Source organism: Streptomyces canarius (genome assembly GCF_014650735.1).
GTDB classification, from domain to species: Bacteria; Actinomycetota; Actinomycetes; order Streptomycetales; family Streptomycetaceae; genus Streptomyces; species Streptomyces olivaceoviridis.
Window position 1 is genome coordinate 1 of sequence record NZ_BMVN01000025.1, and the last position, 55,453, is coordinate 55,453.

At 72.5% G+C, this 55,453-nt stretch carries 56 protein-coding genes, 1 tRNA gene and 3 pseudogenes (1 of these 60 cut by a window edge); 33 read left to right on the forward strand and 27 right to left on the reverse strand.

What is annotated here, in order from left to right; all coding sequences use genetic code 11:
• Positions 1–387: cbb3-type cytochrome c oxidase subunit I (locus IE294_RS29120; RefSeq protein WP_189890966.1), on the reverse strand; the 387-nt coding region annotated here is incomplete at its 3' end.
• Positions 388–599: 212 nt separating this feature from the next.
• Between IE294_RS29120 and sigJ the strand changes: the two genes are divergently transcribed.
• Positions 600–1,544 (forward strand): RNA polymerase sigma factor SigJ, encoded by a 945-nt coding sequence (sigJ, locus tag IE294_RS29125; protein ID WP_189890968.1) that lies wholly within the window; start codon positions 600–602, stop codon positions 1,542–1,544.
• Positions 1,545–1,659: 115 nt separating this feature from the next.
• The gene (locus IE294_RS29130) at positions 1,660–2,853 is read left to right on the forward strand and encodes an NAD(P)/FAD-dependent oxidoreductase (protein WP_189890969.1); all 1,194 of its coding nucleotides are present in this window, start codon (positions 1,660–1,662) and stop codon (positions 2,851–2,853) included.
• 249 nt (positions 2,854–3,102) lie between these two features.
• Here IE294_RS29130 and IE294_RS29135 read toward each other — a convergent pair whose 3' ends face one another.
• From IE294_RS29135 to IE294_RS29155, 5 genes and pseudogenes are all read right to left on the reverse strand, one after another.
• Positions 3,103–3,414, reverse strand: coding sequence for an SCO5918 family protein (locus tag IE294_RS29135; RefSeq protein ID WP_189890970.1), 312 nt, complete (start codon positions 3,412–3,414; stop codon positions 3,103–3,105).
• An 88-nt stretch (positions 3,415–3,502) separates the two neighbouring features.
• On the reverse strand, positions 3,503–5,026 hold the full coding sequence (locus IE294_RS29140; RefSeq protein ID WP_189890971.1) for a DEAD/DEAH box helicase: 1,524 nt from the start codon (positions 5,024–5,026) through the stop codon (positions 3,503–3,505).
• Positions 5,027–5,204: 178 nt separating this feature from the next.
• The gene (locus IE294_RS29145) at positions 5,205–5,408 is read right to left on the reverse strand and encodes a cold-shock protein (RefSeq protein ID WP_007383480.1); all 204 of its coding nucleotides are present in this window, start codon (positions 5,406–5,408) and stop codon (positions 5,205–5,207) included.
• Between the two features lie 229 nt (positions 5,409–5,637).
• Complete coding sequence (locus IE294_RS29150; protein WP_189890973.1) at positions 5,638–5,976, reverse strand: helix-turn-helix domain-containing protein; 339 nt, start codon at positions 5,974–5,976, stop codon at positions 5,638–5,640.
• Positions 5,977–6,120: 144 nt separating this feature from the next.
• Positions 6,121–6,647: pseudogene (locus IE294_RS29155) on the reverse strand (LuxR C-terminal-related transcriptional regulator); the annotation flags it as partial.
• Positions 6,648–6,936: 289 nt separating this feature from the next.
• Between IE294_RS29155 and IE294_RS29160 the strand changes: the two are divergent.
• The 6 genes and pseudogenes from IE294_RS29160 to IE294_RS29180 all read left to right on the forward strand — a co-directional run bounded on the left by IE294_RS29160 (position 6,937) and on the right by IE294_RS29180 (position 12,146).
• A complete protein-coding gene (locus IE294_RS29160; protein WP_189890975.1) occupies positions 6,937–7,380 on the forward strand; it encodes a DUF2267 domain-containing protein in 444 nt (147 codons plus the stop codon).
• Positions 7,381–7,526: 146 nt separating this feature from the next.
• Positions 7,527–7,881, forward strand: a pseudogene (locus tag IE294_RS29165) (SDR family NAD(P)-dependent oxidoreductase); the annotation flags it as partial.
• Between the two features lie 148 nt (positions 7,882–8,029).
• The gene (locus IE294_RS29170) at positions 8,030–8,269 is read left to right on the forward strand and encodes a hypothetical protein (protein WP_373315863.1); all 240 of its coding nucleotides are present in this window, start codon (positions 8,030–8,032) and stop codon (positions 8,267–8,269) included.
• Positions 8,266–8,439, forward strand: a complete 174-nt coding sequence (locus IE294_RS49810) for a hypothetical protein (RefSeq protein ID WP_373315864.1) — start codon at positions 8,266–8,268, stop codon at positions 8,437–8,439. Before IE294_RS29170 ends, IE294_RS49810 begins: the two co-directional genes overlap by 4 nt.
• A gap of 543 nt (positions 8,440–8,982) precedes the next feature.
• A complete protein-coding gene (locus IE294_RS29175; RefSeq protein ID WP_189890977.1) occupies positions 8,983–10,143 on the forward strand; it encodes an MFS transporter in 1,161 nt (386 codons plus the stop codon).
• Between the two features lie 245 nt (positions 10,144–10,388).
• Positions 10,389–12,146, forward strand: a complete 1,758-nt coding sequence (locus IE294_RS29180) for a SpoIIE family protein phosphatase (RefSeq protein ID WP_189890979.1) — start codon at positions 10,389–10,391, stop codon at positions 12,144–12,146.
• Between the two features lie 2 nt (positions 12,147–12,148).
• On the opposite strand, the gene IE294_RS29185 is transcribed toward IE294_RS29180, so the two are convergent.
• Complete coding sequence (locus IE294_RS29185; protein WP_189890981.1) at positions 12,149–12,976, reverse strand: FadR/GntR family transcriptional regulator; 828 nt, start codon at positions 12,974–12,976, stop codon at positions 12,149–12,151.
• A gap of 80 nt (positions 12,977–13,056) precedes the next feature.
• Here IE294_RS29185 and IE294_RS29190 point away from each other — a divergent pair, with 80 nt between their 5' ends.
• The 3 genes from IE294_RS29190 to IE294_RS29200 all read left to right on the forward strand — a co-directional run bounded on the left by IE294_RS29190 (position 13,057) and on the right by IE294_RS29200 (position 16,534).
• The gene (locus IE294_RS29190; protein ID WP_189890983.1) at positions 13,057–13,926 is read left to right on the forward strand and encodes a carbon-nitrogen hydrolase family protein; all 870 of its coding nucleotides are present in this window, start codon (positions 13,057–13,059) and stop codon (positions 13,924–13,926) included.
• Positions 13,927–13,999: 73 nt separating this feature from the next.
• A complete protein-coding gene (locus IE294_RS29195; RefSeq protein ID WP_059263587.1) occupies positions 14,000–15,364 on the forward strand; it encodes an APC family permease in 1,365 nt (454 codons plus the stop codon).
• Positions 15,365–15,745: 381 nt separating this feature from the next.
• Complete coding sequence (locus IE294_RS29200) at positions 15,746–16,534, forward strand: Fpg/Nei family DNA glycosylase (protein WP_189890985.1); 789 nt, start codon at positions 15,746–15,748, stop codon at positions 16,532–16,534.
• 200 nt (positions 16,535–16,734) lie between these two features.
• Here IE294_RS29200 and IE294_RS29205 read toward each other — a convergent pair whose 3' ends face one another.
• On the reverse strand, positions 16,735–17,580 hold the full coding sequence (locus IE294_RS29205) for an RNA polymerase sigma factor SigF (RefSeq protein WP_189890987.1): 846 nt from the start codon (positions 17,578–17,580) through the stop codon (positions 16,735–16,737).
• Between the two features lie 229 nt (positions 17,581–17,809).
• Here IE294_RS29205 and IE294_RS29210 point away from each other — a divergent pair, with 229 nt between their 5' ends.
• Positions 17,810–18,232: an ATP-binding protein gene (locus IE294_RS29210; RefSeq protein WP_189890989.1), complete on the forward strand. Its 423-nt coding sequence runs from the start codon at positions 17,810–17,812 to the stop codon at positions 18,230–18,232.
• 72 nt (positions 18,233–18,304) lie between these two features.
• On the opposite strand, the gene IE294_RS29215 is transcribed toward IE294_RS29210, so the two are convergent.
• Positions 18,305–18,475, reverse strand: a complete 171-nt coding sequence (locus IE294_RS29215; RefSeq protein WP_030648148.1) for a hypothetical protein — start codon at positions 18,473–18,475, stop codon at positions 18,305–18,307.
• Positions 18,476–18,645: 170 nt separating this feature from the next.
• Positions 18,646–19,041, reverse strand: a complete 396-nt coding sequence (locus IE294_RS29220; protein WP_189890991.1) for a CBS domain-containing protein — start codon at positions 19,039–19,041, stop codon at positions 18,646–18,648.
• A 163-nt stretch (positions 19,042–19,204) separates the two neighbouring features.
• Between IE294_RS29220 and IE294_RS29225 the strand changes: the two genes are divergently transcribed.
• The 6 genes from IE294_RS29225 to IE294_RS29250 all read left to right on the forward strand — a co-directional run bounded on the left by IE294_RS29225 (position 19,205) and on the right by IE294_RS29250 (position 24,122).
• Complete coding sequence (locus IE294_RS29225) at positions 19,205–19,765, forward strand: HdeD family acid-resistance protein (RefSeq protein WP_189890993.1); 561 nt, start codon at positions 19,205–19,207, stop codon at positions 19,763–19,765.
• A gap of 187 nt (positions 19,766–19,952) precedes the next feature.
• Complete coding sequence (locus IE294_RS29230) at positions 19,953–20,150, forward strand: hypothetical protein (protein ID WP_189890995.1); 198 nt, start codon at positions 19,953–19,955, stop codon at positions 20,148–20,150.
• A 143-nt stretch (positions 20,151–20,293) separates the two neighbouring features.
• Positions 20,294–20,791 carry a SigE family RNA polymerase sigma factor gene (locus IE294_RS29235; protein WP_189890997.1) on the forward strand — a complete coding sequence of 166 codons (498 nt, stop codon included), beginning with the start codon at positions 20,294–20,296 and terminating at the stop codon, positions 20,789–20,791.
• 65 nt (positions 20,792–20,856) lie between these two features.
• Complete coding sequence (locus tag IE294_RS29240) at positions 20,857–22,143, forward strand: hypothetical protein (protein ID WP_189890999.1); 1,287 nt, start codon at positions 20,857–20,859, stop codon at positions 22,141–22,143.
• Between the two features lie 168 nt (positions 22,144–22,311).
• Positions 22,312–23,529, forward strand: coding sequence for an LPXTG cell wall anchor domain-containing protein (locus IE294_RS29245; RefSeq protein ID WP_189891001.1), 1,218 nt, complete (start codon positions 22,312–22,314; stop codon positions 23,527–23,529).
• Between the two features lie 131 nt (positions 23,530–23,660).
• Entirely contained in the window at positions 23,661–24,122 is a 462-nt protein-coding gene (locus IE294_RS29250; protein ID WP_189891140.1) for a hypothetical protein, read from the forward strand.
• A 310-nt stretch (positions 24,123–24,432) separates the two neighbouring features.
• On the opposite strand, the gene IE294_RS29255 is transcribed toward IE294_RS29250, so the two are convergent.
• Positions 24,433–24,585 carry a hypothetical protein gene (locus IE294_RS29255; protein ID WP_189891142.1) on the reverse strand — a complete coding sequence of 51 codons (153 nt, stop codon included), beginning with the start codon at positions 24,583–24,585 and terminating at the stop codon, positions 24,433–24,435.
• 336 nt (positions 24,586–24,921) lie between these two features.
• Here IE294_RS29255 and IE294_RS47915 point away from each other — a divergent pair, with 336 nt between their 5' ends.
• The 3 genes from IE294_RS47915 (at position 24,922) to IE294_RS29265 (ending at position 27,270) form a co-directional block, all read left to right on the forward strand.
• Complete coding sequence (locus tag IE294_RS47915; protein ID WP_229917401.1) at positions 24,922–25,197, forward strand: hypothetical protein; 276 nt, start codon at positions 24,922–24,924, stop codon at positions 25,195–25,197.
• Between the two features lie 110 nt (positions 25,198–25,307).
• The gene (locus IE294_RS49110; protein ID WP_268252820.1) at positions 25,308–25,436 is read left to right on the forward strand and encodes a hypothetical protein; all 129 of its coding nucleotides are present in this window, start codon (positions 25,308–25,310) and stop codon (positions 25,434–25,436) included.
• Between the two features lie 544 nt (positions 25,437–25,980).
• Positions 25,981–27,270 (forward strand): tachylectin-related carbohydrate-binding protein, encoded by a 1,290-nt coding sequence (locus tag IE294_RS29265; RefSeq protein WP_189891003.1) that lies wholly within the window; start codon positions 25,981–25,983, stop codon positions 27,268–27,270.
• 66 nt (positions 27,271–27,336) lie between these two features.
• On the opposite strand, the gene IE294_RS50300 is transcribed toward IE294_RS29265, so the two are convergent.
• The 4 genes and pseudogenes from IE294_RS50300 to IE294_RS29280 all read right to left on the reverse strand — a co-directional run bounded on the left by IE294_RS50300 (position 27,337) and on the right by IE294_RS29280 (position 29,376).
• A complete protein-coding gene (locus IE294_RS50300; protein WP_449340623.1) occupies positions 27,337–27,615 on the reverse strand; it encodes an aggregation-promoting factor C-terminal-like domain-containing protein in 279 nt (92 codons plus the stop codon).
• Positions 27,616–27,786: 171 nt separating this feature from the next.
• Positions 27,787–28,284: pseudogene (locus IE294_RS50305) on the reverse strand (tachylectin-related carbohydrate-binding protein); the annotation flags it as partial.
• Between the two features lie 404 nt (positions 28,285–28,688).
• Positions 28,689–28,886, reverse strand: a complete 198-nt coding sequence (locus IE294_RS29275) for a hypothetical protein (RefSeq protein ID WP_189891006.1) — start codon at positions 28,884–28,886, stop codon at positions 28,689–28,691.
• A 181-nt stretch (positions 28,887–29,067) separates the two neighbouring features.
• Positions 29,068–29,376, reverse strand: a complete 309-nt coding sequence (locus tag IE294_RS29280; RefSeq protein ID WP_189891008.1) for a hypothetical protein — start codon at positions 29,374–29,376, stop codon at positions 29,068–29,070.
• Positions 29,377–29,534: 158 nt separating this feature from the next.
• Between IE294_RS29280 and IE294_RS29285 the strand changes: the two genes are divergently transcribed.
• A complete protein-coding gene (locus tag IE294_RS29285; protein WP_189891124.1) occupies positions 29,535–30,530 on the forward strand; it encodes a helix-turn-helix domain-containing protein in 996 nt (331 codons plus the stop codon).
• 22 nt (positions 30,531–30,552) lie between these two features.
• Here IE294_RS29285 and IE294_RS29290 read toward each other — a convergent pair whose 3' ends face one another.
• The 3 genes from IE294_RS29290 to IE294_RS29300 form a co-directional block, all read right to left on the reverse strand.
• Positions 30,553–31,170, reverse strand: a complete 618-nt coding sequence (locus IE294_RS29290) for an SUKH-4 family immunity protein (protein ID WP_189891010.1) — start codon at positions 31,168–31,170, stop codon at positions 30,553–30,555.
• A 271-nt stretch (positions 31,171–31,441) separates the two neighbouring features.
• Complete coding sequence (locus IE294_RS29295; protein WP_229917402.1) at positions 31,442–33,025, reverse strand: metallophosphoesterase family protein; 1,584 nt, start codon at positions 33,023–33,025, stop codon at positions 31,442–31,444.
• 570 nt (positions 33,026–33,595) lie between these two features.
• Complete coding sequence (locus IE294_RS29300) at positions 33,596–34,453, reverse strand: SCO2400 family protein (RefSeq protein WP_189891012.1); 858 nt, start codon at positions 34,451–34,453, stop codon at positions 33,596–33,598.
• 508 nt (positions 34,454–34,961) lie between these two features.
• Between IE294_RS29300 and IE294_RS29305 the strand changes: the two genes are divergently transcribed.
• Together IE294_RS29305 and IE294_RS29310 are read left to right on the forward strand one after the other, a co-directional pair.
• Entirely contained in the window at positions 34,962–36,245 is a 1,284-nt protein-coding gene (locus IE294_RS29305; RefSeq protein WP_189891014.1) for a serine/threonine-protein kinase, read from the forward strand.
• Between the two features lie 68 nt (positions 36,246–36,313).
• On the forward strand, positions 36,314–36,676 hold the full coding sequence (locus IE294_RS29310; RefSeq protein ID WP_189891016.1) for a DUF1304 domain-containing protein: 363 nt from the start codon (positions 36,314–36,316) through the stop codon (positions 36,674–36,676).
• 96 nt (positions 36,677–36,772) lie between these two features.
• Here IE294_RS29310 and IE294_RS29315 read toward each other — a convergent pair whose 3' ends face one another.
• Positions 36,773–37,639, reverse strand: a complete 867-nt coding sequence (locus IE294_RS29315) for a lamin tail domain-containing protein (RefSeq protein ID WP_189891018.1) — start codon at positions 37,637–37,639, stop codon at positions 36,773–36,775.
• Positions 37,640–37,658: 19 nt separating this feature from the next.
• Positions 37,659–38,270 carry a hypothetical protein gene (locus tag IE294_RS29320; protein WP_189891020.1) on the reverse strand — a complete coding sequence of 204 codons (612 nt, stop codon included), beginning with the start codon at positions 38,268–38,270 and terminating at the stop codon, positions 37,659–37,661.
• Between the two features lie 626 nt (positions 38,271–38,896).
• On the opposite strand from IE294_RS29320, the gene IE294_RS29325 reads away from it, so the two are divergent.
• The 6 genes from IE294_RS29325 to IE294_RS29350 all read left to right on the forward strand — a co-directional run bounded on the left by IE294_RS29325 (position 38,897) and on the right by IE294_RS29350 (position 45,543).
• Complete coding sequence (locus IE294_RS29325; protein WP_229917403.1) at positions 38,897–40,510, forward strand: NHL domain-containing protein; 1,614 nt, start codon at positions 38,897–38,899, stop codon at positions 40,508–40,510.
• Between the two features lie 198 nt (positions 40,511–40,708).
• On the forward strand, positions 40,709–41,794 hold the full coding sequence (locus IE294_RS29330) for a hypothetical protein (protein WP_189891022.1): 1,086 nt from the start codon (positions 40,709–40,711) through the stop codon (positions 41,792–41,794).
• Entirely contained in the window at positions 41,787–43,439 is a 1,653-nt protein-coding gene (locus tag IE294_RS29335; protein WP_229917404.1) for a polyprenyl synthetase family protein, read from the forward strand. Before IE294_RS29330 ends, IE294_RS29335 begins: the two co-directional genes overlap by 8 nt.
• Positions 43,436–44,149, forward strand: a complete 714-nt coding sequence (locus IE294_RS29340; protein WP_189891026.1) for a hypothetical protein — start codon at positions 43,436–43,438, stop codon at positions 44,147–44,149. Before IE294_RS29335 ends, IE294_RS29340 begins: the two co-directional genes overlap by 4 nt.
• A gap of 109 nt (positions 44,150–44,258) precedes the next feature.
• Positions 44,259–44,729, forward strand: a complete 471-nt coding sequence (locus tag IE294_RS29345; protein WP_189891028.1) for a hypothetical protein — start codon at positions 44,259–44,261, stop codon at positions 44,727–44,729.
• Positions 44,730–44,811: 82 nt separating this feature from the next.
• Positions 44,812–45,543, forward strand: a complete 732-nt coding sequence (locus IE294_RS29350) for a hypothetical protein (protein ID WP_229917405.1) — start codon at positions 44,812–44,814, stop codon at positions 45,541–45,543.
• Between the two features lie 140 nt (positions 45,544–45,683).
• Here IE294_RS29350 and IE294_RS29355 read toward each other — a convergent pair whose 3' ends face one another.
• Both IE294_RS29355 and IE294_RS29360 read right to left on the reverse strand, forming a co-directional pair.
• Positions 45,684–46,973, reverse strand: a complete 1,290-nt coding sequence (locus IE294_RS29355; protein ID WP_229917406.1) for a metallopeptidase domain-containing protein — start codon at positions 46,971–46,973, stop codon at positions 45,684–45,686.
• A 182-nt stretch (positions 46,974–47,155) separates the two neighbouring features.
• Positions 47,156–47,229: transfer RNA gene (locus tag IE294_RS29360), tRNA-Gly, on the reverse strand.
• Between the two features lie 529 nt (positions 47,230–47,758).
• On the opposite strand from IE294_RS29360, the gene dcd reads away from it, so the two are divergent.
• Together dcd and IE294_RS29370 are read left to right on the forward strand one after the other, a co-directional pair.
• Positions 47,759–48,334: a dCTP deaminase gene (dcd, locus tag IE294_RS29365; protein WP_014673940.1), complete on the forward strand. Its 576-nt coding sequence runs from the start codon at positions 47,759–47,761 to the stop codon at positions 48,332–48,334.
• 13 nt (positions 48,335–48,347) lie between these two features.
• Positions 48,348–48,851, forward strand: coding sequence for a phosphoribosyltransferase (locus tag IE294_RS29370; RefSeq protein WP_189891030.1), 504 nt, complete (start codon positions 48,348–48,350; stop codon positions 48,849–48,851).
• Positions 48,852–48,918: 67 nt separating this feature from the next.
• On the opposite strand, the gene IE294_RS29375 is transcribed toward IE294_RS29370, so the two are convergent.
• The 4 genes from IE294_RS29375 to IE294_RS29390 form a co-directional block, all read right to left on the reverse strand.
• Positions 48,919–49,974 carry a Yip1 family protein gene (locus IE294_RS29375; protein WP_189891032.1) on the reverse strand — a complete coding sequence of 352 codons (1,056 nt, stop codon included), beginning with the start codon at positions 49,972–49,974 and terminating at the stop codon, positions 48,919–48,921.
• Positions 49,975–50,054: 80 nt separating this feature from the next.
• A complete protein-coding gene (locus tag IE294_RS29380) occupies positions 50,055–51,521 on the reverse strand; it encodes an FG-GAP and VCBS repeat-containing protein (RefSeq protein WP_189891034.1) in 1,467 nt (488 codons plus the stop codon).
• Positions 51,518–52,930 carry an FG-GAP-like repeat-containing protein gene (locus IE294_RS29385; protein ID WP_189891036.1) on the reverse strand — a complete coding sequence of 471 codons (1,413 nt, stop codon included), beginning with the start codon at positions 52,928–52,930 and terminating at the stop codon, positions 51,518–51,520. Before IE294_RS29385 ends, IE294_RS29380 begins: the two co-directional genes overlap by 4 nt.
• Before the next feature lie 75 nt (positions 52,931–53,005).
• Entirely contained in the window at positions 53,006–54,487 is a 1,482-nt protein-coding gene (locus IE294_RS29390; protein ID WP_189891038.1) for an FG-GAP and VCBS repeat-containing protein, read from the reverse strand.
• A gap of 453 nt (positions 54,488–54,940) precedes the next feature.
• On the opposite strand from IE294_RS29390, the gene IE294_RS29395 reads away from it, so the two are divergent.
• The gene (locus IE294_RS29395; protein ID WP_014673947.1) at positions 54,941–55,267 is read left to right on the forward strand and encodes an antibiotic biosynthesis monooxygenase family protein; all 327 of its coding nucleotides are present in this window, start codon (positions 54,941–54,943) and stop codon (positions 55,265–55,267) included.
• Between the two features lie 58 nt (positions 55,268–55,325).
• Here the strand turns inward: IE294_RS29395 and IE294_RS29400 are convergent, their stop codons facing one another.
• Positions 55,326–55,453, reverse strand: partial view of a (Fe-S)-binding protein gene (locus tag IE294_RS29400; RefSeq protein WP_189891040.1) — the 3' end only. 2,155 nt of this gene lie beyond the right edge of the window; the window shows 128 of its 2,283 coding nt (coding positions 2,156–2,283); the start codon falls outside the window, past its right edge; its stop codon occupies positions 55,326–55,328.

The following is a 55,453-nucleotide window of genomic DNA, read 5'->3' on the forward strand; positions in this document are numbered from 1 at the left end:
GAACATGTTCAGCCGCGGGAACGCCACGTCGGGCGCGCCGATCTGCAACGGCATGATCCAGTTGGTGAAGCCGGCGAACAGCGGGGTGGCGAACATCAGCAGCATCACGGTGCCGTGCATCGTGAACAGCTGGTTGTACTGCTCGTTCGAGATCATCTGGAGCCCGGGCCGGGCCAGCTCGGCCCGGATGATCAGCGCCATCAGTCCGCCGGCCAGGAAGAACGCGAACGACGTCGCCAGATACAGCGTGCCGATCGTCTTGTGGTCGGTGGTCGTCAGCCACTTCACCACGACATTGCCGGGCTGCTTGCGCCGCACCGGCAGCTCGTTCTCGTACGAGTCCTCGGCTGGGGCGCCACCGCCCTGGGGTTCGTTGAGGATGCTCACAAGTCGTCCGTCTCCCGATGCTCGCCGTCCGCCCACGACAGGACGCCGGTCACCCGCCATCCTCACCACGCGAGCCCGTCCCCGGGCCCCTGAGCGTGCGACGTGCGGCCATTCGGATGACGGATACACCCGACCGGCCCAACGAGCCGCGGCCTCACCCCGCCCGCCACGGCCCCGGCCCGGCGGGGGCCGGGGCGGCTAGGATCCCGGGCATGGCCCTGACCCTGAGCGACGTGGAGCGGTTCGAGGCGGCCCGGCCCCGGCTGGAGGCCATCGCCTATCGCCTGCTCGGCTCCGCGAGCGAGGCCGAGGACGCCGTGCAGGAGACGTTCCTGCGCTGGCAGGCCGCCGGCGCCGACCACATCCGGGTCCCCGAGGCCTGGCTGACGAAGGTGCTCACCCACCTCTGCCTCAACCAGCTCACCTCGGCCCGCGCGCGGCGCGAGACCTACGTGGGCCAATGGCTGCCCGAGCCGCTGCTCGCCGGGGACCCGATGCTGGGCCCGGCCGACACCGCGGAACAGCGCGAGTCGGTGTCGTACGCCGTTCTCACGCTGCTGGAGCGCCTGTCCCCGGGCGAGCGGGCGGTGTACGTGCTGCGGGAGGCCTTCGACTACCCGCACCGGGAGATCGCCGAGATCCTCGACATCAGCGAGGCCGCGAGCCAGCAGATCTTCCACCGGGCCAAGAAGCACGTCGCGGACGGCAAGGCCCGTACCGAGATCGACGAGGCCGCCGCCCGGCGGATCGTCGAGGAGTTCCTCGCCGCCGCCACCAGCGGCCGGACCGAGCCGCTGGTACGGCTGCTCACCCAGGACGCCGTCTCGGTCGGCGACGGCGGCGGCAAGGTCCCGGCCCGCACGAAGGCGTTCGAGGGCGCGCTCGCGGTCGCGAAGTTCATGCGCGGCCTGTTCAAGCCCGGACCGGCCAAGCGCAACCTGGTCGGCGGCTCGCCCGCGGTCTACGCCACCACCGCCAACGGCGAGCCGGCCGTCGTGGCGGTCCTCGACGGGCGGGTCATCGGCGTCATATGCCTGGAGGTCACCGCCGACGGCATCCGCGCGTTCCGCGGCCAGGCCAACCCCGACAAGCTCGAACGCGCGACCCGGCACTGGGCGGCCACCGACCACGGCGAACCCCTGCTCCACGCCTTCTGACGCCGGGCTCCACGCTCACCCGTCCCGATGTGATGTGCTTCACACCGCGTTCCTGTCAGGAAACGGCGGGCCGCCCGGTTCAAGGGGCGAATCCGCTCAAGACAGGAGTCAGGAAATGCAGCACCGCATCGTCGTCCTCGGAGCCGGATACACCGGAGCCATCACCGCCGGACGCCTCGCCAGGCGGCTGCGCCCCGAAGACGTCGCCATCACCCTCGTCAACGCCGAGCCCGACTTCGTGGAGCGCGTCCGGCTGCACCAGCTCGCCACCGGCCAGGACCTCACGCCCCGTCCGTTCAGCGAGATGTTCGCGGGCACCGGTGTGCGGCTGAGGCTCGCGCGGGTCACCGGCGTCGACGTCGACCGCAGGACCGTCGCCGTCACCGACGCGGACGGCGCCGGGGAACTGGAGTACGACACCCTCGTGTACGCCCTGGGCAGCGGCTGGAACGACCTGGACGTCCCCGGCGCGGCGGAGCACGCCCACGAGATCGCGGGCCGTGCCGGAGCGCTGCGGCTGCGCGAGCGCCTGGCCGGGCTGGCGGCCGGGCAGCCGGTGGTCGTGGTCGGCGGCGGTCTCACCGGTCTGGAGGCGGCGGCCGAGATCGCCGAGGCCCGCCCGGACCTCGATGTCGCCCTCGCCGCCCGCGGCGGCCTCGGCGACTGGCTCTCCGCCAGGGGCCGCGCCCACGTGCGCAAGGTCTTCGCCGGGCTCGGCGTCACCGTGCACGAGCACACCGCCGTCACCGCCGTGGCGGCCGACCACGTCACCACCGCCGACGGCGCCTCGGTCCCGGCCGCGGTCACCGTGTGGACCACCGGCTTCGCCGTCCACCCGATCGCGCGGGCCACCGGCCTGGAGGTCACCGGCACCGGGCAGATCGTGGTCGACCGGTCCATGCGTTCGGTCTCGCACCCGGACGTGTACGCCGTCGGCGACGCGGCCCTGGCGATGGGTCCCGGCGACAAGCCGCTGCGGATGTCCTGCGCCTCGGGCGTCCCCACCGCCTGGCAGGCCGCCGACGCCATCGCGGCGCGCCTGACCGGCGGCAAGCTCCCGAAGGTGCCGCTGCGCTACTTCAACCAGTGCATCTCGCTGGGCCGCAAGGAGGGCCTGATCCAGTACGTCACCGCCGACGACCGCGCGGTGCGGGCGGCCCTGACCGGTCGGATCGCCGCCGTCTACAAGGAACTGGTCTGCAAGGGCGCGGCCTGGGGCGTCGCCAACCCGCTCCTCGTACCGGCCCCGCGGCGCCGCGTGGTGCGGAAGCGTGCGGACGCGGTGGCACCGGCGAGCGCGCCGGCCTGAGCCGTTCGCCCGCCGGAGGCGGAGCCCCGGGCTGTCCGGCGCCCGCCGCGCGGACCACACCGGTTGTCGTCGGCGGTTCGCGGCGACAACCGGGCGGCGCGGGCCGTGGCGCCCTCGCACGGCACGCGGCTCGTGGCCGAACCGTGTGCCGCGCGGGACGCGGTGCGCGGGTCCGGCCCGCTCGGGGTCCGGGTGCCACATCCCACGCCGCTCACACCCGTGAACCGGGATGCCGCGCTCACCAGGGGGTCACCAGCGCCAGGCGTCCCCGTCGGCGCGCGTGGCCGGGGCGGACGTGGCCGGGGCGGGCGTTGCCGGGGCGGGCGGGGGCGCGTCGTGGCAGGTGAAGCCGAGCCGGGTCAGCGCCCGGCGCATCTCGCCCGACGTGAAGTCGCGGCGGTCCTGCTTGGTGATCACTTCCCCGACCTGCATGACGGGGTAGACGCGGCGGCCGATGCTCACCGAGACGCCGGTGACCGGTTCGGGCGAGATCCCGCTCATCGACTGCTCGACCTCGCTCTTGATCAGGTCGAAGGGGAAACGGGCGATGACACAGCGCATGGCGGACTCCACAGGGTCGGGGGAGGGACAGCGGAGGGATCGACCGTAGGCTCGCCCCCGACGAGGGGAGCGAATCCCGGTACCTGGACTACGAGTTGTTCCTGGGGGCGGAGCGACGGGTGCGGGCGGCCGACCCACGGCCGGCGGCGCGACCCCGGCGACCGCGGGAGGCGGATCCGGTGCGCTCGCTCCGTTCGGCGGCCGGCGCGGTGATCGTGACGGGTACGCCGGAGGGGGTGCGGGCGCCGGTGATGCGGTGCAGTTCGGCCTCGCCCGGACGGACCCGGGCGGTACGCGCGGTGATGCCGGCGTCGGCCATCAGACGGTCCATCGCACGCCGCTGGTGCGGCAGGACCAGGGTGACGACCGTGCCGGACTCGCCGGCCCGGGCGGTACGGCCGCCCCGGTGCAGATAGTCCTTGTGGTCCCCGGGCGGGTCGACGTTGACGACGAGGTCGAGGCCGTCGACGTGGATGCCGCGGGCGGCGACGTTGGTCGCCACCAGGACCGTGACGTGGCCGTCCTTGAACTGGGCGAGCGTGCGGTTGCGCTGCGGCTGGGACTTGCCGCCGTGCAGGGCCGAGGCCCGCACCCCGACGGACAGCAGGTGCTTGGCCATCCGGTCGACCGCGTGCTTGGTGTCCAGGAACATGATCACCCGCCCGTCCCGGGCGGCGATCTCGGTCGCGGCGGTGTGCTTGTCGTCGTCGTGCACGTGCAGCAGGTGGTGCTCCATGGTGCTGACGGCTCCCGCGGACGGGTCGACCGAGTGCACGACGGGATCGTGGAGGTAGCGCCGCACCAGCAGGTCGATGTTGCGGTCCAGGGTGGCCGAGAACAGCAGCCGCTGGCCGCCGTCGGCGACCTGGTCGAGCAGGGCGGTCACCTGCGGCATGAAGCCCATGTCGGCCATCTGGTCGGCCTCGTCCAGAACGGTGACGGCGACCTGGTCCAGCCGGCAGTCGCCCCGCTCGATGAGGTCCTTCAGACGGCCGGGCGTGGCGACGACGACCTCGGCGCCGCCGCGCAGCGCGCTCGCCTGACGGCCGATGGACATGCCGCCCACCACCGTGGCGAGCCGCAGCCGCAGGGCGCGGGCGTACGGGGTGAGCGCGTCGGTGACCTGCTGGGCCAGTTCCCGGGTGGGGACGAGGACGAGCGCGAGCGGCTGCCGGGGCTGGGCCCGCTGCCCGTCCAGGCGGGCCAGCAGCGGCAGACCGAAGGCGAGGGTCTTGCCCGAGCCGGTGCGCCCGCGGCCCAGGACGTCCCGGCCGGCCAGCGCGTTCGGCAGCGTGGCGGCCTGGATCGGGAAGGGTGTGGTGACGCCTTCGGCGCCGAGCGCGGCCAGCAGACGCGCGGGCATGTCCAGCTCGGCGAACGTCTCGACCGCCGGCAGCGGTGCGGTGAGGGTGACCGGCAGGGCGAACTCCTGCCGGCGGGTGCCGGAGCGCGCTCCCGCGCCGCTCCTGCGTCCGGTGACCGGACGGGGGCCCTGCCGGCCCTGCTCCTGCGTACGGGAACGGCCGCCGCGCGTGCCGCCGGCCGTCCGGGTGGACGTCCGGTCCGCGCGGAAGCGGCCTGGGTCGCCGCTGGTGCGACGGGTGCGGTTCATGAGGGAACCTTCCTCGATGCGGCGTATCGAGGAATTCCGCCCAGCGGTGAACGAGCCGCGCGTGGATTCACAAGAATGAGCCGACGGAAATGCGAAAATCCGGGCCGGGCCGGGAAAGCAATGGGCTGGGGCCCGCACCTTGAGGGCGCGGGCCCCAGCACCATGCAGCGCGTCAGCGTCAGGCGGGAACGATGTTCTCGGCCTGCGGGCCCTTCTGGCCCTGCGTGACGTCGAAGGTAACCTTCTGGCCTTCCTGAAGCTCGCGGAAGCCAGAGGTGGCGATGTTCGAGTAGTGGGCGAACACGTCGGCGCCGCCGCCGTCCTGCTCGATGAAGCCGAAGCCCTTTTCCGCGTTGAACCACTTCACGGTGCCAGATGCCATATTGAATCTCCCTTGGGGGGCAATACCGGACTCCGCACTTTACGGAGCCGAGTCGCTGCGATGATCACCCCTCCGGAAGAATCCGGAAAGCTCTGCAAAGAAAAAATCTCTGGCAACCAAAACTGCAACTGCTATCACGCTAACACAGGCAGGCCGGAAGTCCCATGTGTTTTCGCACTCGTCCAGGTATTCTCATGTCGTCGCGGTCGGAAATTCTGTAGCGGCGGGGCTAGGTATCCGTACCGCGTTCGTCGAGCCGCCGGCGCATGTCCCGGTTCATGCGCAGCGCGTCGTCGAGCTGGTCCTCCAGGGAGACGATGCGGCACGCGGCCTCGATGGGCGTGCCCTGGTCCACCAGCTCCCGGGCGCGGGCGGCGATGCGCAGCTGGCGGCGCGAGTACCGGCGGTGGCCGCCCTCCGAACGCAGCGGGGTGATCAGCTCGGCCTCGCCGATGGCCCTGAGGAAGGCGGGAGTGGTGCCGAGGACGTCGGCGGCCCGCCCCATCGTGTAGGCGGGGTAGTCGTCGTCGTCCAGGTTGCCGTCGGCGGGGGCGTTCTCAGCGGGCATAGCACCTTCGTCTCGGGGACGCGGCGAGGAACCCCGGGCCTGTGCGGCACCCGTGCTCCGAGGCGTTCGGCACCCTCCGCGTCGTCCGACAACCCTAACTCCGGCGGGCCAGGAGATCTGTCCTCGCCGTGACAGACTTCTTCCCTACGGCTGTCGCAGGAGGCCCCGCTCCAGGGCCACCACCACCGCCCTCGTCCGGTCGTTCACGTCGAGCTTGGCGAACAGGCGCAGCAGATGCGTCTTCACCGTGGCCTCCGCGATCATCAGGCGCCTGCCGATCTCGGCGTTGGTGAGGCCATCCGCGACGGCGTCGAGGACGGCGGTCTCGCGGTCGGTCAGCGGGTCGTGCACGGGCCGCCGCATCCGTGCGACCAGCTTCTCGGCGCCCCGGGGCGCGAGGACGGTCTCGCCGCGTGCCGCCGCGTGGATGGCGTCGACCAACTGCTCCCGGGTGGTGTCCTTGAGCAGGTAGCCGATGGCACCGGCCTCCACCCCGCGCTCGATGTCGGCGTCGGTGTCGTACGTCGTCAGGATCGGCCCCCGGGTCCGCGGGTGGCGGGCGACGATCTCGGTGGTCGTCGCCACCCCGTCGAGCACGGGCATCCGCAGTCGACCAGGGCCACGTCGGGGTCGTACCGCTCCACGAGGGCGAGCGCCGCGCGCCCGTGCCCGGTTGAACTTTCCGTCCACCGATCGGTGGACGGGGTGCGCGCTCATCCCGACCCCGGCCCGGCTGTGTGTGGGGCTCCGCCGCGCTGACCTCGCTCAGCGCGGGGGTCGTCCGGTGCGACCGTGTCAGGTCGGTGCCGCACGCGTGGCCTTCCTCCGTGACCGGGACCGCGCCGATGTGCTCGTCCTTCGACGCGCTATGGGGGGCTGTGTACGCATCTGTCTCCGTGGGCACCCGTCAGCCACTGCCACCCCTCGGGCAACGCCCTGACCGCACCAGCGGGAGGAAGCATGATCAGCCATCAGCATCTGGTGGAAGAGGTGGCCTCACGGGCCCGCCTCGGCGACGAGGAGGCCGCCGACGCCGCCGTGCACCTCGTCCTCGCGGCGCTGAGCAGTCGCCTCGACCCGCCGCACCGGGAGCATCTGCGGCAGGCCGTACCGCCCCATGAACGCGGCGCGCTGGAGATCGGCGCGCTGCGGCACGAGGCCGAGGCGCGGCGAGGTGACGAGGCGCCGCACGGCTCGGCCGACCCGCTCGACGCGTTGCTGGCCGATGTCGCCCGGCCCGTGGACGCCACCCCGGAGCAGGCGCTGTTCCTGGCGCAGACGGTCGTCTCCCGGATCACGGCCGGGGACACCGGCCTGGAGGCCGACCTGCGCGGCGCCCTTCCGGAGGCGTTCGGGCCGCTGTTCACCGAACCCGGTCCACGGCCTGGAGGAGCGGACCGCTGACCCCCGGGGCGGGCGGCCCCCTGATCCGCCCGCCCCGGCCCCGCCGCCGGCCGAGATCGCGTCATGAGCGGACGGCTGCGGGACAAGACGGCGCTGGTCACGGGATCGGCATCCTGGTCGACAACGCGGGCGTCCACACGGACTGCGGCGGCGGGGTGATCGTCAACCTCGGCTCGTGGATGCCGTTCCGCTCGGCGCGCTCCACAGCTCCACCAAGGGGGCCATGGAGACGCTCACACGGGCGTGGGCCGCGGAGTTCGGTCCGCTGGGCGTCCGGGTGAACGCCGTCTCGCCGGGCGTGAACCCGCCCCCGGCGCCTGAGGGCGGTGAGCCCCATCCGGGGCGAGACCGTGAGGAAGGGCACCCCGGCCGGCGGGGCCGGCACGCCGGCGGCCATCGCCCATGCCGCGGTCTGGCCGGCCAGTGGACGAGGCGGCCTTCGTGCACGGAACCGCGGTGGACGTCGACGGGGGCAGGACGGGCGTCGCCGCCATCGCCGCGCAGTGCCGGTCAGCCGCTGATCAAGAAGATCATAAGAACCGTGCGCTCCGCGTCCCTCGGCCACAACCTTCCGTTCCGGCGGGCCGTCCAACGGGCGCCCGGTGCTGGTCAGTGTGCCGGGATCTCTTCTGTCCCATGGGGGGATGTCATGAGTTCTGTCTCCGTCGGGCGCGTGCTGCGCGGCGGGGCATGTGCCGGAGCGGTCGGAGCGCTGTTCGTCGCCGGGTTCGGAAGCGGGGCCGCCTCCGCCGACGAGGCCGCGCAGAGCGACCAGTTGTGGATCCAGGCGCCGTACGAGCAGGCGGTCACCGTCGCACCGGACGGCGGCGAGGCGCAGTACCGGTCGCTGGCGCTCGGCCTGTACCACGACAACGCCGGTTCACCGTGACCGACGGGCGCCTGACCGTCGACGTCTCCGGACTCGCCGGGGTCGCGGACGTGTCCTGGCCCGCCACCTGCACGCCGGACGACGCCGGTACGGTCGTCGTGTCGTCCTTCGCCTTCGGCCCGAACGGCAAGAACAACTCGGCCACGGTGGTGGTCAACCCGTCCGTCTGAGTGCGGTGAGGGGTACGGCGAGAGTGTGAGGCTTGTTACCTTCGCCCTCGTGTCGGACACCGAACCGGAAGACCGCCGGCCCGCCGGGGAACCGCCCCGGCGGACCCGCGCCGGCGACTTCCCCCCGGCCGGCCCGGACCGGCCCCGGCGCCGCCCCGCCGACCCGACCGCACGGCACGCGCCCGGCGCGAAGGCGAACCGACGCGCCCCGACCCGCGAGCAACTCTCGACGACGCGGCACCGGGTTCCGGAGGGCAGCGCCACGCTGCACCGAACCGAGCGAGGCATCGCGGCGCTGCGCCGGGTCCCGGAGGGCTCCAGGCGTCTCCGGACCGCGCCCCACTCGGCCCCGGAGGGTTGCCCCGGGTTCCACCGGGCCCCGGCGGCCGGCGCTGTGCCCCACCCGACCTTGGAGGGCCGCACCGTGCCCCACCCGCCCCCGGCGGCCGGCGCCGCGCCCCACCCCGCCCCGCAGGACCTCCCCCCACCCCACTCCGCCCCGCAGGGGGAGCGGTGACGGGGCGGGTGGCTTGGGGGCGGCGGATGTGGCCGTTGTACGCGGCCGGGTTCACCACCGCCTTCGGCGCGCACGGTGTCGCCGCGAGCCTCGGTGGCGGCGCCGACGACGCGGTCACCTCGCTCCTCGTCCTCGGTGGACTCCTCGCCCTGTACGACGGCGCCGAGGTGCTCCTCAAACCGCTGTTCGGCACCCTCGCCGACCGTGTCGGCGCCCGGCCCGTGCTGCTGGGCGGGCTCGCCGCCTTCGCCGCCGCGTCCGCGCTGTACGCCGGCGCGGACAGTCCCGGCTGGCTCTGGGCCGCCCGGCTCGGACAGGGAGCCGCGGCCTCCGCCTTCTCACCGTCCGCCTCCGCGCTGGTCGCCCGGCTCAACCCGGCGGCGCGGCACGGCCGGGCGTTCGGCGGGTACGGCTTCCACAAGTCCCTCGGCTACACCCTCGGCCCGCTGCTCGGCGGCGTCCTGGTGTGGGCCGGGGGACTGCGGCTGCTGTTCGCGGTGCTGGCGGCGCTCGGCGCGGCGGTCGCCGTCTGGGCCGCGCTCGCCGTCCCCGCCGTACCCCCGTTGCCCAGAACCCGGCAGACGGTCCTCGACCTGGCCCGGAGGCTGGCCGACCCGTCCTTCCTCGCCCCCACCGCCGCACTCGCCGCGGCGACCGCGGCCCTGTCGGCCGGCGTGGGCTTCCTCCCGGTCTCCGGACGCGCCGCCGGGCTGGGCACGGTCGCGACCGGGGCGGCGGTGTCGGTGCTCGCCGGCTGCGCCGCGGTCGTCCAGCCGCGTGCCGGACGCGCGCTGGACGAGGGGCGGCTCACCACGCGGTCCGGTCTGGCCGCGGGACTGCTGGTCACCGCCGCCGGGTTGGCCTGCGCGGTGCTGCCGGGCCTGCCGGGCGTCCTCGGCGGCGCCGCCCTGATCGGTGTCGGCACGGGCCTGGTCACGCCGCTCGGTTTCGCCGCGCTGGCCGCGCGCACGCCCGCCGAGCGCCTCGGCCAGACCATGGGCACCGCCGAGCTCGGCCGCGAACTCGGCGACGCGGGCGGGCCCCTCCTCGTCGCCGCCGTCGCCTCGTCCGCCACGCTCACCTATGGCTTCGGCGCCCTCGCGGCGCTGGTCGGGGCGGGTGCGGTGGTGGCGTCGGCGCGCTGTCGCCGGGTGCGGGCGGTGCGCCGGCCCGGGACGGAGCGGTGAACCGGCCGTACACCCGTCGCGGCCGGCGTACGGCCGAGCGGTGCGGGCGGCCGTGGGGCGGGGCCGTCCACCTCGCCGGGGCGGGCCGGGACGGGTACCCGGGCAGCCGGCGCATGCGGCTGTCCGGGCCGGTGCGCGCCGGGTCGGGAGGGTTCCCGGCCGCGACGGGGCATACGGAAGACCAGGCGCCGACGGCACCAGGCGACGTACACGCGGGGCGACCCGCGAGCACAGGAGGCCACGACATGGCAGGGTCGGAACGAACCGGGACCGACCGGCAGCGGCAGCGGGCGGAACCCCCTGCCCGGCTCGCCGACGCGATGGAAGCCATCGGCGCGGGGGCGTACGTCGTCGACGAGCAGGGCCGCGTCCTCGCCGTGAACACCCCCGCCGAACGCCTGCTGGGCCGGCCCGCCGCGGACCTGCTCGGCCAGGACGCCCACGACCTGCTGCACCGCGGGCCGCAGGGCCAGCCGCTGCCCACGACGCAGTGCGCCATGCGGCAGGCGTTCCACGCCGGGAACCCGGCGCAGGGCCACGGGGAGCACTTCCTGCGCGGTGACGGTTCCCTGCTGCCCGTCTCCTGGATGATCACCCCGTACGACCTCGGCGACACCGGCGACCGGCGCACCGGCACGCTCGTCGTCTTCCACACCCCCGAGCACGCGGACTCCGCCGAGCCGCGCCCGGAGCGGGCCACCGAGTCGCTGACCGACTTCGAGCGGCTGGCCCTGCTCGCCGAGACCACCACCCGGCTGACCTCGACCCTCGACGTCGACGAGGCACTGCGCCGGCTGGTGTCCCTGGTGCTGCCCCGGCTGGCGGACTGGGCCGTCATCGACCTGATCACCGAGCACGACGAGGTCTGGCGCACCGCGGTGGTGCACGCCGAGGGCGACCGCCTGGTGCACCAGGAGGACCTCGAAGGGCCGATGCCGCCGGTGCCCGAGGAGTCGCCGATGCCGCTGTCCCGGGCGCTGCGCGGCGTCGCCTCCGCCCTGGCCGGTCCGGCCACGTACCGGCGTGCCCCGGATTCCGGCATCGCCGTCGAGCAGCGCCGTCTGTTCGAGGCCACGGGCATCCACTCGGCGGCCATCGCCCCCATCCGCGGTACGCGGGAGGTCCTCGGGGCGCTCACCCTGGGCCGGGCCGAGAAGCCGGGGGACTTCACCACCGCCGACCTGCCCCTGCTGGAGGACATCGCCCGCCGCGCCGGGGTGGCGCTGGACAACGCCCGCCTCTACCAGCGCCAGCGCGCGGTCGCCGAGACCATGCAGAACCACCTGCTGCCGCAGATGCCGCGGGTCCCCGGACTCCAGATGGCCGTCCGCTACCTGCCCGCCCCGGACGCCTCCCAGGTCGGCGGCGACTGGTACGACGCCTTCACCCTGTCCGACGGTTCCACCGCCCTGGCCATCGGGGACGTCGTGGGCCACGACCTGGAGGCCGCGGCCGGCATGGCCCAGCTGCGCAACATGCTCCGCGCCTACGCCTGGTCCCAGCAGGAGCCGCCCAGCCGTATCGTCCAGCGGCTCGACGAGGCGATCATGCCCATCACCGACGTCACCATGGCCACCCTCGTCCTCGCCCGGCTCACCCGGACGGACGACGACAACTGGCAGCTGACCTGGACCAACGCCGGCCACCCCCCGCCCCTGCTCGTCACCCGTGACGGCCTGGCCGACTACCTCACCGAAGGCCACAGCCTCCTGCTGGGGACGGGGGCCCGCGCGACCCGCCCCGACGCCACCGTGCTGCTGCCCCCGGGCTGCACCCTCCTGCTGTACACCGACGGCCTCATCGAGGCACCCGGCCACACCCTCGACGAGGGCCTCAGCCGACTGCGCCAGCACGCCGCCGCCCTCGCCCACCGCCCGCTGCCGTCCCTCACCGACCAGCTCCTGCGCCGGGTCCACCCGCCCGGCCTCGACGACGTGGCGCTCCTGGCCCTGCGCACACCGCCCCGGCCGGACCCGGGCCGTACGGCGCCCCGGAGACGGTGAGTTCAGCCGGTCCCGCGCGGCCCGGCCCCGCGGTCCTCGGCCGTCTCCAGCAGCCCCACGAACATGGTCCGGTGGAGCACTTCCACGTGCCGGCGCGCGATGTCGGCCGCCGCCGCGGTGTCGCCGGCGCGCAGGGCGTCGACCAGGGCGCGGTGTTCGCGGTTGGACTCGCGCAGGGCGTCCATCGGATAGGGCAGGTAGTACCGGTAGAGCTGCTGGAGCACGCCGCGGTAGGCCTCGGCCGCCGCGGGCACGCCGGTGGCGGCGGCGACGGCGAGGTGGAACCGCTCGTCACAGCCGTGGAACTCCGCCCAGGTCGGAGCCAGGTCCATCTCGTCGGCCAGCCGCTCCAGGCCCGCCAGGGCGGCTTCGTCGGCGTTGCGGGCGGCCAGGTGGGCGAGTCCGCACTCCAGCACCAGCCGCTGGTCGACGAGCGCGTGGACCTCGCTGTTCTGCGCGCGGTAGGAGTCCATCGCGCCCACCACGCCCCGGGCCGGCCGCTCGGCGACCCGGGTGCCTCCGTTGCGGCCCCGGCGGCGTTCCAGGACGCCGTCCTGGCAGAGCGTGGACAGGGCGCGGCGGACGGTGATCTCCCCGACGCCGAGCGCCGCGGCGATCCGGTCGGTCGGCGGGAGCCTCTCGCCCGGGGCGAGCAGTCCCAGGTCGACGGCGAGCCCGATGCGCGCGCGCACGGTGTCCAGGGCCGTGAGCCGGCGGATGCCGTCGAGCGCGGGGGCGTTGAACGGCAGGGCCGCCGCGGCGGCCGGCTGCGGGTCGCGGCCGTCAGGGTCGCGGCCGTCGGGGGCGGGGCCGTCCTGGGGGTGAGGCATGGCGTCAATGTAGCGAGGCCGGGAAACGGATCAAAATGAGTCTATTGATTAACAGCTCACCTTGAGCTAATTTCCTCGCCATGTCCCGCCCCCTCCCCCTCGCCCTCGTCCAGGCGCCTCCCCGCCCGGCGACGGCGCCCCTGTCCGGATTCGCCGAGGACGTCGAGCACCTGCTGGCCCGCTTCCCGCAGACCCGCCTCGCCGTCTACCCGGAACTGCACCTGTGCGGCGTCGACGGTCCGCCGTCGTCGACCGGGCAGCTCCAGGAGGCCGCCGAGCCACTGGACGGCCCGCGCTCCCGGCAGCTTGCCGAGCTCGCCGGTGACCTGGGCATCTGGCTCGTCCCGGGCACCGTGTGCGAGCGCGGCGAGCGGGGCGAGCTGTTCAACACGGCACCGGTCTACTCCCCCGAGGGCCGCCTCGTCGCCTCGTACCGCAAGATCTTTCCGTGGCGGCCCCACGAGCCGTACGACCCCGGCGACCGCTTCGTCGTGGCGGACCTCCCCGGCACCGGCCGCATCGGCATCTCGATCTGTTACGACGCCTGGTTCCCGGAGGTGGCGCGCCAGCTGGCCTGGCTGGGCGCGGAGGTGATCGTCAACCCGGTGATGACCACCACCGCGGACCGCGCCCAGGAACTGGTACTGGCCCGGGCCAACGCCATCGTCAACCAGGTCTTCGTGGTCAGCGTCAACACCGCCGGCCCCGTCGGCACCGGCCGCAGCCTGGTGGTGGACCCCGAGGGGCGGGTGCGCGCCGAGGCCCCCGACTCGGCCGCCACCGTGCTCACCGACGTGCTCGACCTGGACGACGTCACGCGCGTCCGCACCTTCGGCACGGCGGGGCTCAACCGCATGTGGGACCAGTTCACCGACGCCGACACCCCGATCGACCTGCCGCTGTACGGCGGCCGTATCGACCCCGGCCGCTGGCGCCCCGCCACCGGCTGAGCCTGCCCGCCCGCTCGTCCGTCCCCCGGAGCTCCTCATGGAGCCCGTCATGGAGCCCGCTATGGAGCCCCTTATGGAGAACGCCCCCGCTCAGGGCCTCACCCGTGCGCTGACGCTCAGATCCGTCGTCCTGTTCGGCCTCGCCTACATGACCCCGCTGATCGTGCTCGGCACGTTCGGCGTCGTGGCCGAGAGCACCGGCGGCACCGTGCCCACCGCCTATCTGCTGGCCCTGCTCGCCATGCTGTTCACCGCGCACAGCTACGGCAAGATGGCCGCCGCGCACCCCGTGGCCGGGTCGGCGTACACCTACGTCCGCAGGGCCATCGACTCCCGGGTGGGCTTCCTGATCGGCTGGGCCACCCTGCTCGACTACTTCTTCCTGCCCATGGTCATCTGGCTGATCGGCGGCGCCTACCTCCAGGCCCAGTTCCCCGGCGTCCCGTTCTGGGTGTGGATCATCGGCTTCATCGTGCTGACCACCGCCCTGAACGTGCGGGGCATCAAGACGGCCGAGCGGGCCAACGACCTGCTCATGACCTTCCAGGTGCTGGTGATCGGCATCTTCGTCGCGCTGTCCCTGCGGCACGTGCTGCACGTCGGGGGCGCCGGGGCGCTAGCCGGCACGGCACCGTTCGCCAACCACGCCACCACCCTGGCGGGCATCTCCGCCGGAGCGGCGATCGCGGCCTACTCCTTCCTCGGCTTCGACGCGGTCACCACGCTCACCGAGGAGACCATCGAGCCGCAGCGCACCATGCCCCGGGCCATCCTGCTGATCGCCCTGATCGGCGGCGGCATCTTCGTGGCCGTCGCCTGGGCCACCCAGCTGGCCCACCCCGGCAGCTCCTTCGACGACCCCAGCTCGGCCGCCTTCGAGATCGCCCGGACCATCGGCGGCGACCTGTTCTCCTCGGTCTTCCTGGCCGGCCTGGTGGTGGCCCAGTTCGCGTCCGGCATCGCCGCGCAGGCGAGCACGTCCCGGCTGCTCTACGCCATGGGCCGCGACTCGGTCCTGCCGCGCCGGATCTTCGGCCGCATCCACCCCCGCTACCGCACCCCGGTCCTCAACATCCTCCTCACCGGCGTGGTCGGCCTGATCGCCCTGCGCCTGAGCGTCGCGACCTCCACCTCCTTCATCAACTTCGGCGCCTTCATCGCCTTCACCTTCGTCAACTTCTCGGTCATCGCCACGTATGTGCGCGAACGGCGCGCGGGCCGCCGCCCCGGCCCGCTGGGTCATGTGATCGCCCCCGCGATCGGCGCCGCGGTGGACATCTGGCTCCTGACCCACCTCGACGCCAAGGCCCTCGTGCTCGGCGTCTGCTGGCTCGCCCTCGGCATCTGCTACCTCGCCTACCTGACCCGGGGCTTCCGTACACCCCCGCCGGAGCTGACCTTCGAGGAGGAGCCACCGGTCGTCGCCGAGCGGGTGTGATCCCGGACGCCGTGCCGTCGAGCGGGGCGGTTCGCAGTGCCGGTGCGGTGCGGGGCGGGGACACGGCACGGGCGGGGCCCGCCGGAGGGGGCAGGCGCCGCCGGGCGTGGAACTCCCCCGTCCGGTGGAGGCGGGCGCACGGCGGGCCGGTACGCGGGAACCCATCCGGCGGAAGCCCCGGCACGGCGCCGGGCGGCCTGCGCCGGCGGGAGACGCGGGCAGGGGTGGAGGAGGCCGATGTGGACCTGAGCGCTCCGGTCCCGCCCGTACGGCCGTACCCGGCGGGCCTGCCGCCCGAACCGAGCCGGAACCCACGTCTTCGGTGTCCCCGGCGCGTCGCCGGGCGTGGGTCTCCCCCGTCCGGCGGCGAGGACGTCCGCCGTGCCTGAGCTGCCGGACGTCGAGGGATTCCGCAGGGTGCTCGAAACCTGCGCGACAGGACGGGTCATCCGACGCGTGGTCGTACGCGACGCGGGCGTGCTGCACGGGATCGGCCCGCGCGGCCTGCGCGACGCGCTGGAAGGCCGACGCCTCACCGAACCGGAACGGCACGGGAAGTGGCTGCTGGCCCACACCGGCGACGGCCCCACCGTCCTGCTGCACTTCGGCATGACGGGCAGGCTGGTCTGCGGCGATCCGGACGATGCGGTGGAGCCCCACGACCGGGTCCTGTTCACCCTGAGCGACGGCCGTCAGCTGCGCTACCGCGACCAGCGCAAACTCCAGGGCCTCTGGCTGGCCCACGACGACCGCGAGGTCGCCCGGCGGCTGGAGCGCCAGGGCCCGGACGCGCTGGCGGTGAGCCGGGAGGAGTTCGAGACCGCGCTGGCCGCACGCCGCGGCCACGTCAAGACCGCTCTCACCGACCAGTCCGTCCTGGCCGGCCTCGGCAACCTGCTCGCCGACGAGATCCTGTGGCGCGCGCGGCTGCGCCCCGACAGCCGGGCGAGCGACCTCGCCCAGGCCGACCGCCGCCGCCTGTACACGCACATGCGCCGCACCCTCCGTGACGCGGTCGCGGCCGGCTGCGTCCCGCCGCGCGGCTCCTGGCTCACCGGCCACCGCGACGACCCGGACCCGACGTGCCCCCGCTGCGGCTCCCACCTGCGCCGTTCCCGGATGGCCGGCCGCGGCACGGTGTGGTGCCCGCGGTGTCAGCCGAACGGGTGAACCGGCGTCACGGGGCCGGAGAACGGCGCGGCGCCACCCACCCGCGCCTTCCTGGCCGCCGTGGTCCCCCTGGACGGGATGAACCGGACGGGATGAACCGGACGGGATGATCACCGTCGCCGGTCTGGCCATCCACCGCGCGGAGGCCACCTGGCTCTCCTGCTGCCTGGCGGCCTCCCGTCACCCGCGCCCCGGCCGGGTCAGCGGGTACTGAGCATTCCCTCGCGCAGACGGGTCAGGCAGCGGGAGAGCAGCCGGGAGACGTGCATCTGGGAGACGCCGAGGCGTTCGCCGATCTGGGCCTGGGTGAGCTCCTCGACGAAGCGCATGTGGATGATCTGCCGGTCCCTCTCGTCGAGCTCGGCGATCAGGGGGGCCAGGGCGTGGAAGTCCTCCACCAGCTCCAGGGCCGCGTCCTCGGTGCCGATGAAGTCCTGGAGGGCCGCTTCGCCCTCCTCGCTGCCGTTGATCGCGGCGTCCAGGGAGGCGGAGTTGTAGCCGTTGGCGGCCAGGCGGGCCTCGCGGACCTCGTCCTCGGACAGGCTCATCAGCTCCGACAGTTCCTTGTCGGTCGGAGTGCGGCCCAGCCGGCTGCGCAGTTCCTCGGTGGCGCGGGCGAGCTGGACGCGGGCCTCCTGGAGGCGGCGCGGCACGTGCACGGCCCAGGTGGTGTCGCGGAAGAACCGCTTGATCTCGCCGACGATGTAGGGAATGGCGAAGGAGGTGAACTCCGCCTCCCGCGAGAGTTCGAACCGGTCGATCGCCTTGATCAGGCCGATCATGCCGACCTGGACGATGTCCTCCATCTCCTCCGGTCCACGGCTGCGGAAGCGGCCTGCCGCGTAGCGGACCAGGGACATGTTCATCTCGATCAGCGTGTTGCGGGCGTAGCTGTACTCGTGGGTGCCCTCTTCCAGGACCGCCAGCTGTTCGAAGAACAGCCGCGAGAGCTCCCGGGCGTCCTTGGGGGCCACCTGGGAGGGATCGGCGACTTCGGGCAGTTCGGTCGTCTGCGTGCCGGCTGCCGTCGTGCTCGTGAGCACCATGCTGTTCCCCTCCCGCGTTCGCGAACTGTCCGCCAAGCGCCGACCCGGGTCGGCGTCATCGCAGCGGCTACCCGCTCATCCTGCACCTACACCCGGGCCCGGACGAATCGGGGGGACGCCCCCGGCGGAGACCGGCGGCTCGCGATGCGTACCGGTGCGCGTGCTCCTCCCCACGGATCCGGGGCAGACGTCGTGGGGGACACCAGCGGGACGAACGAAGGAGGAGAACATGGCCGAGGACTCCTCGGTGAGGGCGGTGGGATGGGCGCGCTCGCTGCCGGTCAGCAGCGGGGTGAAGGTGGCCCGGGACTGGACGCGCGCGCACCTGGCGGCGCTGGGCTGGACGGAGACGGCGCCGGACCTGGTGGACTCGGTGCTGTTGACGGTGTCCGAGCTGGTCACCAACGCGCACGTGCACGCCCGCAGCGCGGCACAGCTGATCCTCACCTGGGACCAGGCGTGTCTGCACGTCACCGTCCACGACGCCTCACCCCGGCTGCCCGAGCAGCGTGACCCCGGAACCGGTGCGCTGGGTGGCCGCGGTCTGCTCCTGGTCGATGCCCTGGCCGACACCGTGGAGGTCCACCGCTGCCCGTACGGCAAGGACGTCACCGCGTGCTTCCAGCCGCCCTCGCCCTCGACGGTCACGTAGGGCGGCCGGACACACACGCGGGGACCGGCTGAAGCCCAGCCGGTCCCCGCATGTGGAAGTGATGGGTCAGGGTCACCATCGATACCAGCGTCCGCGGCCACCACCGGCGGTGGTGGAGCGCATGACGAAGCCGAGCAGCCAGAGCACCAGGACGGCGACGGCGACCCACCAGAGAATCTTGATGGCGAATCCGGCGCCGAAGAGAATCAGCGCGAGGAGCAGAACAAGCAGCAAGGGAACCATAGTCATCTACCTCCTGCACCACCGTTTGCCCTCGGTCGGCCCCCACATTCCTCGAAGACGCCTTGTTTGTGAAGGAAAAGTGGGGGAACCAGCGGCAGGGCTTTCACACGGTATTCCTGTCGGATTCCTGTCGTGACTCCTGTCGTGATTCCTGCCGCGCGGACGGGAAATCAGTCGCTGGAGAGGACTTCCAGGAGGTCGCCGACGGCCCGGTCGGGCAGGGCACGGGCGACGTCCGCCAGGGCGACGATGCCGACGAGGCGGTGGCCGTCGATGACGGGCAGCCGGCGTACCTTGCGGGAGGCCATGGTGCGCGGCGACTCGTCCACGTCGTCGTCCGCGCCGATCGTGACGGCCTCGTCCTGTGCCAGGTCACCGGCCTTGACCGCGGCGGGGTCCTTCCCGGCCCCGAGGACCTCGACGACGATGTCCCGGTCGGTGAGAACTCCCTTGAGACGGTCGTCGGTGCCACAGACGGGAAGCGCGCCGACGCCGAGTTCGGTCATCTTGCGGGCGGCGTCGAGAACGGTCTCTTCGGCGGCCACGCATTCCGCGCCCTTGGTCATGATGTCCCGTGCCGTGGTGGTCCCTCGTCCTCCTGAAAGGTCGTAATGTCCGGGACATCTCGATCAACCCGTCACCGGTGGGCGAAACGACCCGTCGGAAGATCGGTGTGCGCCTTTCGCCGGGTACCCGGGAGAACTCTGTTCCGGACGAAGGGGTGATGGTGTGCGGCGGCAGCTGATGGGGATGCTCGTGGCGCGGGGTGCGGCGGCCCTGCTTTTCGGGGTGGTCGCCCTGGTGTGGCCGGGGGTGACCGTCCTCGCGCTGGCCCTCCTGTTCGGCGTGTACGCGCTCGCCGACGGCCTCGCCCTCCTGGCGAGTGCCTTCCGCCGGCAAGGGGACGGCGCCCATCGCGTGGCGCACGCGACCGGGGGTGTCCTGGGCATCGCCGTCGGCGTGGTCAGCATCGGCTGGCCCGGCGTCACCGCCCTGGCCCTGGCCGCGCTGACCGGCGCCTGGGCCGTGGTCACCGGCGTCGCGGAGATCTGGGCGGCGGTGCGCTTCCGGCACGAACTGCACCACGAGTGGGTGCTGTTCCTGGCCGGCGCGGTATCGGTCGCCGCCGGTGTGCTCGTCTGGGCCCGGCCGGACGCGGGCGCGATCGGCATCGCGCAGGTCATCGGTGTCTACGCCCTGGTCAGCGGTGCGCTGGTGCTGGCCGCGGCCCGGCGGCTGCGCGGTGCGGCCACCGCGGGACACCCGGTCCGCCACGCGCGGCACGCGTGAGCGGAAGCGGGAGCGGGAGCGGGAGCGCCGGAGCACACGGCCACGCGGGGATGCCTCCGTCCCTACGGCCCGGGGCATCGCTCCGCGCGGCCGGGGCGAGAGGACACAGCATGTTCACGCGGACGCCCGGTGGCCGGGCGTCCTGTGGGCACCCGTCCACGGTTGCCTGCCCGGAGGGAGCCCGATCGTGGTCATCGTTGCCTGCCTTCTCCTGCCCTTCGTGGGGCTGCTGTTGTACGGCATGGACCGTGTGGAGGACTGGCTGACGCGCTCACCGGAGCCGCCCTGCCATGCCGGTGCCCGTCGTCTGCGTCTGATCGCGGGCGGCCGACAGGAACCCGCCACCCGTTCCGGGCCAGGCCGGCGCCCGTCCCACGCCGCCTGAGCGGTACCGGGCGGTCCGGTACTCGTCCCGCGCCGCCTGAGCGGCACCCGGTACCGCCGGGGGCACCCGGTACCGCCGGGGTGTAACGCGGGAGCACCCCCACCGCGTGTAAGAGGTGACGTCCGACCACGAAAGGACACACGGTGGGGGAAGCACCCGCGGACTACCTGGAGTTCGCAGCCGCCCGCAGCGGGCCGCTGTTCCGGACCGCCTGCCTGCTCACGGGCGACTGGCACCTCGCCGAGGACCTGGTCCAGGAGACCCTCGCCAAGATGTACCGCTCCTGGCGGCGGATCAGCCGGGCGGAAGCACCGGTGGCCTATGCCGACACCGTACTCGTACGCAGCTTCCTCTCCCAGCGCCGCCGCCGCAGCTCCACGGAGCGCCCCAGCGACCGGCTGCCCGAGACGGCCGCCCCGGCGCGGGACCCGGAGCTGCGGATGGCCCTGCTGGACGGCCTGGCCCGGATGGCGGCCAAGGACCGTGCCGTCCTGGTGCTCCGCTACTGGGAGGACCGCTCGGTGGAGGAGACCGCACAGGTCCTCCAGCTCTCGCCGGGGGCCGTTCGAGCCCGGAGCATGCGCGCCCTGGAGCGGCTGCGCGCCCTGCTCGGCGACCAGCTGGCCGACCTGACCGCATGACGAGCACGGCCGGGCGGCGCCCCTCGCCCGGGCCGGCCGACGCCCCAGACGAACGGAGATCCACCATGTCACGCGACGAGGACCTTGAGCGACGGCTGGCCCGCGCCATGACCGGCGCCGCCGAGGAGTTCCCGCCCCACTCAGCCGACCTGGTGCGGCGCTCCATCGCCCGGGGCCGGCGGATGCGGCTGGTCCGCGCCGTCCAGGTCGCCGCCGCCACGGCCGCCTTCGCCGTGGTCGCCGCGGGCGGCACCCTGATGGGCACGGACGCCTTCGGCGGCGGGCGCGGCACGCCCGAGCGGTCGACGGCCGGCGGACCCGCCCACTCCACCGTGCGGTCGCCCTCCCGGGCACCGGCGTCCATCAGCGGGGAGGAGATGGTCCGTACGCTGAAGAGCCTGCTGCCACCCGGCGGCACCGTCTCCGCGGCCTCGGGCCGGGGCTCGGAGGGGGACGGCCCGGTCGTCTGGCCGACCGCCGAGCTCACCTACTCCACCGCGAACGGCTCCTCCGGCATCGACATCTCCGTCGCGCGGCTGGATCCCGGCACCTCCGCCGACCAGGGGGGCCAGGGTGGCTGCCTCCCGGTGGAGGTCCGCCCCTACGACAAGTGCACCACCCGGAAGCTCCCGGGCGGCGCGGTGCTCACCACCACCGAGTCGTTCACCTATCCCAGCAGCGACACCGGGCAGAAGCGCTGGTACGTGGTGCTCACCACCCCGGGCGGGGCGCAGTTGACGGTGCAGGAGTTCGGCGGCGGCAGCGAGAAGGGCTCGGCCGACGGGGCCGACCCGCTGCTGTCGATCGCCCAGCTGACCTCCATCGTGCGCAGCCCGGCCTGGAGCAAGGCGATCGCCGCACTGCCGGCCCCGCGGGCGGCCCACGCCACCGGCGCCTCCCCTGCGGGACAGCGGGTGCCCGGCGCCCGGATGACCCGGGTGCTGACGTCACACCTGCCCCGCGGCGGAACCACCTCCGACCTCAACGCGGGCGACGATCTGGTCCAGCTCGTCTACGACGACGGCCGAGGGAAGAACATGGTGCAGGTCGACGCGCAGTACGGCATGACGAAGCTCCTGGCCCGGCACATGGGCTGCGCCGGCGTGGCCGGCGACTGCGAGGCCACGACCCTGACCGACGGCACCAAGGTCAAGAAGGTCAAGGGGCGGTCCGAGAAGGGCGGTTCGGCCGCGGTGTGGCTGGTCGACACCCTGCGTCCGGACGGCCGCCGGGTGGCCGTGCGGGAGGTCAACTCCTACGCCGAGAGCACCCCGGTGACGCGCCCGCGGCCGGCCCTGAGCATGGACGAGCTCCTGACGATCGCCCTCGACAAGCGCTTCTTCACCGGCTGAGCGCTGCCCACGAGGCTGCCCGCACCCCTCCCTCGGTGACAGAACCGTCACACGACAGCACACAACTGGCGGCCCGCCCGCCGGGTCCAACCACGTGTGACGACGGCACGCTTGCCGCCGTCACCGAGCGCGGCGACACCGCGCGGGCCCACACACCCGGGGGATACGTTGAACACGTTCTCACACAAGGTCCGTTCGTCGGCCGCGGTCTCGGGGACGGCCCTGCTGCTGGCCGTCGCGGGCTTCGGCCTCGCACCGGCCGCCTCCGCGGAGGAATCGCAGCCGCCGGTGCTGACGGTCGACACCGCCGCGCCCGCGGAGGTCGGACTGGCCGGACTGCCGGTCGACTTCACCACCAAGGTCTCCGACACCGGTACGACCGACACCTCGTCGGCACGGCTGACCTACCGGATCGACGGGGGAGCCGGCCTGCCGCCGAACGCCGTCGGCCTGGAGTACCGGCTCGACGGCACGGAGTGGAGGACGGTGCCGCTGACGTACGCCGGCGGGACGTTCTCCGGCGAGATGCCCGAGACCTTCCCGCTCGCCGCGGGCCGGTCCCGCACCGTGCAGCTGCGCGTCGGGGTGCCCATGGGCACCCCGCACAACGGCGACAGCAACGGCGGCACCGAGCAGCTGAAGCTGACCACGCTCGTCTCCTACGGCGCCTCCGGAGCGGCCACTGACACCGACGACGACACCATCGCGGTGGACGGCCTCGACACCGGGTTGTCCGGCGTCCCGGCCACCGTGACCGCCGGCGGCCCCGCCGTCGGCTTCAAGGCCACGGTGACCAACCCCACCGCGTCGGGGTACGAGAACGTCACGGACACGCTGATCACCAGCAGGTACGCCTCAGTGCAGGTCCTGCGCTCCGGGACCTGGCAGACCCTGACGCCGGTCACCTCGGACGCCGAGGCCGATGTGTACGGGTTCGACGTGATCGGCAAGGACGCCTCCCTCGCCGCGCACAGCAGCACGGTCGCCGAGGTCCGGGTGAGTTACCGCGAGGGCACGCCCGCCGGGAAGGCCACCGTGCGGTCCTGTGTGTACGTCAACCAGGGGTCCGTACCCTTCCGCGGCACCACCTTCTGCGGGAAGGAGGCGACCTTGACGGTGCTCGCGGCGGGCTCCACCGGGGGCACGCCCGCCCCGACCCCGACCCCGACCGCGACCCCGGCCCCCTCCACGTCGCCGTCCGCCTCGGCCGACGCCCCGTCCCCGACCTCGGGCACGACCTCCGGCACGTCCGGGGCGAGCTCGCAGCTGGCCGAGACCGGAAGTAACGGGACGTCCACGATCGCCGCGGTCGCCGGCGCCTTCGTCCTGGCCGGAGCGGGAGCACTGGGCTTCGTGGCCCTGCGCCGCCGCCGCACGCGGGCCTGACCCCCGGAGATGCCGGCTTGCGATCAGTGTCCAGGGGTGCTGGTCTGGAAGAGATCTCGCCATCTGGCCGTACGGGACTTCCGTGTGACCGCGGGACGCCCCGTGCTCGCACCCGCCACCGGAGGTTCGCGATGACACAGGTCTCCTCTGCCCGCAGTCCCCTGCGCCGGACGACGGCGCTGTTCATGGCGACCGCCTTGACGCTCCTCTTCGCGGTCGTGCTGACGCTCACCTCGGCGAGACACGCGTCCGCCTTGTGCCTCGCAAGTGGCTTCTCCGGCACATGGCGTTCGTCCGACGACAGACTGAGCCGTATCGACGTGTGGTCCGGAGAGGACTGCCGCCTCTACGCCAGAGCCTGGTCCACCTGCCCGAACGACGCCACTCAGGACTGTAGTTGGGGATCGCGTTCGAAGGTGCTGCAAGCCACCCCGGACAGGAACTTCCGGTTCTTCTCCTACAACTGGAGCAACGCGAGCGAGGTCCTCCAGCTGACGCTGAAGGACAGTGCGCACTTGTCGGTCTGGGACCACGTCGACTACACGTCCGGCCGGAAGGACAGCTTCACCGTGGCGATGGTCAAGGATCGCTGACCGGTCGGTTCACGGCACCGCTCGCGGTCTGCCGGGCGTCCGCGGGGACCGCGACCTCGGGGTCACCGTTGGTGAAGGTGCGGTCCGAGCGGCGAAGTGACGTATGTGACCTGGCTGTGGCCGGGGCCCGCGAGCGAAGTGGGGGGACGAGGGTGGCTTCCCGTGCGGCACGTCATGGGCGTGCGGTGAAGCGTCGTGTCCTTGCCGGGGTTTCCGTCGCCGCGGCGGCCGGGATCGCGGCCACCGCGACGATGGCCGTCAGCGCCGAGGCGGCCTGGAACGCCTGCGACCTTTCGACGCCGGGCTGCTCCTACCGGATCCAGACCAGGGTGAAGACCGCGAGCGGTACGGTGACGCCGATCCGCACCCTGTCGCCCGACGGTGCCGCGCCGTCCTGGCCCGAGGCCACCTCCGACGACACCGGCGACTCGGCGGTGGTCTGGCAGCAGGACAGCCAGGTCATGAGCCGGCGGGTCTCGGCCGCCGGCAGCCTCGTCGGTCCGTTGCGGAAGCTGGTACGCGGTCGCCCGCCGCCTCAGGCTCGACGGCACGGTCGGCACGGCCATCACCCTCGGCTCGGGCTCGGCGGAGAAACCGGCGATCGAAGTGGACCGCAGCGGCCGGTTCGTCGTCGCGTGGGCACGCGGCTCGGACGTCGTGGCCAGGCGGATCACATCGACGTCCGTCTCCTCGACCAAGGTGCTCACCTCCCCGATCGCGGCGTACGGCGGTTTCGGCACGGTGCGGGTCGGCGTGGACCGGGACGGCGACGCGGTCATCACCCACCACTCCGGCGGCGGTGCCCGCGCACAGGTCTGGGCCTGCCCTCGCGACCGACCTCGACGGCGACGGCATGCTGGTCTTCCACACGGTCGTCCCCAAGTCGACGCCCGCGTACCGCTACACCAAGTCCAGCGCCCGCCTGATCAGCCGTTCCGGCACCTTCGGCACCGCGAAGACACTCACGTCGGACGGCCGGGTACCCCGGGTCGACACCCGCCCGGCCGCCCGGTTCAGGGTGGTCTGGCAGCAGGAGAGCTACCCGTACACGATCAGGTCCGTGACCGGCCCCTGACCGGCTCCCACCACCCCGCTGCTCCCGCTCGGCGGGGTCGCTGCCTTCCCTCTGCGAGGAGACACGTCCGCCTACGCGCCGCCTCCGCTCTGCTCGCCGCCGTCGCCGCGTTGGCCGGCTTCGCCGCCACCGGTGCCCAAGCGGACGAGACCCAGACCGACGTCCAGATCAGCAACGTCTCCTTCGACGGCGCCCAGGACGTCGTGGTCGGTCTCTACGCCAAGACGGTCACGGTCTGAGGGACCTTCACCCGCCCGTCGGGCATCCAGGACGCGGACTTCGTCCTGTGGCGTGGACCGGATGGTGCGAACCCCTGTGAGACCTACGACGACCGCATCGCCCACGCCGGCACCTGGACATCGCCCAGGGCAAGACCCTCACCGTCACCGGCAAGCTCACCCGGGCCGACTGGGACAACCTCGATCACCGCGGTTACAGAAGTCGACCGCCGACTACGTGGACGTGCGGTAACCCGGACGCCGTCGAGGCCCGGACGACCCCACGGGGTACGGGCCCACGCCGGTGCTCGTGACGCCGTACCCCTCCTGCCGAAGGCACCGCCGCCCGCCGCCGTCCCACGACGAGCACCCCGTCAGGACGCTAGCGGCCAGGGACCTTTGCGGCCAGCGTCTCTCTCTTCCAGCAGCCCTGACCTGTGGCGAGAGTAGTTCCTGCCACCGGGCGCCACACCCGCGAACAACCCTCGCAGCCGTACCTGCCAAGCAGCTGTCCGGGCCAGGGACGTGCGCGCGCCCGCTCGACTTCCGTGCCGCAGGAGAGACCATGAAGCTGAGCCATGCCGTTCGCCGTACGTCCGCCGCCCTCGCCGTCGGCGCGATGTCCCTGGGGCTGGTCACCGTCGCCGGCGGGGCCGCACAGGCCGCCGCCTCCTGCACCGGTGACGTGTCGGTCTACGGCACGCTGTCGGACGGCAGACTGACGTACACGCAGATCGAGCCGAACACCGGCGACCGCGTCAAGACGCTCATCGGCCCGAACCTCGGCTTCACGCCGAAGGCGATGGCGACGCTCAACTTCAACACGGTGCTGGTCACGTCGACCACCGGTGACCTCTACCGCGTCGACGTCCAGACCAACAACACGTCCCTGGGCCTCGCCGGGGTCGTCAAGATCTGGGACGGCGGCTGGACCTTCGACAAGATGGTCTACGACGGCGCCGGCCACCTCTACGGCACGGTCGACGGGCAGCTCCACCAGTACCTGGTGTCCCAGGACAAGCCCTCCGGGTCGGCCCACATAGGCCAGCACGTCGTGATCGACACGGGCTTCGTCCTCAAGACGCTGGCCGCCGCGGGCGACGACCGCATCATCGCCTCCACCTCGGACGGACGCCTGCTCAGCTACAAGATCAACGGCGTGAACGACTGGGACCGCGCGGTGCTGAAGACGAGCGGCTGGTCGGCGGTCGACTCGCTGTCCTCCCCCGGCGGGGGCCTCTACTACGGCCGTACGAACGGCGGCATGTACTGGTACCACGACGCCGACCCGACCGACGCGGACGGCTCCGACATCGCCTACCACCCGAACGACCCGGTGGACGCCTCCGGCTGGACGCAGACCCTGCTGTCGGCCTACGCGAACAACTGCGCCTACGTGCCGTCGGCCCCGCCGCACTCCGTGCAGGGCGGCACGATCTACCGCAGCGAGGTCATGACCCGCGCCAGGGACTGGTACAACCGCAACGTCCAGTACAGCCAGAGCGCCTACGCCACCGACATCGAGGGCGACGACTCCTACCGCACCGACTGCTCCGGATTCGTCTCCATGGCCTGGCACCTCACCTCCTCGCTGACGACACAGACCCTCCCCAGCGCGGGCACGCAGATCTCCAAGGCCGACCTCAGGCCCGGTGACGCGCTGAACTCCAGCGGCGAGGGGCACGCGGTCCTCTTCGCCGGCTGGAAGGACCAGGACGCGGGCACCTTCTACTACTACTCCGAGGGCAGCCCGAGCTCGGACATGAACTACTCGTCCGCGAACGCCTACAGCGGCACCATCGACAGCCACCCGGCCTCGTCCTACATCGCCCTGCGCTACGACAAGATCGCCTGACCGGCGCACAACGGCGGCGCCCCCTCGGAAGGAGGGGGCGCCGCCGTTGTGCCGTGTCCGTGAGGTCTAGTACCAGTTGTTCGCCTGCCAGAAGTTCCACGCGTTGCACGGGGAGCCGTAGCGGCCGTCGATGTAGCCCAGGCCCCATCTGATCTGGGTCAGCGGGTTCTCGTGCCAGTCGTCGCCCGCGACGTCCATCTTGGAGGCGGGCAGCGCCTGCGGGATGCCGTACGCGCCGGAGGACGGGTTCGTGGCGTTCCAGCGCCAGCCGCTCTCGTGGTCCCAGAGGGTCTCCAGGCATGCCCACTGGGTGGTGTTGGCCCAGGCCGCGTCCTTGTCGTTCATCAGCTGCCGCCCGGCGGCCTTGACCTCGGAGATGTCGCTGCGATCGACGGTGTCCACGGAGGTCGTGCAGGTGTAGGTGCCCGGCTGCGCGGACAGCAGCTTCTGCGTCCAGCCACTGGTGTTGACCGGGTCGTCGAGGTGGTACGTGATGTCCGCGCCGGAGCCGTCCGTCGGGTTGGCGTCCTTGTACCAGTACATGGCACCGGTGGAGAGCCGCCCGTAGTAGAGCCCGCCGCCGGGGGAGACGAGCTGGTTGAAGCCCGACCAGCCGGAGGACTTCAGGGCGTTGCTCTTCCAGGCACCGGCACCGGCGACGGTGTAGTCGAGCAGCCGTCCGTCCTCGGTCGTGGCACCGAGCCGGTCGTCGCCGGTGGCGGTGAGGGTCTTCAGGACGAACCCGGTGTCGATCTCGGTGCGGACGCCGATGTGCTGGGAGCCGGCCGGCTTGTCCTCGGTGACGTTGTAGCGCAGCAGCAGCCCGGAGGTGGTCGTGCCGTAGAGGTGCCCGTGACCGTCGTAGGTCAGCTTGTCGTGGGTCCAGCCGCTGTCGGCGATCCTCACCGGCGGGTTCAGCAGGGCGAGGCTGGTGTTGTTCGTCTTGATGTCGATGCGGTAGAGGGCACCGGAAGTCGACGTCACCAGGACGGTGTTGAAGTTGAGGGTCGCCATGGCCTGCGGCTCGAAGCCGAGGTCCGGTCCGACGAGCACTTTGGCCAGGTCGCCGGTGGCCGGGTTGATCTGGCTGAACGTGAGGCGGCCGTCGGAGAGTACGCCGTAGATGTTGACGCTGCCCGAGCAGGTGGTGGCCGCGTCGGCGCTGGGAGCGGCCACCGTGAGGAGTCCGGTGCTCAGGGCGGCGGCGGCCAGCAGGCTCGCGGCTCTACGGCGGTCGGTGCGGACGTTCTTCACTTCTGGTTCCCCCCGGGAGCGGTTGAGGTGGAGCAGGGCGGGCGCGGGTCGTGGAGCAGGGCGGGCGCGGGTCGTGGACCGGCGGGCGGGACGCGCGGGAGCCGCCGTCAGCGGCGGCGGGCGGTGCCTACCGCCGGCGGATGTCGTCAGGGACGGCGGGCGGCCTACTGCCAGCCGGCGTCGGCCGCAGCGGCCTGCCGGCCGGTGTCCACCGGCGTGACCTGCCAGCCGGCGTCACCGGCGAGGACGGTGGAGGACTCGGCGTCCGTCCCGTGTGCCGAGGTGACGGCCGGGGCGGCGAGGGCCGCGGCGAAGACGAGGGAGGCGACCGCGGCGGCCCTGGCGATACGGGTGCGAGGCATGGCTGACCGTTCCTTCCGGGACGAGGTGCGGGGTCCGGCCCGCCGTCGCGTCCCGCGGTGACGCGCGCCCTGGCCGGTGATCACCAGGTTCGTCGCCGGCCGGGCCCGTGAGAAGGGGTCCCCGGTGGACGGAAAGGGCCTTGGACCGATACGTCCACGGGGGTCGGTGACGCCCTGTACGTCAGTCGGCGGGCTGTGCCTCGAACGCCAGGGGGAGCAGCGGCACCCCGGCTCCCGTGAGTCGCGCCGCCGCCAACTGCGGCACTTCGCGGAGCAGTCGGCCGCAGACGCGGACGGCCCGTTCCTCGGCCTCCTCCAGCCCGTCGGCCAGCGCATAGAGGCCGAGGGTGAGCCGGGCGGGGGAGCGGACGTGTACGGAGACGTGCTCGACGCGGTCGCCGGGGACGAGGGACGAGCGCACCAACTCGCGGACGTCCGGCGGCAGGTGGCTGCCGGGAGGGAGTTCCAGGTGCGCGTGGACGAGGTACATGCGCTCCAGCGTCTCAACGAAGGCAGCCGCCAAGTCTGCTTCCCGGGTGGTCGGTTGTGTCCCTGGCCCGTTCCGGCCTGATCCTGTGACGAAACATTGCCGTTCTGCGAGGATCGACGCCGAACAGGGGATGTCGGGTGCAGAAACGGGGGACCCACGTGCTGACCGGACTCGGACTCGATTCCGTCGCGGAGACGGTGTACCGCACCATGCTCAGACACCCGGCCGCCGGTGTCGCGGACCTGGGCGACACCGCGGGGCTGTCCGAGGAGGAGGTGCGCGACGCCCTCGACACCCTGAGCGAGCTGGCGCTGGTGCGTCCCGCCGCCGGGGACGCGGGGCGGCTGCGGGCGGTGTCGCCGGACATCGGCATGGAGATCCTGATGGCCCGGCAGCAGGCCCGGCTCGCGGCGCAGCAGCAGCGCCTGGAGGCCTCACGGGCGGCCGCGGCCCAGCTCATCTCGGAGTACGCCGAACTACGGCCGGCCACCAGTCACCCCAGCGTGGAGCAACTGGTGGGGCTCGACCAGATCCGCGACCGGCTGGCCGTCCTCACCCGCGAGGTGCGCGGAGAGTTCCTGACGTTCGCGCCGGGCGGGCCGCAGACCGCGGAGAACATGGCCGCGTCCCGGCCGCTCAACGAGGACCTGCTCGGCCGCGGGGTGCGGATGCGCACGATCTACCTGGACAGCGTGCGCACCAACCGCCCTACTGTCGAGCACGCCGACTGGCTGGCCCGGCTGGGCGGTCAGGTCCGCACGGTGCCGTCGCTGCCGACACGGATGATCCTCATGGACCGGCGGACCGCCATGATCTCCGTCAGCAGTGACGACACCGCCGCCGGCGCGGTGCTCCTGACCGGACAGGGCACGCTCACCGCTCTGTGCGCGCTCTTCGAGACGACCTGGGAGTCCGCCCAGCCCCTCGGCCGGGTCGTCCCCACCGACGCGCACGGCCTCACCGGCCAGCAGGCCACCGCCCTGCGCCTGCTCGCCGAGGGCCACACCGACGAGGCCATAGCCAAGCGCCTCGGGGTGTCCCACCGCACCGCCCGTCGCATAGCCTCCGAACTGATGGACCGCCTCGGCGCCCGCAGCCGCTTCGAGGCCGGCGTGCGCGCCGTCCAGCAACGCTGGCTCCCGGCCCGCCCCTGAAGAGCGGAGGGACGGGCGGTGATCACCCGTGGAGCGAGCGGGCTCCCGGGCTGTCGCCCTTGAAGCGCTGGCCCGCGGCGATCTCCTCGCCGACCACCGACCAGACGGTCTCGTCGTCCTGGAAGGGGAGCGGGTCGCTGCTGTGCGTCTCCTGACGGATGCGTTCGACCTCGCGCTCCAGGCGTTCGAAGTGGGCTTCCTCGTCGCCGTCGTCGCCGCTGAAGGTGAACTCGTCGAGCAGGCGCTGGAACCGGAGGGCGACCTGGACCAGGGAGGAGACGTCCGTGTGGAGTTCCCGCACGGTCGCCTCGTCGGCGTCGAAGGCGTGCACCTTGCCGGAAGCGGGGTCGAGGGCGAGGTGGGCGTTGAGCAGCCACCCGATGACGGGCCATCCGCCCGCACCCTCCCCGGCGTCCTCGGCATCCTCGACGTCGACGACGTCCTGGACGAGGGGCAGCAGACCGTCGTCCTCGTCGGGCACACGCAGCCAGAGCGTCCCGGTGGGGACGCCGACGGTCTGCAACAGACGGGCGCCCTCGCAGTCCGCGGCGACGGGTGGGAAGGCGGTGGCGGGCAGCACCATGAGCCGGTCCTCGCCGAAGAGGCCGACGAGTTCACTGCGGGTGACGTCGAAAAGCACTGCGGGATCTCCGGACTCGGCGGCGACACGGGCACCGTGGGAATGTCAGCGGACGGAACCGTCGCGCCCACAGCATCGCGCATCGAAACGCCTCCGGCGATTCCGCACGGGTCGGCGATGACGGACGTGGACGACCACGGGGTTCCCGTCCCCCGGGATCACGCTCGTCCACGCCGACCGGCATCGTGCGCCCCCCACAGGCCCCGTGTCCGTGGTCGTGCCACCGGCCGCGCGCGGTGTCCGCGGTGTCCGACGCGTCGAGACCGGCGGCTCATCGAGCCGCCACGGGTCCGCCGGGCCGGTTGGTTCCCGGCCCGGTCGAGGTGCCCGGCGGACACAGGAACGACTTGTCGGCCAGGCTCGTGTCGAGCCGGCAGGTGGGACCGAGGACGCGGCCGTTCGTGTTGCGGAAGGTGAGGACCCAGGTGTTTCCGGCGGAGCTGTAGCCGAGGTCCGCGTACCCGAAGACGCCCGTGCCCCCCATGGGGCCCACCGTCTGGGTGATCGACTGGTGGACGGGCTGCGTTGGGGTGCCGACCGGCTGGCCGAGGACGAGGAGGTCGTCCGGGCCGCTGTCCAGTGGCCCGCCCGAGGAGCCCACGGTCAGCTGCGGTGGGCGGACCGTGTTGAAATCGATCATCTGGTAGAGGTGCACGTGCCCCGAGAGCACCAGTCGTACGTTGCGCGCCAGCCGGCGCAGTGCGGTGTCGGCGACCGCGTCGCCGAGGACCCTGGTCAGCCATGTCACGTCGCCGGTCGTGTGCCCCGCCGACTTCACCATCCACAGCGGCTTGTGCGTGAACAGGAAGAAGTCCTCACCGGGACGCCGCTGAGCGTACTGGTTCACCTGGTCGAGCTGCCTGGTGAAGACGGCCTTGGCCGCCGTGCTCCCGTTGTCCATGGGGTCGGCGAACGAGGAGTCCACGGAGACGAGGTTCAGCAGGCCGGCGCGGATCGCCACGGGATCGGTGTACCGGTCGCACGTCCCGTCGCCGCGCAGGTCGTCGGCTAGGTAGCGGAACCACGCACCACCCGCACCACCTTTGAAGTTCTGGTTGCAGTCCTCGTGATTGCCCCGTGTCAACGCGACCGGCGCGCCGGCGAGCAGCGTCTGCGCGGGTCTGAAGAAGTCGGCGACGACACAGTCCCAGCTCGCCGCGTCGGCGGTCGTCGTGCAGCCGGGATTCTGCTGCTTGTCGTTCTCCCTGTCCGGGTCCTCGCGGTAGAGGTAGTCACCGACGTGGATGACGAGATCGGGTCGCGTCACGGTGGCGGCGCTGTTCGCGATCGTCGGGAAGGGCCAGCCGGTCTGATGGTTCGCGCAGTTCTGGACCGTACCGGCCTTCGGGACCGAGCAGCCGGTGTCACCGATGACAGCGATCCTCTGGGGGCGTGTCGTCGACGTCCAGTCGGGCAGGGGGAGTCGGCGGTCGCCGGGATGCAGCACGGCAGCCGGGACCTGTTCCAGCCGCGCGCCGGACGCCGTGAGGGGCACACCCAGCTCGCAGACGGTGGTGGGGAACTGCGCCCCCATGGGGGTGCTCACCTGGTGCATCTGGTGCGTGTCCCTGGCCGTCCCCAGGGTGTAGCGCACCGAGGGGCACTGCTGGCTCGTGTCGGTGGACACGTAGCGGATCTGGGTCCCGCGGCTGGTGAGCTGCGTCCACGCCCAGGCCTCGCCGCCCGCCCCGCCCGGCGGAGGCGTCGGTCCGGGGGGACGCGTGGGCTCGGGAGGCCGTGGCCCCGCGCTGTGGGACGTGGCGTGTGCCGGGGCCGGGCTGGAGGAGGCCGCCGTGACCGAGGCGGCCGTGGCCAGCGCGCTCACCATGGCGAGCACGACCATGCGATGTCTCATGCCGGTTCCTTCGTTCCTGTGCCGGAGGAGCGCCCGCGGATCGCCGCCGAGTGCCACCATTCCGGAGCGTTCCGGCCGCACTCGCTCCGTACACCACCCCGGAGCCGAATGGCCCACACGCCCGGAGCCACGCGGGGACCTCCGCGTCGGCGGCGTCTCCCCCGGGGAGCCGGTGCTGGAGACGAGCAGTGGCGCAGTGCCCCGTCAGCCGGCCGGCACCTTCGAGAACGCGGCCTGGACCTGGTACCGCCGGCTTCGCTGGTACGGCATCCTCACCTGTGCCAGGACGGGTCGGGGCAGCCACCGGAACGGTGCGGAGGTCTCCCTCGTGGGCGGTACCTCGTCAGCTCGGCCTCCCGCGTCGGCCGCGATCTCCGCGACACCCGTGTACGCCACCACGGACCCCTGGTACGAAGACGGCACGGCATCCCGGCAGCGCTGGCCACCCGTGCCTCGGCACCTTGAGACTCCGCCCCCGGTACGTCTTCCGGCACCGGAGGCGGCCTTCTGACATCGGCACTCCGCCGGCCATGGTGAATTCCCCTGCTCCGGCCCAGTGGTGTCGGCAGGTCAGCCGAGGCAGAGGCCCAGCAGGCAGAGCTGGGCGGGGGGTGGCGTCGCCGCCGGGGCGGGGGCGGTCCCGGGGGTGTCCGGTTCCGTGCCGCCGGTCGTCGGGGCAGGGGCCGGTGGGGTCGGCGTGTCGGTGTGGTCCGGGGCCGGCCCGTTTGTGTTCGCCGTGCCGCCGGAGGAAGCGGACCCGGCGGTCTGCTGCTGCGGGGGCGACGTGACGACCGGGCGGTGAGAGGGCACGGGGTCCGGCCGGGTCACCGGGGCCGCCGTGCTGGGCGCGGCAGGGAGGGTCTGGTGCCGAGGGGCGGCGCTGACCGGTGCGTGAGTCCCGGGCGTGGTGCGGGGCGCGTGATGCTCGGGAGCCCGCGGGGCCGGCTGAGCGGGCTCCGTCTCCACCCGCTCCCTCGCGGCGCCCATGCTCCGGTCCTCCGGCGCGGTGGCCGCCTGCGCCTGGCTGGTGGTGTGCCGGTCCAGTGTGGCGAGCGACAGGCCGCCGCCGACGAGTGCGAAGGCGGTGGCGACCACGGCCCGCCGCTGGTGTTTCTTCAGGCGGGCGAGCTGGCGGCGGCGTGCCGCCCTGCCCGGCCGCGCGGGTGATGTGCCCGCGGTGTCGGCGGACGGCCCGGTGGCGGACCCCGTGTCCTGCTCCGGCTGGGGCTCACTGTCCCAGGGGAATCCGTCGCCCCGGGTCCCGGGCGGCGTGACGGCGGACGCACCCGTGGCGGCCCACCCGGCGGACCGGTCGGGGCCGACGCGATCGGTGAGGAACGGCGGCGCGATGTCCGGGGCGTACGCACCGCACCCGGGGCAGACCAGGGCGCCGTTGAGGTGCCGACGACACGTGGAGCAGTAGTCCATCTGCGGTCTTCCTGGGTTTGACTGCGCCGTCGCCCGCCCGGGCCACGGCCTGGTCACGCTCGTACAGGGAGTCGAGCGGTCAGCAACGCTAACGACCCCTTTGAAAGGCCGTGTGCAGCCTGTGTGGTGCTCCTGCGCAGATTCCGAAATCCGGCGGCAGCCGGGCGGATTCCGCAACCGACCGTGGGCTTCCCTCTGTGCAGGCGCCGGTCCGGCCATGATGCCCGTCACCCCGGGACACGGCCGCGGCGCGGTGCGCTGATCAGGGCGTGCCGGTTTCCCCCGTGACGGGGCTGCCCCCGCACCTGGAATGATCATGCGTAACACCTTTCGGCATCCTCGCGCTCCTTGTAGTGGACCCCCGCCCAGGCGGACCCATGACCAAGGGTCCGGTGGTGCTCGCTCGTCCTCTTCTGGGCGGGCGGTCGCGTGCTGCGGACTGGCAGGCTCGTTCACCGTGGCCTGCCCGCCTCAGGCGGGCCGTGGGTGTGCGGGGACATACGGTGTCGTGGCGATCGGGGTGGGTGTGCAGGGGTTGCTGGCCGACCGTTACCAGCTACAGGACCGGCTGGGGAGCGGCGCGATGGGCGAGGTGTGGCGGGCCGACGACCGCCTCCTCGGCCGGCCCGTGGCGGTCAAGCTGCTGCGGACCGATGAGGCCGCCGACGCGGAGCGCTTCCGGCTGGAGGCCCAGACCGCGGGCCGGCTCAACCATCCCAACGTCGTCGGCATGTACGACTTCGGCTCGCACCACGGCCGGCTCTACCTGGTCATGGAACTCGTCGACGGCTGGAGTCTGGCCCAGGAGCGCTCCCTGCGCGGCGCCCTCGATCCGCAGGAGGCGGCAGCCCTCGGGGCCCAGGTGGCCTCCGGCCTGGCCGCCGCGCACCGGCAGGGGGTGATCCACCGGGACGTCAAGCCCGCCAACGTGATGCTGAGCGCCGACCGTACGGCGAAGATCGCGGACTTCGGCATCGCACGCTTCGCCGACGAAGCGGCGGCCGGTCTGACGGCCACCGGCAAGATCGTCGGTACCGCCGACTACCTCGCCCCCGAACGGGCCCTCGGCCGCCCCGCCCAGCCCGCGTCCGACGTCTACTCGCTCGGCTGCGTGCTCTACGAACTCCTCACCGGCCGGCCCCCGTTCCGCGGGACGACCCCGCTGGCCGTGGTGCAGCAGCATGTCGACGCCCCGCCCGCGCCGCCCGCCCGGCTGCGCCCCGGCATCCCCCAGGAGCTCTCCGACTACATACTGTTCCTGCTCGCCAAGGAACCGGCACACCGTCCCACCGCGGACCAGGCGGCCGACTGGCTCGCGTCGTACGGCCGGGTCTCCCACGCCCCCGAACCGCACGGCACCGCTCTTCCGCCGGCGCCGGCCACCGCTCCGGCCCCCGTCATGCCCACCCCTCCGGCCCCCGTCATGCCCACCACCTCGGCACCCGCCCCGCGAACCCGCGTGTCCCGCGCCGTGACGCACTCCCGTCCGCGGGCCCGCCGGAAACTGACAGCCAGGGCAGCGGTCGGCGGTGCCGGCCTCGCCCTCTTCGCCGCGGCGGCGGCCCTCGGAGCGTCGCTGAACTCCGGCGAAGACACCCCTCCGTCCCCGCCCGCCTCCGCTCCCAGCACGGTCGCCACCTCGCAACCGGCGACAGGGACCGCCTCACCGGCCTCGGCGCCCGCCACGTCACCCGCACCGCGGCAGACACAGGAACAGGGCGGTGACCAGGAGGAGGGACCCAAGGACAAGCACGGCAAGGGCAAGGGCAAACGCCACGGTTCCGACGACTGACCGCCCCTGCGACGCGTGGAGGCACCGGGCCGTCTCAACGACCCGTGGAGACCTGGATCATTGTCAGCATGTCGATCATCGCAACCGCTGTGGTGTGGGCCATCGCCTGCCTGCACGTCTACATCCTGGTACTGGAGATGTTCCTGTGGACCGGCCCGAGGGCTCGGGCCGCCTTCGGGACCAGTGCCGAGTTCGCTGCCGAGACGAAGGCGCTCGCGGCCAACCAGGGTTTGTACAACGGCTTCCTCGCCGCCGGTCTGGTGTGGGGAGCGGTGGCGTCCGACCCGGTGGGATTCCAGGCGAAGACGTTCTTCCTGGTGTGCGTCGCGGTGGCGGGCCTGTACGGAGCCGCGACCGCCAGCCGGAAGATCCTCTTCGTCCAGACCGTCCCGGCACTCATAGGTCTGGCGCTCGTGTTCCTGGCCCACTGAACCAAGCACACCGCATTCGCCTTCGTACCGGCACCGGCGATGACAGGTGAGGCGTACTACCCCCTCACCTGTCATCGAAGGGCCGGCGGATCCGGCTCACGGCGTGCCGGTCTTGCCGAACCCCTTGTCCAGGTAGGGGGACTGGTCGACGACGAAGCCGTCGTCCGCGACCAGGCGGGCGATGCCGCCCTGGTCACGCCAGACCTCGCCGGCGGAGCCGAAGGAGAAGCCGCCGTACTCCGGGTGGTTCTCGTTGGTGTAGACGCGGTAGCGCTGACCGGGCTGGACGACCGTTCCCGGGGGGAAGGCGAACGAGCGGCCGGTGGGCTTGGCCTCCACCTTCCAGCCGGTCAGGTCCTGGGGCCCGCCGCCCTTGTTGAGGATCTCGACGTATTCGTCCGCCTGGCCGGTACTCGTGCCCTGGTAGCGCAGGCCCGAGATGATCACGTCGGGCTCGTCGAGCGTGAACATGCACACGACGTCGGCGAAGTTGATGCCGCCCTCCGGGCTGCGGAACTGCCGGACGATCTGGCCGTTGCGCTTGAACCCGCTCAGCACCGCCCGGTACTGCTTGCCGTCGATCGTGACGGGCTGGGGGTGGATGAAGGTCTGGAGGTCGACCAGGTCGTCGTCCGCGGGACTGGTACCGGTGCTGTTGGGCGTCTCGTTGTGGTGGAAGCTGAAGTCGAGGTCGGTCGTGCTGCCGTCCTCGAACATGACGTTGATGGTGAGCTGGACGTCGAACTGGCTCGGGCTGACATTCGTGGGCTTGTTGCGGTGCACGAACGTGCCGACGACGAACTCGGTGCCGTCGAGCTGGACGTCCGCGGCCTCACCGCGGAACTGGTACCCGCTCTGGCTGCCGGCGCTGCCCCACTGGATGTAGTCGGTGCCCACGCCGTTGACCGGTGAGATGGCGGGGTTGGTGGACGAGAAGAGGCCGGAGGTGACGACGGTGGTCATGATTCTGGATCCCGCTCTCTCAGTCCTCGTCCTCGATGACCTCGGCCTTGAGCTTGGCCGGCGGTGCGGTACCGATCTGGGCGATGCCGTCGGTGTGGCGGCCGGTCCTGGCCCCGTCGACGGCTTCGAGACCGCAGGTGTAGACGATGCAGTCCTTGTCCTCGCTGCCGGTGTTCAGGTGCACGTGGTAGCTGAAGGTCAGGGTGCGCCCGTCGTCGCTGACGGTGGCCTGGACGGGGGGCAGATTGCCGCCCGTGGTCTGGTCGATGCGCTTGTACTGTGCGCCCACCGTGCCGTTCCAGCGGAATCCGGTGGGGGCGGTGAAGACGTGCTCGCGCTCACCGGCGTCGACCGTCTCGCTCCAGTTCGGCGTGCGCACGCAGATGTTGATGGTGGTGCCGAGCCCGCCCGGAGCGTCCTCGACCCCGCCCTCCTGCCACACCACGAGGTCGAGTTTCTGGGCACGGCCCTGTTCGTAACCCCAGTCGTAGCCGTTCGCGTACTGGTCCTGCTCGCCGCGCGTGCCGTCGCGCGGCGGGTCGGCGTAGGGCTTTCCGGCGAGCGCATCGGCGCGTCCCCGTTCCTCCCCCCGCTTGTAGGCTTCCTTCTTGGTCTGCACGTCGGTGCTCATCTCCGAGTCCTCCTGGGCTGTGATCGAAGCGTGCGGCGGAAAAAGAGGCGTCCTGGTGCGGGTCGCCCGGGCCCGCGGGAGGCGGCCAGGGCTCAGCACCGCACGCCGCGCGGTTCACCGAACGCGATCGCGGTCGTCATGAAGGCTGCGTCCGAAGACGGAACGCAGGACGCCGCCCGTGGCTTCGAGCGGGGCGGTCGCGTGGTCATCGCGGCGCGCAGCGGACTTTCATCCGGGTCCATCGTTAGCCCGGATCCGCCGGGGGTATGCCGCCGTTCCCCCGTTTGGAATGCGGAATCGATTCCGCGTCACTTGTTCGAGTGCAGTTGAGGCTCGGTACGGCGCACAGGGGCGGAGCGGAGTGCGTCAACGCGCGCCCCGCCGAAGCCGTCGACGACCGCCGCCTTCCTCCCGTACGGATTCCGTCGCCGTCCGTTTCGCCCGGCGCCTCCCCCGTGCGGGTGGCTGACGCGGTGGCTGCTCCTGCGGTGCCCGTCCGACCGGTATGCAGAGGAAATGCCAACGGTGGTGCGGAAGGAGAGGGAGATGCGGGAGACGAGGCCGTGGACGTGTGAGGTGGCGGGCGGCATCAAGGCCCGACCGCGCTCGTGCCGGGGGGTGGCGGCGTGACGGCCAGGGCCGCGGCGCGGCGGCGGGCGCCGGACGAGCCGGACGGAGGTGGCCTGCCGGGCACCGTGGCGGGCAACGGGGCGGCCGGCTTCTCCGGGGACGGCGGCCCCGCGCCGGACGGACAGCTGGCCTTTCCCGCAGACGTGGCCGTGGGAGGCGGCGCGGTCTTCGTCGCCGACCACGCGAACCACCGGATCCGCCGGATCGACGGCACCGGCACCCTGACGACGATCGCCGGGGACGGGCTGCGGGGCTTCGCCGGGGACGGCGCCGACGCGGTGCGCGCCCGCCTCGGCTTCCCGTCCGCGCTCGTGGTCGCCCCGGACGGCGCCCTGTTCGTCGCCGACGAGATGAACCACCGGATCCGCCGGGTCGATCCCTCGGGTGTCATCGGCACCGTCGCGGGAGACGGCTCGCGCGGTGGAGGCGAGGGTGACGGTGACGGCGGCCCGGCCGACCGCGCCCGGTTGGACGCCCCGTGCGCCGTGGCCGTCGACGCGGCCGGCCGGCTGTACGTCGGGGAAGCGGGCACTCCCCGAGTGCGCAGGGTCGACGGCGACGGTGTCATCAGTACGGTCGTCGCGGCATCCGGGCGGTCCGGTGGCTCGGGTGCGGCGAACGCGGGCGAGGCGTTCCTCCCCGCCGGCCTGGCGGTCGACGCGGCCGGCCGGCTGTACATCGCCGACCCGGAGGGCCGGCGGGTACTGCTGCTCGGCTCGGACGGGGTGCTTCGGGTGCTGGCGGGCCCGTCGGACGGGGGCGCCGACGGCACGGCGGTCGACTGGGGCGCACCGTGCGCGGTGGCGGTCGACGCTGAGGGCGTGCTCTACGTGGCCGACCAGACCGGACACCGCGTGTGGCGGTTGGCCGACGGAACGGCCCGTGTCGTCGCGGGGCAGCCCGATCCGGCTGCCTGCGAGCGCACCGCCTCCGGCGACCCGGCCGACGCCGTCGTACACACCGAGCTGGCCTACCCGTGCGGTCTCGCCGTGGATCCGGCGGGGCGCCTGCTCGTGGCGGACAACTTCCACCACCGGATCGCGGCCGTACCCCTCACCGCCGCACCCTCCGAGGACACGGAGCCGGTACGGGACGAGAAGCCGACGCCGGACGTGGAACCGGAGCGCGAGCGGGAACCCGAGCGCGAACGGGAGCCGGAGCGGGAACCCGACCCCTCTGCGCAGTCCGCCCGGCTGCTGGTCCGGCAGGAGGTCGGTCTGGAGATCCGGCGAGGGCAGAGCGAGCTGATCCACGTACGGGTCTCCTCCACCGACCCCTGGGCCCCGGGACGGGTGGCGCACCACTTCACGGCTCCGACGGGGTTCGTCTTCGACGGCCGGGTCACCTGCGCGTATTACCGCGCGGATCGCACGGTCATCCCCGGCGGGAACCCGACGGGGACGGTCGGGGACGGCGGCCGATCGTTGGCCGTCACGGACGAGCCCCGCCTGAACACTGCCGGCCATCCGGCGGCGGCCCTGGTCTACACGCTCGGCATCCGTGCCCTGAACGACGCCGAGCCGGGCCGGTACACCGACGGGCGGGCGGTGATCGCGGGCCGGCCGGAAGTGCGCCTGAGGGCGAGCGTTCTCGGAGATGACGAGGACTGACGGGGACTGACGGGGACCGACGAGGACTGACGGGGGCACGCACACATCCGGAGCCGTCCGTGGCGGACCACCCGCCATGGGCGGCTCTTTGCGTTCTCAAACCATGAATGCGGAGGTAATCGTTTCTGTGCTCCCAGGTCACCCTCATGATGGTCACACATTGCACGTGACCGGTGACTCTGGGTTAGTGTTCGAAACGTGTCCACGCCCGCTCTCCCGAGGCTCGGTCCGCAGGGCCCCTTCCCGCATGCCCCGCTCGCCCACCCGCTCGACCGCAAATGGCTGCACTACGCGTTCCTGTCCCGGTGCGGGCAGCAGGCACTCATCGCGAACCTCTCCGTCCTGGGTTCCTCCACCGGCTCGGTCTTCGCGCACCCGGGCGCCCCCGCCACCGGGCGTCGCAGCGGCACCGGCACGGCGGCCGAGGGACAGCACATGGCGATCCTGCTCCTCTACGGGGAGGAGCACGGCTGGAGCGCGACGCAGTTCAACGCCGAGCAGCCGGAACTGCCGTGGTCCGCCTTCCGGTTGCCGCACCCGCACGGTGAACCCGGTGCGTTCCGGGTGGCGGCCCGCTCGGCGGCGCCGGCGGTGGACGTACGGCTGACCCGGACCAGCAGGCCGTGCACCTCGCAGTGCGCGCCGTTCGGCGACGACGAGCATCTGCGGTGGCAGTCGGAGCCCGGTGTCCTGGGCGCCGGAACCCTGCGGCACGGCGACGGTACGGCGACGGAGACGGGTCTGCTCGGCTACCACGAGCGGGTACGCGGCCGGTGGTCCTGGCCCACACTCGGCGGCTGGGTCTTCGGATTCGTCAACGACCCCTCAGGCCCGGTCGACCAGGCCCCGCCCTCGGCGGTCGTCTTCACCCTCATCCAGCCCGCGTATCCCGCGGACGCGGCCAACGGATCGGTGATGCTGTGGCGCGACGGGCGCATGATCCGCCACTTCCCGCGGCGTACTCTGCGGGTCGCCGTGAGCGGCAGCCTGGACCGTGACCGGGTGGCGATGGTGCCGCCGCTGGCGGGCCTGCTGGGCACCCCGCCGATGGCCGCGGTGCCCGGCCGGCTGGTGATCACCGCACGGCTCGGCGACGACCGTCTCGTCCTCGACTTCCGCTCGCACACGGCGGGCCGGATCATCAACCCCTCCGAGACCAGCCTGCGCCCGTTCAGCGTGCACGAGACCCTCGGCCCGTGCACCGTGGAGGGCCGTATCGGCGGACGCCGTATCGGCTTCCGTACCGGGGGCATCGTGGAGTTCGCCGGGGGTGCCCGTGACTGAGACCGTCCCCGCGTTCACCGGTGCACGGCTGCTGGACGAGACCGTCGCCGCCCTGTCCGACCGGGCGCCGGCGATCCTCGCAGCCGCGGCCGACCAACTGCGCGGCATCCGGCTGGGCCTGCACTTCAACGACGGCAGCCACGCCACACTCACCGCACGGCACAGCCGCATCGTGGTGGACCGGGACCGCTGCCCGGACCCCGACGTCGAGGTCGCCTTCGACAACCGGGCCATGAACCTGCTGTTCGACCTCCAGCGCCCGCCCGCCGGCCAGGTCCTGCCCGACAGCCTCGACGTCCGCGGCTCCCGCGACGACACCCTCGCCGTCTGGCGGGCCTTCACCCTGCTGTCCCAGCGCGCGGCGGGCCTGCGCAGCATGCAGGAACTGTGGGGGGCCTACCGCGAACAGGCCCCCCAGCTGTGGGGCAGCGCGACACCCGCCGCCCGGGGACCGGCCGCCGACCCGGTCGACTGGACGGCGCTGGACTTCCTCGCCCGGCGCTCCCCCGAGGACGCGCCCGCACCGCCCGTACTGATCGGCGACACCACCGTCACCGCGCCCCGCCTGCTGTGGGACGGTCGCACCAGCACCGACTGGTCGCTGGAGGACACCGTCCAGGACGCGGACCTGATGGAGACCATGCTCCGGTGCCGGGCCCGTACCAACGAGGAGATCGAACGGCTGCTGCCGGACCGCGAACCGCGTGCCGAGCTGTACGACCTCATGCGCTCCTACCCCGCCCGCCAGGGCAAGGGCCTGCGTCCCACCCTGACCATCGCCGCCTGCGCCGCTTTCGGCGGGCGCCCCGACGACGCCGTACGCGCCGCCGCCGCGCTGGAACTGTTCCACAACGGCTTCCTCGTCCACGACGACATCGCCGACGAGTCCACCCACCGGCGCGGTCTGCCCACCCTGCACGAGGAACACGGCCTGGGCCTGGCCGTCAACGTCGGCGACGGGATGAACCTGCTCGCCGTCGACGCCTTCCTGTCCAACCTCGAAACCCTCGGCCTCGTCCGCACCCTCGGCCTCATCCACGAGGCGGTGCACATGTGCCGGGAGTCCATCGAGGGGCAGGCCATGGAGCTGGGCTGGATCCGCCACGAGGTCGTCCCCGGAACCGACGACGCCTACTTCACGATGAGCACCAAGAAGACCGGCTGGTACACCTGCATCAGCCCGTGCCGCATCGGCGCCGTCTGCGCCGGCGTCACCGACCCCGCCGTGCTGAGCCGGTTCGACGAGGCGTTCCGCCTGATCGGCATCGCCTTCCAGATCCAGGACGACATCCTGAACCTGGTCGGCGAGGAGGCCCTCTACGGCAAGGAGCCCCTGGGCGACCTGCTCGAAGGCAAGCGCACGGTGATGCTGATCCACCTCTTCCGCACCGCGTACGCCCACGAGCGGCCCCGCCTCCTGGACGTCCTGCGGCAGCGCCGTACCGACAAGACCCAACAGCACGCCGAGGAACTCCTCGCCGCCATGCGCCGGCACGGCTCCATCGAGTACGCCACCGACCTCGCCGACCGGCTCGCCGCCGAAGGCATCGCCCGCTTCGAGGAAGACCTCCGGTTCATCCCCGAGAACGAAGGCAAAGCCGTCCTGCGGCAGATCGCCCACTACGTCACCTCAAGGCCACTGTGACCACCACCCCGCCCCCGCCCCCGCCGGCCGATCCCACCGCCACCGGCCCGCTGACCCCCACCGACCACCGGGCCCTCGCCTTCCTCGGCCACGTCAACAGCAGCCTGCGCCAGTGCCTGTGCACCCTGGCCAGGCACGGCGTGGCCCTGCGCCGCGACACCCCCGAACGCGCCCGCCTCCTGCTCGACACCGTACGGCCCTGGCCCCTGTACAAGGGCGGTCAGTTCCTCTTCGACCTGATGGAGTGGGAAGACCTCATGGTCGACGGCGACCCCCCGCCCGTGATGTCCGCCGAGCGGATCGTCGCCGCGTGCACGCTCCCCGTGCAGCTGATCGCCGCGGCCACCGAGGAGGCACCGGTGGTGACGAAGCTGGTTCCCGGCCAGCGCACGACCGCCGCGCTCGACCTCCCCCTGCGCCTGCTGACCACCACCGCCCGCAGCACCCTCCTGAGTGCCGCGCAGGACCTCACCGACCTGCTCGGGCCGGGCGCCGCCCCCGACGACGACGCCGACCCCGACGACGACGCCGGGTACGCCACCGACCCGGAACCCGGCACCGACGACACCGGCGCCGACGACACCGGCGCCGAACTGCCGCCGCTGGAGGCCGGCTTCTACCTCTACGAGGACATCGCCCTCGGCGCCCTGTCCGTCCTCGGCCCGCTCCTGGCCGACCACGCACCGACCGACCCCGAGCCGTCCGCCTAGCTCATGACAGCCGTACCCGACCCCGACGGTCCATGAGCGGGCCCGGCCCCCAAGCCCGCCACCGGCGGATCCGCTCACGCGGACGCACCCATCCACAGAAGGGACACGCATGGCCACGCAGACCCAGGCCCCCGTCCAGTCCGGTTCCGAGAACAAGCTCTACATCCTCCAGCAGGGCATCGTCGAGGACGCGCCGGGCGGAGTCCCCGCCCACCTCAGCTTCGGCATCCTCAGCACCGTCCCCGACCCGGTGAACCCCGGAGACATCACCTTCACCCTGAAGGCGCCCACCGGCTTCGTGTTCACCGGCTGGCTCTCCTGGGCCTACCACGATGTCAGCACGCTCCAGGCGAAGGGCAACCTGGAAACCACCCAGGGCACCCTCGGCGACGGGGGCCGCACCCTGACCTTCACGCACAACCCGTACCTGTCCTCCAACCAGGAGTGCATCGGCTACGGCGCCCAGGTGACCGCCGTGGACGGCGCGACGCCGGGCCGCTACACCGACGGTCAGCTCAAGGTGGGCTCCGCCAGCCCGATCAAGCTCAAGGGCCGCGTCCTCGACCCCGACGAGGACTGAGCCCCCCGACGAACCGGCCCGTCGGCGGTTCCGGTACTCATCCGGGTCGCCGACGGGTCACGCGGAAGAGAAAGGCTGGAGGATGTACGGAGCAGGAAACCGTCTGCCGGGCCGTATCGGGCGCGCTGCCTCGTCGGTGCTGCGGCTGCGGCTGCGGCGGGGAGAGCGGGGCACATGGGCCGTGGGGGCGCTGGCCGCGGCGATGCTGCTGGCGTCGTCACTGCCCGCGAACGCCGCCACGGCGCAGGCGCGGCCGGCGCGGCCTGCCGCGGCGGCACAGACCATGGCAGCGCGGGACCCGGAGTGCATTCAGCCGGGGAACGCAGGGCTCAACCCCCGCTTCTACTGGCGCAACGTCTTCGGCGCCCGGCTGGGCGAGGGTGTGATCCACGAATCGGCGTCGCCCAACCCGTTCGGCGGTCGGATCGCGCCGGGGTCGACGTTCACGTTCAGGTGGCGCCCGGACACCACACGCAATCCCGTGGGAGCGCAGTACCACATCCACCGGGTCAATCTGGCCTCGGTCATGGCGGTGGCCGATGTGGTGTCGGTGACGGGGCCGGGCAGCTTCTCCGGGACGACGCTGAGCGCCCAGGAGACACCGCCCCAGAAGCTGTGGGACACCGTGGTGACGTTCCGGATCAGGCCCGGGACGGAGGGCCGGACCGCCACCCTCTCGTCGGCCGACCACAGCCTGACCACGAGGTGGCTGTTCGCCAACATCAACAACCTCTGGGAGAACTTCGGAAGCATCTCCTTCACCGTCGCCAGCCGCGCCAGTCTCGGCTGCGACTCGTCCTCGATCCTCGGGTAGAGGGACGATGAGGCGACGGGCCGGCCGGCACAACGCACACGCCGTCCCTCGCCACCACCCCCGAGCCGCCCACGAACTCGTTCCTCGTGGGCGGCCGGGGCTCTTGTGGGCCGCCGGCCGGCACGGGCGACGCCTGGTGGTCACCACTTGATGGCGTTCACCGTGCTGTTGTGGGCGTCGGCGGTCCGGACGGTGAACTGGACGTTGGCCGCTCGGTCGTAGAAGGTCTGGCCGGGCTGCCAGGTGGCCATGTCCAGCGTGCCGCAGCCTGTCGGTGGCGCCGCGGCGTTGGGGTTGGGCATCACCCGGATCGGTCCCTGGCCGCTCGCGACGGAGGTGTCGACCTTGTAGATGACCACGCCCGAGGAGCAGACTCCGGAATCGTTGTGGGCCTTCCTGCGGGCTTCGGCGACGTAGGCGGTGGTGGTGCCGGTTCTGACCACCAGCAGCTTGGTGCCGCCGGTGTACTCCACACCGTTCAAAGTGGCGGTGTTCTGGGTCCTGCTCTGCCATACGCACACGGTCTGGTCGTCCCCCGTCCAGCCGAACTTCCAGGAGGTCCAGCCGAAGTACTGCGGGGCGGCCCCGGCCACGTGTCCCATCACGTCCCAGCCGCCGACGTACCGGTGCTGATCGCCGCCGAAGGCGTACAGGTCGGGAGCTCCGAAGACGTGGGCGGTCTCGTGGGCGGCCACCTTGTGACCCCAGTGCCACATGTCGGTGCCGAACGTCACCGCCCAACGAATCGTCGTGCCCTTGATGACAATCGGCTGGGTGGGCGTCCAGTACCACGTGTGGGAGCCGGTGACCTGGGAGTGGGCGGTGGAGACGATGTAGAACAGGTCGTACCTGGCCAGATCGGCGCCGGCGTCGGCTGCTGCGCGGAGCGCGTCGGTCACGTACCGGGTGTGCTGCTGATAGGTGGGACTGGAGGTGCCGTAGGCGTTGGAGGCCGACGGCATCCGGATCCAGCGGTTCACGACCGGCCGCATGCTCAGCCAGGTCTTGCCGTACGAGGCGTTCCACACCCAGTCGGCGGCCGGGGTCAGCAGGTTGTAGTAGTCCGCGACGTCGCCGGCGCCGGCCACATCGGGGAAGTCCACGTAGACCACGCCGATGTTCTTGACGCCCAGGGGATCCAGGAACTGGGTGTAGTCGGTGTTCTGGCCCTCGTTGACCTTGGTCCCCTGCCCCTGCACCGCGCACGGCGAGGTGCTCCCGTTGACGGCGTGGGCACGTGGGGCGGGGACGGCGGTCGCGGACAGGGCGAGCAGAACCGCGAGGACCCACAGGACCGGTAAGGGGAGAGGGCGTCGCGTCCGGGGTAGCCGGAAGCGCCAGGTGTTCCGCCCTTCCCCTGGCAACCGGGGCCCGTCGCCCGTCCGGACCTCCGCCGGAGTCCCGTCACGCGGTACTCGTGTCTCACTCATGGGATGACCATCGCGGCCACAACGAGACAGGCCGGGGTAATGGGGTCAAACTCACCCCATGGAGCGGAGCGGAAGGCGCCCCGGCGCGCGATTGCCCTTACCGGAGCGCGGAGAGCACACCCCCCTCAGACCGGACTAGAAAACCAAGAAACCCCCGGGCCGCTGACCTGGGGGGTTTCTCTTGGAGCGGGTGACGAGAATCGAACTCGCGCTCTCAGCTTGGGAAGCTGATGTTCTACCATTAAACTACACCCGCGTAATACGGACGGATCGGCCCCGGAGGGTCCGCTGTCCGGACGCTTGCTCACTCTACATCATCGTCGGCCCCCGGTGTCCGGACCCCGGGGGTTGAGTCGGTTTCAGCGGGGTATCCGGCTGCGGGCGGCCGGAGTTGGGGCGTACCGTGGAGCCACCCGGTGGGGCCGGAGTGCCGCCTGGAGAGTCGTCTCTTTGATCCCGTAATGTGCCTTTGTCGTCCGGGCAGCAACGCCGGACGAGGCTCTTGGGGAAGGGACTTGAGGGACTTGATGGAACGCACCGTCGTCCGATGCGCGGACGGGCACGTCTTCAGCACCGCTTCGTTCCCGATGCAGAAGGCCGAGCGGCTCGGCCCCGGCCGGCTCGTGCGGTGTCCGCGGTGTGCCCGGCTCCGCAGCGCGGTCCCCGTCGTCCTCCAGAAGAGGTGAGGGCCGCGGGCGAGGACCGGCTGTAGTCGGCGTGTGACAGCGGGCGCGCGGACCCGTCGCGATTGCGACGGGTCCGCGCGCCTTGCGTATCCTCGCTACGTGCTTCTCTCAGACAAGGACATCCGGGCCGAGATCGACGCCGGGCGGGTACGGATCGATCCCTACGACGAAACGATGGTGCAGCCGTCGAGCATCGACGTCCGGCTGGACCGGTACTTCCGGGTGTTCGAGAATCACCGGTACCCCCACATCGACCCCTCCGTCGAGCAGGCCGATCTGACCCGGCTGGTGGAGCCGGAAGGCGATGAGCCGTTCATCCTGCACCCCGGGGAGTTCGTGCTCGCCTCCACGTACGAGGTGATCACGCTTCCCGACGATCTCGCCTCCCGGCTGGAGGGGAAGAGCTCGCTCGGGCGGCTGGGCCTGGTCACGCACTCCACCGCGGGGTTCATCGACCCCGGGTTCAGCGGGCACGTCACCCTGGAGCTGTCCAACCTCGCCACGCTCCCCATCAAGCTGTGGCCGGGGATGAAGATCGGGCAGCTCTGCATGTTCCGGCTGACCTCGCCCGCCGAGTCGCCGTACGGCAGTGAGCGCTACGGCTCCCGGTACCAGGGGCAGCGCGGGCCGACCGCCTCGCGGTCCTACCTCAATTTCCATCGGACCCAGGTGTGAGGGCGACAACAGCATGAGCAGCGCAGACGTGCGGGAGAACCTGACCTACGAGCGGTTCGGGGCCGCCATCCGCGAGCTGGCGCAGACCATCGCCGACGACGGGTACGAGCCCGACATCGTGCTCAGCATCGCGCGCGGGGGCGTCTTCGTCGCGGGCGGGCTCGCCTACGCCCTCGACTGCAAGAACATCCACCTCGTGAACGTGGAGTTCTACACCGGTGTGGGGACGACCCTCGACATGCCGGTCATGCTCGCGCCCGTGCCCAACGTGATCGACTTCTCCGACAAGAAGGTGCTGATCACCGATGACGTGGCCGACACCGGCAAGACCCTGAAGCTGGTCCGCGACTTCTGCCTCGACACCGTCGCCGAGGTGCGCTCGGCCGTGGTCTACGAGAAGTCCCACTCCCTCGTGAAGTGCGAGTACGTCTGGAAGCGGACCGACGACTGGATCAACTTCCCGTGGAGTGTGGAGCCGCCCGTGGTGAAGCGGGCGGGGCAGGTTCTGGACGCCTGATCCCCAGTACGGACACCGAGAAGGGCCCCCGGCTTTCCCGCCGGGGGCCCTTCTCGCGCGTCAGGACTCAGAACGTGCCCAGCTTCACGATCGACAGCAACGCGATCAGCTGGATCGCCGACGCCCCCAGCGCCCTCGGCCACGGCAGGTCGTGGGAGCGGGACACCATCAGGGTCAGCAGGGCGCCCGCGCCGACCCAGGTGGCCCAGCCGAGGAGCTGGACGAAACCGGCGTCGCCGCCGAAGAACATGGCGACGATCAGGCGGGGCGCGTCCGTGAGGGCCGTGATCAGCATGGACAGGCCCACCGTGGGCTGCCAGGCGCCGTCGCCGCCGAGCTGGCGGGCCAGGGTGTGGGTGACCACGCCGAGGACGAACAGGCCGAGCACCATCACGACCGCCGTGATCAGCACGATCGGCACCGCGTTGGAGAGGGTCGCGCTGATCGCGTCCTGGCGGGCGCCGTCGAAGCCGAAGACCGCGAGCAGGCCGTAGAGGAAGGTCACGATGAGGGCGGGTGCCCACATCGTGTAGTCCCGCATGCGCAGGAAGGTGTCGTTCGGGGACAGGACGATCCCCTTCAGCAGTTCCTTCCAGTGCAGGGGCGGGCCGAGCGGCGCGGCGGGCGCGGCGGCCGAGCCCGCCTGGTAGGTCGCGCCCTGGGTGTAGCCGGCGGCCTCGTCGACCGAGAAGGCCTGGGTGTGGCCCGGGTTGTTGGCCGCGTAGGGGTCGTGCGCGCCGGGGCCGGGGCCCGGGTGGTGGCCGCCGTCGCCGAAGTACTCCGGCCCGTCGTCGGCCGGCCCCGGGTACCCGTACGACTGCCCCTGCCGCTGGTACGGCGGCTGCGGCGCCGACGGGTAGCCGTACGAGGGGCCGGACGGGCCCGGCCGGCCGTGGGGCGGCTGACCGTACGACGGTCCCCCGGGCTGTGCCGGGCCGTGCCCGCGCCCGTGTCCGTGCCCGTACGACGGCCCCTGCGGCGCCTGCTGTCCTTGGGGGGTGCGGTTGTCCCGGCCCCCGCGTCCGATCCTGAATCCAGCCACGTCAACGAACGTACCTGGTCCTGGGGGCCGATGTGCCGGGCCCGGTGGTCCGGGCCCGGCTTTGCGGCCGACCTGTGACATCCCCTAAGGGAGCGTCAGGGGGCGGTTCAGGGTCCGGCCCGGGTTCCCCCGGGGTACCCTTCCGGCGGTGCCGGGAAGGGTCAGTTGTTGAGGACCGAGCCGTACCGCGGGGTGCCCGCCGTGGAGACCCCGGTGGCCGACGGGCCGAAGGAGAGTGCCCCGGCCGTCGTCGGTCCGCCGGCGGCGCCGCGCAGCGACCAGACCGCGCCGTCGCCCGCGTTCTCGCCGGGACCCGCCACGGTCAGCTCGGCGCGCCGGTCGCCGGAGTGGTCGGCGAGCAGGACCCGGGCGCCGAAGCGGTCGCCCTTCTCGGCCGCGCCCGGCACGCCCGCGGTGTTCTGGGTGTACGACGTCGCGCCCTTGGTCGTCAGCCCGGAGGCGGTGCCCCTCAGGAGGGTGACCGACCCGGCGCCGGAATCCTCGCCGGGCGCACCGATCGCCAGGTCCGCGAACCCGTCCCCGTCCACGTCGCCCAGGAAGACGCTGCTGCCGAACGCGTCGCCGGTCTCGGCCGCGCCCGGCACGCCCGGCGTGTCCTGGCCGAGGACCAGCGGGGCGCGGGAGGTGTCCCGGCCGCCCGGTCCGCCGTAGACCACGGTGACCTTGCCGCCCTTGGCTCCCGCGGGGTCGGCGGAGGTTTCGGCCGGATTGCCGACGGCGATGTCGGCGTACCCGTCCTTGTCGATGTCGCCGATCGCCGAGACCGTGCCGGCGGGCAGCTCCTGCCACCAGTCGGTGTAGTTGCCGAGGGACGGGTCGGTGACCAGGCGGGTGACGGCGGCGCCGGTGCCGGGCTGCCGGCCGTGCACCACCAGGCTGGTGGGCCAGGCGGGGGAGATCCGCCCGGCGGACACGGAGGTGACGCCGTACGACGGTGAGTAGGGAGCGGGGAAGCCCGCGCCCGAGCCGCCCTGGAAGGAGCCGGACCGGGTGACGGGGCCGTTGACGAAGTTCAGGGCGCTGGAGCCGGTGGAACCGATCACGACGTCGAGGTCACCGTCACCGTCGAGGTCGCCGACGGCCAGAGACTGCCCGTACCGGTCCGTCTCCTCCTTCCAGTGGTTGACGACCGTGCGGGAGCCGGAGAGCCCGGACCGGGCGCCCCAGACGACGACCACCGTGCCGCCGTTGGTGTCGCCGTCGACGTCCTCGCCGGGCGCGCCGACCAGGAGGTCGGCGTAGCCGTCCTTGTCCAGGTCGGCGGAGGCGACGGCGCTGCCGAACGCGTCCCCCGCCTCGGCGGTGCCGGGCACACCGGCCGTGTTCTGGGTGATCAGGGTGCGGGTGGCCGTCTTCGGCCCGGCGGAGCCGCCGTAGACGACCGAGACGGCACCCGCCTTGGACCGGCCGCCGACCGTCGCGTCGGGGGCACCGATCGCGAGGTCGGCGCGGCCGTCGCCGTTGAAGTCGTACGGGGCGGCGGCCGTGGCCGCGTGGGCGGCGGGCACGGTCAGGGCGAGCGGGGCCAGCGCGACGGCGACGGCGACGGCGAGGACGCGTGTGCGGGGGGTGTTCCCCCGGGAGGTCCTGGGGCGGGGGTGTGTCACTGGGCGATCGCCCACGCGAAGTTCCCGAAGCCCTGCACGGAGACGTCACGGGCGCCGATGAACTTGGCGTAGTCGGTGGTCAGACCGGAGGCGGTGCCGCGCAGGACCGTGACGGCGCCGTAGCCGTTCTCGCCGCCCGCGCCGGTGACCAGGTCGGCCTTGCCGTTCTTGTTGATGTCGATCAGCCGCACCGACTGGCCGAACTGGTCCCCGGTCTCGGAGCCGCCGGGTACGCCCTCCGTGTCCTGCGTCCAGGTCTTCGCGCCCTTGGTGGTCAGGCCCGACGCGGAGCCGAACAGGACCGTCACCGCGCCGGCCTCGCGGACCGTGCCCACGTCCTCGCCGGGCGCGCCGACCGCGACGTCGGCGTAGCCGTCGCCGTTGATGTCACCGGTGCTGACCGACGAGCCGAACAGGTCCTCGGCCTCGCCGGCGCCGGGCACCCCCGCGGTGTCCTGGTGGATCACGGTCGGCGTCTGGGCGGGGTCGGGACCGTTCGGGCCGCCGTACCAGACGGAGATCTGGCCGCCCTTGTGGCCGGTCTTCTTGGACGCGCTGGGGTCGGTGGGGTCGCCGAGGACCACGTCGCCGTAGCCGTCGCCGTTGATGTCACCGATCGAGCCGGGCAGTCCGTCGGCGTTCGGCAGGTCCTTCATGACGTGCTTGGAGCCGTTCCAGGTGAAGTACGTGACGTCGCCGCCCTCGTCGCCGTCGACGAGGAACGGGTAGAAGCGCTCGGCGGCGCGGTCGCCGTTCGTGTCGCCCGCGAACACGTCGGTCGTGGTGCCCAGTTCGCCGACGCGGAGGTTGCTCACCGGGGTGCCGGTGCGGGTGAAGGGGCCCTTGTAGAGGCGGGTCTCGGTCCGCCCCGTCAGGGTGACGTCGTTCTTCCCGTCCCCGTCGAAGTCGGCGACCGCGATGCCGGCGGCGAAGTTGTTCCACTCGTCCAGGGTGGACGGCTGGGGCACCAGGGCACCGCCGGACAGGCCGGACGTGCCGCCCCACAGGATGGTGGCGCTGCCCACGGAGTCCCGGTCGCCGATGGTCTCGCTCGGGGCGCCCACGACGAGGTCGGAGTAGCCGTCGCCGTCGAGGTCGCCGGCGGCCAGGCTCTGGCCGAAGAGGTCCCCCGCCTCGGCGGTGCCCGGGACGCCGGTGGAGTTCTGCGTGATCAGGGTGCGCTTGGCGGCCGAGACGCCCGAGGACGAGCCGTAGAGCACGACGACCGCACCGGCCTGCTGTGCTGTGCCGACCTGGTGGCCGGCGGCGCTCAGGGCGATGTCCAGGTAGCCGTCGCCGTTGAAGTCGCCGGTCAGACGGGAGGGCGCGGCGGCGGCGGGGGTGATGGGCAGGGCGGTGAGCAGGCCGGTGGTCAGGGTGGCGGCCAGCAGGAGGACGCGCTTGCGCAAGGCGGGGCTCCGGATGGGAGGAGGCCGGGCCCGCGACGCGCGGGCCCGGCCAGGGGTGAACGGGACGAGGGCTGGTCAGTCGGCGAAGAGGGAGCCGAACTGCGGGGTGCCCGAGGTGGAGACGCCGGCGGTGCCGGCACCGATGAAGCGGCTGCCGGAGGTGGTGATCTTCGTGCCGTTGGACGGCAGGTAGGTGAGGGCACCGTCGCCGCCGTCCTCGTTGGCGCCGATCACCAGGTCGGCCTTGCCGTCGCCGGTGACGTCGTCGAGCTTGACGTCGATGCCGAAGAGGTCGTTCTTCTCGTTGCCGCCGGGGACACCGGTGGTGTTCTGGTTGAAGGACTGGGTGCCGGAGGCGGTGTTCACGCCGGACGCCGAGCCGTACAGGACGGTGACCGCGCCGGTGTCGGTGACGCCCTCGATGTCCTCCAGCGGGGCGCTGACCACGAGGTCCTGGTAGCCGTCGCCGTTGACGTCGCCGAGGTCGAGGTCCCAGCCGAAGGAGTCGCCCTTCTCCGAGGTGCCGGGGACGCTGCCGGTGTCCTGGTTGATGCCGGTGGTGCCGGCCGGGCCGGAGGCGGAGCCGTAGGTGACGTTCACCCGGCCGCCGTTGGAGGCGTCCGGGACGGGGGTGCCGTCCTCGGTGGTGGCGTCCCAGCCGGCGCCGCTGACGATGTCGCCGAAGCCGTCGCCGTTGATGTCGCCGATCGCCGTGATGATGCCGGGCTTGAGGGCCTTGGCGGAGGAGCCGCTCAGACCGCTCGCGGTGCCGGGCAGCCAGTAGTTGGTGTTCCAGCCGTACTGCGTGGAGGTCTCGTAGCCGTCGACCACGAGGTCGGTGCGGCCGTCGCCGTTGACGTCACCGGCGGTCAGGCTCATCGGGCCGAACGGGTAGTCGTTGCTGCCGGACAGGATGGGCGGCTTGACGGTGGTGACGCTGCCCGCGGTGCCGGAGCTGCTGATGCCGCCCTTGTAGAGGTACAGGGTGGCGGCGGAGCTGCCGACGACCAGGTCCGTCTTGCCGTCGCCGTCGAAGTCGCCGGCGGCGAGGTCCTTGCCCCAGTAGTCGTGCGCGGAGGCGGCCGGGTCGACCAGGTGGGCGGACTTGCCGGTCAGGCCGCTCTTGGAGCCGTAGAGGATGACGAGGTCGCCGCCGTTGGTGTCGGTGCCGACCTTCTCGTAGGGGGAGCTGACGGCGAGGTCGTCGTAGCCGTCGTTGTTGAAGTCGCCGTAGGCCGTCTCCCGGCCGAAGCCGTCGCCGGCCTCGGCGGTGCCGGGGACGCCGGTGGTGTTCTGGCTGATGACGGTGCGCTTGGCGGAGGAGACGCCGGTGGCCGTGCCGTACAGCACGACGATCTGGCCGGCGTCCTTGTGGCCGCTGACGTAGGCGCCGGCCGCCGAGGTGGCGACGTCGCCGATGCCGTCGCCGTTGAAGTCGGCCTTCGCGACCTTGACGGAGTCCGCGGCGGTCGCGGGCGAGGCGGCGAAGGTGAGCAGACCCCCCGTCAGCGCGGCGGCGGTGGCCGTCGCGAGGGCGAGTCGGCGGTGCTTGTGCATGCGGTTTCTCCTACGGCATGCGGGGGATGCCTGGCGGGCATCCGCAGTTGATGGGGTGCGGTCTCCCCGTGTTCGACGCGAGTTGTCCCGCGGTTCACAGGAGACCGGCGATCAGGAGACCCGCGCCGGGGCGTAAGGGTTGTACGTGAGTTCGGTGATTTTTTCCGAGGCTTCTGTGACCGCTGGTGCGCGACTACGGCTCCGGGAAGGCCGAGCGGAGAAGGCCGCCACCGGTTCGACGCCGTCCGGCTTCTCCGCCGCGCCGGCTGGAACGGGCCGCGCGGGTACGGCGGTCCGCCGCCGGACGCGTGCGACGCCGGGTCGCTCCGCCGTCGCCGTCGAGGTCGTGGCACCCGCGGCCGCACCGGCCCCGTCGGCGGTCCCGGTGATGATGACGCGTTCGCCTGGCGGCGGCAGCCGTGCCCCGGGTGTGTTGTGGGTCAGGATGGTGCCATGAGCGTAGTGAAGATCAACGTGCTGACCGTTCCCGCCGAGCAGCGGGAGGTTCTGGAGAAGCGGTTCGCCTCGCGGGCCCACGCCGTGGAGAACTCCGACGGCTTCGAGTGGTTCGAGCTGCTGCGGCCCGTCGAGGGCACCGACCAGTACCTCGTGTACACGCGCTGGCGTGACGAGGAGTCCTTCCAGGCGTGGATGGAGGGGCCGATGAAGTCCGCGCACCAGGGCGGCGGCGAGGGCGGCGAGCGCCCGAAGCCCGCGGCCTCCGGCTCGACCCTGTGGTCCTTCGAGGTGGTGCAGCAGGCCGCGCCCAAGAGCGCGTAGCGGATACGACGGCGCCCCCTGCCCGTGCGGGTCAGGGGGCGCCGTACGTTCGCGGGAGCTACTTCACCGGCTCCGGCTCCGGCTCGCTCTCCGTCTCGGCCTCGCCCGCCGGGTCGACCGGCGTCCTGACGGAGTCGAGCAGCAGCTGGGCGACGTCCACGACCTGGATGGACTCCTTCGCCTTGC

What these genes read in the sequence shown, in the direction of transcription:
- sigJ (WP_189890968.1), top strand. Translation starts at nt 600, where the DNA reads ATGGCCCTGACCCTGAGCGACGTGGAGCGGTTCGAGGCGGCCCGGCCC.
- IE294_RS29130 (WP_189890969.1), top strand. Translation starts at nt 1,660, where the DNA reads ATGCAGCACCGCATCGTCGTCCTCGGAGCCGGATACACCGGAGCCATC.
- IE294_RS29135 (WP_189890970.1), bottom strand. Translation starts at nt 3,414, where the DNA reads ATGCGCTGTGTCATCGCCCGTTTCCCCTTCGACCTGATCAAGAGCGAG.
- IE294_RS29140 (WP_189890971.1), bottom strand. Translation starts at nt 5,026, where the DNA reads ATGAACCGCACCCGTCGCACCAGCGGCGACCCAGGCCGCTTCCGCGCG.
- IE294_RS29145 (WP_007383480.1), bottom strand. Translation starts at nt 5,408, where the DNA reads ATGGCATCTGGCACCGTGAAGTGGTTCAACGCGGAAAAGGGCTTCGGC.
- IE294_RS29150 (WP_189890973.1), bottom strand. Translation starts at nt 5,976, where the DNA reads ATGCCCGCTGAGAACGCCCCCGCCGACGGCAACCTGGACGACGACGAC.
- IE294_RS29160 (WP_189890975.1), top strand. Translation starts at nt 6,937, where the DNA reads ATGATCAGCCATCAGCATCTGGTGGAAGAGGTGGCCTCACGGGCCCGC.
- IE294_RS29170 (WP_373315863.1), top strand. Translation starts at nt 8,030, where the DNA reads ATGAGTTCTGTCTCCGTCGGGCGCGTGCTGCGCGGCGGGGCATGTGCC.
- IE294_RS29175 (WP_189890977.1), top strand. Translation starts at nt 8,983, where the DNA reads ATGTGGCCGTTGTACGCGGCCGGGTTCACCACCGCCTTCGGCGCGCAC.
- IE294_RS29180 (WP_189890979.1), top strand. Translation starts at nt 10,389, where the DNA reads ATGGCAGGGTCGGAACGAACCGGGACCGACCGGCAGCGGCAGCGGGCG.
- IE294_RS29185 (WP_189890981.1), bottom strand. Translation starts at nt 12,976, where the DNA reads ATGCCTCACCCCCAGGACGGCCCCGCCCCCGACGGCCGCGACCCTGAC.
- IE294_RS29190 (WP_189890983.1), top strand. Translation starts at nt 13,057, where the DNA reads ATGTCCCGCCCCCTCCCCCTCGCCCTCGTCCAGGCGCCTCCCCGCCCG.
- IE294_RS29195 (WP_059263587.1), top strand. Translation starts at nt 14,000, where the DNA reads ATGGAGAACGCCCCCGCTCAGGGCCTCACCCGTGCGCTGACGCTCAGA.
- IE294_RS29205 (WP_189890987.1), bottom strand. Translation starts at nt 17,580, where the DNA reads ATGGTGCTCACGAGCACGACGGCAGCCGGCACGCAGACGACCGAACTG.
- IE294_RS29210 (WP_189890989.1), top strand. Translation starts at nt 17,810, where the DNA reads ATGGCCGAGGACTCCTCGGTGAGGGCGGTGGGATGGGCGCGCTCGCTG.
- IE294_RS29215 (WP_030648148.1), bottom strand. Translation starts at nt 18,475, where the DNA reads ATGGTTCCCTTGCTGCTTGTTCTGCTCCTCGCGCTGATTCTCTTCGGC.
- IE294_RS29220 (WP_189890991.1), bottom strand. Translation starts at nt 19,041, where the DNA reads ATGACCAAGGGCGCGGAATGCGTGGCCGCCGAAGAGACCGTTCTCGAC.
- IE294_RS29240 (WP_189890999.1), top strand. Translation starts at nt 20,857, where the DNA reads ATGTCACGCGACGAGGACCTTGAGCGACGGCTGGCCCGCGCCATGACC.
- IE294_RS29250 (WP_189891140.1), top strand. Translation starts at nt 23,661, where the DNA reads ATGACACAGGTCTCCTCTGCCCGCAGTCCCCTGCGCCGGACGACGGCG.
- IE294_RS29255 (WP_189891142.1), bottom strand. Translation starts at nt 24,585, where the DNA reads ATGACCTGGCTGTCCTGCTGCCAGACCACCGCCGAGTCGCCGGTGTCG.
- IE294_RS29265 (WP_189891003.1), top strand. Translation starts at nt 25,981, where the DNA reads ATGAAGCTGAGCCATGCCGTTCGCCGTACGTCCGCCGCCCTCGCCGTC.
- IE294_RS50300 (WP_449340623.1), bottom strand. Translation starts at nt 27,615, where the DNA reads ATGAACGACAAGGACGCGGCCTGGGCCAACACCACCCAGTGGGCATGC.
- IE294_RS29275 (WP_189891006.1), bottom strand. Translation starts at nt 28,886, where the DNA reads ATGCCTCGCACCCGTATCGCCAGGGCCGCCGCGGTCGCCTCCCTCGTC.
- IE294_RS29280 (WP_189891008.1), bottom strand. Translation starts at nt 29,376, where the DNA reads ATGTACCTCGTCCACGCGCACCTGGAACTCCCTCCCGGCAGCCACCTG.
- IE294_RS29295 (WP_229917402.1), bottom strand. Translation starts at nt 33,025, where the DNA reads ATGAGACATCGCATGGTCGTGCTCGCCATGGTGAGCGCGCTGGCCACG.
- IE294_RS29300 (WP_189891012.1), bottom strand. Translation starts at nt 34,453, where the DNA reads ATGGACTACTGCTCCACGTGTCGTCGGCACCTCAACGGCGCCCTGGTC.
- IE294_RS29310 (WP_189891016.1), top strand. Translation starts at nt 36,314, where the DNA reads ATGTCGATCATCGCAACCGCTGTGGTGTGGGCCATCGCCTGCCTGCAC.
- IE294_RS29315 (WP_189891018.1), bottom strand. Translation starts at nt 37,639, where the DNA reads ATGACCACCGTCGTCACCTCCGGCCTCTTCTCGTCCACCAACCCCGCC.
- IE294_RS29320 (WP_189891020.1), bottom strand. Translation starts at nt 38,270, where the DNA reads ATGAGCACCGACGTGCAGACCAAGAAGGAAGCCTACAAGCGGGGGGAG.
- IE294_RS29345 (WP_189891028.1), top strand. Translation starts at nt 44,259, where the DNA reads ATGGCCACGCAGACCCAGGCCCCCGTCCAGTCCGGTTCCGAGAACAAG.
- IE294_RS29350 (WP_229917405.1), top strand. Translation starts at nt 44,812, where the DNA reads ATGTACGGAGCAGGAAACCGTCTGCCGGGCCGTATCGGGCGCGCTGCC.
- IE294_RS29355 (WP_229917406.1), bottom strand. Translation starts at nt 46,973, where the DNA reads ATGAGTGAGACACGAGTACCGCGTGACGGGACTCCGGCGGAGGTCCGG.
- IE294_RS29370 (WP_189891030.1), top strand. Translation starts at nt 48,348, where the DNA reads ATGAGCAGCGCAGACGTGCGGGAGAACCTGACCTACGAGCGGTTCGGG.
- IE294_RS29375 (WP_189891032.1), bottom strand. Translation starts at nt 49,974, where the DNA reads ATGTCACAGGTCGGCCGCAAAGCCGGGCCCGGACCACCGGGCCCGGCA.
- IE294_RS29390 (WP_189891038.1), bottom strand. Translation starts at nt 54,487, where the DNA reads ATGCACAAGCACCGCCGACTCGCCCTCGCGACGGCCACCGCCGCCGCG.
- IE294_RS29395 (WP_014673947.1), top strand. Translation starts at nt 54,941, where the DNA reads ATGAGCGTAGTGAAGATCAACGTGCTGACCGTTCCCGCCGAGCAGCGG.